Source organism: Chelativorans multitrophicus (assembly GCF_011317445.1).
Lineage (GTDB): Bacteria > Pseudomonadota > Alphaproteobacteria > Rhizobiales > Rhizobiaceae > Chelativorans > Chelativorans multitrophicus.
This window is the reverse complement of sequence record NZ_JAAAPL010000004.1, coordinates 224,976-281,679: the sequence shown is the minus strand read 5'-3', so window position 1 is coordinate 281,679 and position 56,704 is coordinate 224,976. Positions and strand designations below refer to the sequence as shown.

The window sequence follows — 56,704 nt, the reverse complement described above, 5'->3', positions numbered from 1 at the left end:
CGAGGTCTGGAGCCGGCCGGAAATATCGTCAAGACGGGCTTCCAGTGAATGAAGTCTGCCATCGCCGCCCGGATTGTGCCGGGCGTTGCTTAGATGAGCGGCGAGTTCGGCAAAGCGATCATCCAAAGCGGCGATCAAGCCATTTTCGGTGTCGATAGTGTTGGCGCCCTGTTCGAGCCGCTCCGCCATCTCCTCGAGCCGGCGCTCCAGATCCTGGAACAGAACGTGCCCCTGCTGGATGGTTTCCTGGGCACGGCGAGCGATGAGCTCCGACAGATGGGAGAAACGATCCTCCAGGCCGCGGAACAGCCGATCTGCCTGGCGCTGCGGGGGGGAGGAATCGAGCTTTTCGCTGATTTGGGCGATTAGGCTGGTCACCCTATCCATTGCCTGCTCGGGCACGTTGATACGGCGCGCGATTTCATCGACGCGCTCATAGAGGGCGCCCAGCCGTTCGGCGATCACCCCGTCCGACCTGTTCTGCACCAGCTCTTCAAGCTGCGAAGCCAGCGATGCGATTCGCGCTTCGACACGCTGTAGCTGGGCTGCATCAAAGGCCGGTGAATGGGCCAGTGCGGCCGATGCGGTGATTGCGCGCGAGATCTCGTCCAGGCGCTCTTCCACCAGCGCATAAAGATCCGGTCCGTTCTTGTCGCGCTGCTCGACGAACCTGTCGAGGGCGACGGCCAGCATCCGCACTCCATCCTCCAATGAACGGAGGGAAAGCGATTCCGGCAGGGAATTGATGGCGGCGCTGATCTCATCCAGCCGTGCTCCCAGTCTCTCCAGGAGAGGATCGGAACCGCGCAGTCGATTCTCCAATGAGCGCACCGTATCTTCGCGGGCCATATCGGAAAGAGCGGATTTTACCTGTTCGAGCTCGAGCCGCATGAGCTTCGTGCCCTTGTCGTCGCTGCGCTCGACGAGCCGTTCGATGGCGTTGGACAAACGCTCGAACTCGTTATGCATTTCGTGCGGCAATGAGGAACGTTGGGTTGCGGCGATCCGATCAAAATCCTGCCGCAGGCCGCTCAATTCGTGCCGGAGGTCCGAATTCCCGGAACCCAGCATTTCCTCTCTCAGCGCCTGCAGTTCCGTTGCGATACCGCCGATGGATGCAAGCTGATCCTCCTGGTGGCGCGAATTTTCGATCTCTCGTGCGATCCACTCCAAATTGGCGCGAGGAGAGGTATCATTCTGCCTTGATGGCTGCTCCTCCGACCGACGAGGCTTGCCGAAGCGTTTCGAGAGGAGCTCCAGGCGCTGAGCGATGTTGCTTTCGTTCTGGCCGTTGTGTTTCCCGGCGTCCAAAGCACGTCCTAACCGCCCCTCCAACTGGCTCAATGTCTGGCTGATATTTTGGTTAATATCATTGGGCGCAGGCCCCGGCCGGCGCTGACGCCCGGCATTGACATTCTCCAGGTACGACCGCTTGCTTGTCATCGAGTTGTCCGCTTCTGCGCGGCTGACGGTCGCCGCATTTAGAACGCCACGCAGGGTACTTGGACTGCACCGCGCGCGGGCAGACATCCTGGAGACTATTCCCCCGCGATCGGAAGACCGTGAATCGACGCGACACACACTGGCAGTCCGATACGGAGACTTTCACCAATCATGGTAAACAAGAAGTTAATTTTTGCTTCCGTACACCGGAAAGTGAGCGCGAAGTGCGCCAGCAAAGCCTTGAAATAATACGCCGATAAATGAAGACTCCCGGCGGGCGGTATCTACCGCCCGTATTTTAGTATCGGCCGGGGAATTTTCCCACCGCGGTTTGCGGTAGAGGCCATTAGCCCGAAAGGGAAAAGGTGATGGACGCAGATATTGCAAGGGTAACCAGTGGCACGCCTGTGCGCAGAACGGCCCCCAAGCAGCTTTCCTACATCCGCATTGGCGAATTGGCACGAGAGTTCGATGTGACGCTCCGTACGCTCCGCTTCTATGAAGACAAGGGGCTCTTACGCCCCAAAAGAAAGGGCCTGACGCGGCTCTACAGCGAAAAAGACCGCGAGCGCCTCAGAATTATCCTGCGGGGCCGGAAGATCGGCTTTCCGCTGCGCGACATGAAACAAATCCTGGATCTATACGGCTCGACAACCGTAAGCGCGCCCCAGGTCAGGACATTTCTTCAAAAAGCAAAAAAGCAGATGGATTGGCTGGAACAGCAGCACAAGGAAATCGAGGAAGCGGCAAAAGAACTGTCAGATATGGTCCGCGATCTGCGCAATCGACTCGGCCACGATAAGCCGGCATTTGCACGCCAGGTTACAGCTTCGAATTGAGCCGGAACGGGATTGCGGGACTCACTCGCAATCCCCTCGAAATTCTCAAGCCCATTTTGCGTCGATGTCCGCTTGCCCTGGCGAGGATCGCGCCACGGAACTTCTGTCCGTGGATTGAATTTGACGTTTACGCGCACGTCAATATTTGCTATCTATCATTGCCGCGTCGTTCACCGGTACGTCCAGGAGCAGCAGCATGACCATCTACAGGGCGCCCGTGCGGGAGACCGCTTTTGTTATCCGCGATTTGCTGAATTATCAGCGCTACGGAAATATTGCCGGGTTCAGCGACATTTCGCCGGACATACTCGAAGCGATCCTGGACGAAGGCGCCAAGCTTGCAGAAAACGTGATGCAGCCGCTCAATCGTGTGGGCGACATGGAGGGCTGCACGCGCCGCGAGGACGGCTCGGTTGTCACCCCGAAGGGCTTCAAGGCAGCGTACCGTCAATATTGCGAAGGCGGCTGGATGGGCCTCTCCGCGCCTGCGGAATATGGCGGCCAGGGGCTGCCCTATCTGGTGCATACGGCGGTAGGAGAATATCTCTCCTCCGCCAATATGGCGCTGATGATGTATCCGGGGCTCACGCAGGGGGCTATCGCCGCCATTCTCGCGCACGGCACGGACGAGCAGAAGAAAACCTATCTGCCCAGGATGGTGAAGGGTGTCTGGACCGGCACCATGAACCTGACTGAGCCGCATTGCGGCACGGATCTCGGCCTGCTTCGCACCAAAGCCGTGCCGAACGGCGGCGGCAGCTACAGGATTTCCGGCCAGAAGATCTTCATCTCCGCCGGCGAGCACGACATGGCCGAGAACATCATTCATCTGGTGCTGGCCCGCATCGAGGGCGCGCCGGAAGGCACCAAGGGCATCTCTCTTTTCATCGTACCGAAGCTCAAGCTCGACGACGCCGGCAATCCCGCCGGCCCGAACGGCGTCTCCTGCGGCTCCATCGAGGAGAAGATGGGCATCCACGGCAACGCCACCTGCGTCATGAATTACGACGAGGCAGAAGGCTTCCTCCTGGGCGCGGAAAATGGCGGGCTGAAGGCCATGTTCACGATGATGAACGAGGCGCGGCTGGGCGTGGCGCTCCAGGGCCTCGCCGTCGCCGAAGCCGCCTACCAGAATGCTGCCAATTATGCGCGCGAGCGGCTTCAAGGCCGCTCCCTTTCTGGTGCCAAGGCGCCGGATAAAAAGGCCGATCCCATTATCGTCCACCCGGATGTCCGACGAAACCTGATGACGATTCGAGCCTTCAATGAAGCAGGGCGGGCGCTCCTCCTCTGGACGGCTCTGCAATCCGACATCGCCCATAGCAGCGAGGATGAGCAGGCGCGGCAACTGGCCGAAGACTATCTCGCATTGATGACGCCGGTGTTGAAGGGCGTGCTAACCGACAAAGGATTCGAGCACGCGGTGATGGCGCAACAGGTCTTCGGCGGCCACGGCTACATCGAAGAGCAGGGCATGAGCCAGTTCGTGCGTGATGCGCGGATCGCCATGATCTACGAGGGCGCCAATGGCATCCAGGCGCTCGATCTCGTCGGCCGTAAACTCCCACAGGACGGCGGCCGCGCGGTGCAGGCATTCTTCAAGATCGTGGGCGATTTCTGCGAGGAGCACCGCTCCGACGAGAAAATGGCGCCCTACACAAAGGCGCTCAAGAAGGGGCTCAACGACCTGCAGGCGGCAACGCTATGGCTCATGCAGAACGCGGTGCAAAGGCCGGAAAATGCCGGAGCCGCCGCCTATGATTACATGCATCTCTTCGGCCTCGTGGCGCTCGGCTTCATGTGGAGCCGCATGGTCAGGACAGCCCAGAATCAATTGACGGCAGGGGCCGGCGGCAACGCGGAGTTCCTGGAGCAGAAGCTGCTTCTTGGCCGCTTTTTCATGGAGCGGTCGATGCCGGAAACGGCGGCGCATCTGGCGCGGATTTCCTCCGGCTCCGAGACGATGATGGCTATGACCGAAGCGGCGTTCTAGAGTAGCGCGAGCAGGTAAGGATCGAGGAGACGGGAATGCCTGATGCCTATGTCTACGATGCGGTGCGAAGCCCGCGCGGCCGCGGCAAAAAGGACGGCGCGCTGCACGAGGTGCCGGCGGTTCGCCTGGCGGCGAAGATGCTGGAAGCGGTTCGCGACCGTAACGGGCTCGACACAAAGCTGGTGGACGACATCATCTTCGGCTGCGTCGATCCTGTGGGCGAGGCAGGTGCGGTGATACCCCGCTCGGCGGCCTTCGAGGCGGGTTACGACAACCGCGCGCCGGGTATGCAGATTTCCCGCTTCTGCGCTTCCGGACTTGACGCGATCAATTTAGGGGCGGCCAAAATTGCGGGCGGCTCGGACGAGATCGTGATCGCAGGCGGCGTAGAGTCGATGTCGCGCGTCGGCATGGGCATGTCGGGCGGCGCGTGGTTCATGGACCCGTCCGTCGGCCTGCCCGCATGGTTCATGCCGCAAGGCGTCTCCGCCGATCTTATCGCCACTAAATACGGCTTTTCCCGCGACGACGTGGATGCCTATGCCGTGCAAAGCCAGAAGCGGGCGAAAAGGGCCTGGGACAAGGGCCATTTCAAGAATTCGGTGGTCTCCATCAAGGATCAGAACGGTCTCACCATTCTCGATCAGGACGAGCACATGCGCCCAGACACGGATATGCAGTCGCTGGCCTCGCTCAACCCGTCCTTCGTGGTGCCCGGCGAAATGGGCGGCTTCGATGCGGTAGCAGTGCAGCGATATCCCGAACTCGAGGGCATCAACCACGTCCACCATGCCGGCAACTCATCGGGGATCGTGGACGGAGCGGCAGCAGTGCTGCTTGGCTCGAAAAAGGCCGGCAAGTCGATGGGCCTGAAGCCGCGCGCGCGGATCCGTGCCTTCACCAATATCGGCTCCGAGCCGGCCATCATGCTCACCGGCCCGGTGGACGTGACCAAGAAGCTTCTGAAAAAGGCAAAGATGAAGCTTTCCGACATCGATCTCTTCGAGCTCAACGAGGCCTTCGCCTCGGTGGTGCTGCGCTACATCCAGGCCTTCGACATCGATGGCGACAAGATCAACGTAAATGGCGGCGCTATCGCGATGGGCCATCCGCTCGGCGCCACCGGTGCCATGATCTTCGGCACGGTACTCGACGAATTGGAGAGGCGTGACATGAACACCGCGCTCGTCACGCTCTGCATCGGCGCCGGAATGGGCACGGCCACCATCATCGAGCGGGTCTAGGCGGGAGAGGGCAATATCATGGCTGGCTACAAGAACTTCACCGTCGAGGTCGATAGCGAGGGTATCGCACTCGTCACCTGGAACATGCCGGACCGCTCGATGAACGTCTTCACCGAGGAGGTGATGGGCGAGTTGGACAAGATCATCGACCAGGTCGCAGGCGATGCCGGCATCAAGGGCGCGGTCTTCACCTCTGGGAAGGAGACCTTCTCCGGCGGCGCGGATCTGTCCATGCTGCAGAACATGCTGGGCCGGTATCACAAAGAGAAGGCGAAAAGCCCCGAAAAGGCGACCAGAGAGCTCTTCGACAGGGCCGGAAGCATGAGCAAGCTCTGGCGCAAGCTCGAAGTTTCGGGAAAGCCCTGGGTTTCGGCCATCAACGGCACCTGCATGGGAGGAGCGTTCGAGCTTTCGCTTGCCTGCCATGGCCGTGTGGCGGTGGATGATGACAGCGTGAAGCTCGCCCTGCCCGAGGTGAAGGTCGGCATCTTCCCAGGCGCGGGCGGCACCCAGCGCGTGCCGCGGCTTACCAACACGCAAGAAGCTCTGCAGATGCTCACTTCCGGCCAGAACCTCTCGCCGCAGAAGGCGAAGGCCATGGGACTGGTGCATGAGATCGTGCCTCGCAAGAAGCTGGTCGATGCGGCGAAAAGGATGATCAAGGACGGACTAAAACCCGTCCAGCCCTGGGACGAGAAAGGCTTCAAACTGCCTGGTGGACCGGTCTATTCGGCCGCCGGCGCCAATCTCTGGCCGCCGGCCATCGCCATTCTGCGCCGCGAGACCTACGGCAACTATCCTGGCGCAACAGCCATCTTGAAGTGCGTCTATGAGGGCCTGCTGGTCCCCTTCGACACGGCTCTCCGTATTGAGCAGCGTTATTTCACGGAAATTATGCAGTCGAAGGAGGCGGCGGCCATGATCCGCTCGCTCTTCATCTCGATGCAGGAGCTGAACAAGGGCGCGCGCCGGCCAAAGGATGTGCCGGCCAAGAAGATCAGGAAGGTGGGCGTACTCGGCGCAGGCTTCATGGGCGCAGGCATCGCCTACGTGACAGCCAAGGCTGGAATCCCTGTGGTTTTGATCGACCGTGATCAGGAATCGGCCGATAAGGGCAAAGCCCATTCGGCCGGGCTGATGGATGGTCTCATCAAGAAGGGCCGCGCCACGGCGGAAGAGAAAGAGAAGCTTCTTTCGCTCATCACCGCGACGCCGGACTATTCCGCGCTCGAAGGCGCCGATCTCGTGATCGAGGCGGTGTTCGAGGATTCGGCCGTGAAGAAGGAAGCGACGGAAAAAGCAGAGGCTGCGCTGAAGTCCTCGGCCATCTTCGCCTCCAACACCTCCACAATACCAATCACGAGCCTCGCCAAAAATTCGAAGCGGCCGAAAAACTTCATCGGCCTCCACTTCTTCTCTCCGGTCGACAGGATGATGCTGGTGGAGATTATCCTGGGCAAGAAGACGGGGGACAAGGCGCTGGCGCTCGCGATGGATTACGTTCGCGCCATCAGGAAGACGCCGATCGTCGTCAACGACACGCGCGGCTTCTACGTGAACCGCTGCGTCCTGCGCTACATGCAGGAAGCCTATTCCATGCTGATCGAGGGCGTGCCCGCGCCCATGATCGAGAACGCCGCGAAAATGGCCGGCATGCCGGTCGGGCCGCTAGCGCTCACGGACGAAACGGCCATCGATTTAGCTCAGAAGATCATGAAGCAGACGATCCGCGATCTTGGCGAGAAGGCAGTCGATCCGCGCCATATGGAGCTGATCGACATGATGGTCGACAAGCACGGCCGCCACGGCCGTAAGAACGGCAAGGGCTTTTACGAATATCCCGCCAAACCGGCCAAGAAATTCCTTTGGCCGGGGCTGAAGGATTTTTACCGTCAGCAGGACCCCGACGAGATCGATGTCGAGGAGCTGAAGGCGCGCTTCCTCTATGTGATTGCGCTCGAGGCCGCGCGCGTGATGGAGGAGGGCATCGTCACCGATCCTCGCGAAGCGGATGTGGGCTCGATCCTGGCCTTCGGGTTCGCGCCTTTTACAGGCGGCGTCCTCTCCTTGATCGACGGCATTGGCGCGGCGGAATTCGTAAAGCGCGCCGAGCGGCTGCAGAAGAAATACGGCAAGCAGTTCAAGCCGCCCAGGCTTTTGCTGGAAATGGCTGAGAAAGGCGAGACCTTCTATGACCGCTTTGCGCCGGAAGGCGTTGGCGGATTCAAGGAGGCCGCCTGATCGGGCGCCGGCCCTTCAGCCGCGAAGGGCCGGCGCTTTTGCAACGCGGAGCAAGTTTCATGTATGTCTGGTTCAGGCTCCTGCGGCTAGCAGCGACGAGTCGCCGCCGCGGCCCTTACAGAATAGGCGGAGAAAGCAGGATTTCGCTTCGCTGCCTGCCTTCCGACATCGATATGAATTTCCACCTGAACAATGCCCGCTACATGATGCTGGCGGATCTCGGGCGCATGGACATCTTTTTCCGCAGCGGCCTGCTGGCGACCGCACGCAAGCATGGCTGGAGCCCGATGCTAGGCGGATTGCAGGTGAGCTATGTGCAGGAAATCCGCCTGTGGCAGCGGTTCGAGCTCGTAACGACAATCGAGACCTGGGAGGGCACGCATATCATCGGCCGCCACCGCTTCATGCTGGCCGATGGCCGCACGGCTGCGATCATCCTGACCACAGGCGGTGTCTACGACTTCCGAAACCGTCGCTTCCTCGACGTAGGACAAGTGATGACGGCCATGGGACACGATCATCCCCCACCCCCGCCGAGCCAAGAAGAAAAGGCATTCATGGCTTCTCACCAAGGGCTGCGCGCGCTGGCGAAAATTCTCACTTGAGGGACTTCCCCGTCCCGCCGTCTCCCTCTACCCTTTTGTTTTTAACGTATGGAAGGGTCCATGCCTGCCACCGTCGACTACTATATGACGTCCGTTTCCCCTTTTACCTATCTCGGGCACCAGACCTTCCGCGCAATCGCCCACAAGCATGGCGTTGCTGTGCGCGTGAAGCCGGTGAATCTCGGGCCGATCTTCGAGAACTCGGGCGCGCTTCCCCTTGCGCAGAGGCCGGCCATTCGGCAGCGCTATCGCAGGATTGAGCTGCAGCGGGTGGCGGAGTATCGCGGGCTGCCGATCCACACCAAGCCAAAGTTCTGGCCGGTCGATCCCAGCCTGGCAGATCACACAATCATCGCGCTGGTAGAAGCCGGCGAGAACCCACTGAGCTATATGGAACGCGTGTTCGCGGCGGTGTGGGCCAACGAAGAGGATATTGCGGAAGCAGCTACGCTGGCCACCTATCTGAAAGCGGAGGGTTTCGACGCGGATGCAATTCTGGAGGCGGCGGCGAGCCCACAAACATTCGATATTCGCGCGCGAAACACGCAAGATGCGATTGCTGCCGATGCTGTGGGCGTGCCCACCTGGATCCTGAACGGAGAGCCGTTTTGGGGTCAGGATCGGCTCGAACATCTTGACCAGGCGCTTGCCGCCGGGCGAAAAGCCTTTTCAGCATAGCCAAGCGTTTGTGGACAAGCACATACGTAAGAGTTAAAAAAGCTGTTCTACGGGTAATTTCCGCTCGTGGAGCAGCAGTCTGCGGAGGAAGAGGGGCGTGCTTTCTCACGAGAAGGTCTGGGCGGCTATTGACGCGCTTGCTGCGCGGCACTCCCTATCCGCCTCAGGTCTGGCCAGGAAGGCAGGTCTGGACTCCACCGCCTTTAATCGCTCCAAGCGCCATTCTCCGGATGGCAGGCCACGCTGGCCATCAACGGAATCACTTGCCAAAATCATGGATGCGACCGGTGTCACGCTCGGCGAATTCACGGCGCTGATCGAGGAAATGGCGGAGTCGGGACGGCGCAAGCCGGGCCGTATCAGCGTGCCGCTGATCGGTTTTGCGCAGGCAGGTGCCGGCGGCTACTTCACCGATGCAGGCTTTCCCGTCGGACAAGGCTGGGAGCAGGTGGAGCTTCCTGGCCAGGTCAGCGAGGCCGCGTATGCTCTGGAGGTGCAGGGCGATTCCATGCTGCCGCTCTACCGCAATGGAGACGTGCTGGTGGTGGAGCCGTCAGCCCCGGTTCGGCGTGGCGATCGTGTCGTGGTCAGGACGTTGGATGGAGAGGTCATGGCAAAGATCCTGCTGCGACAGACCTCCCGCCAGATGGAGCTCCTGTCTCTTAATCCAGACCATCCGAACCGAGTGCTCGGGCATGAAGAAGTGGACTGGATTGCCCGAATTGTCTGGGCTAGCCAATAGCCCTCCCCGTCTCCTCGCGGAGACGGAGAAGAATGATTATCCTGCCAGCTCTCCGGCCAACGCCTTTTCGATCAGCGCCCGCGTCTCCGTGACGCCGTAAAGGGCGGCGAAGGAGCCGAACCGCGGCCCACGCTCCTGTCCCAGGAGAACCTGATAGAGCATCTGGAAGAAGGCCACGGAAACGCCCGGCCCACCGCTCGGGCTTTGCTTGGTGTGGTCCTGGTACCGTTCGATACCACGCGCCACGTCGAGGACTAGGTTTTGGATCTCCTCTCCGTCGGCGCCTTCAGGCAGGGCAGCGAACTTGTCCCTTAGAGCTTCGAGCGCCTGTCGTTCAACGGCATCCGGTTCACGGAACTTCTTCGCGGGCTTCACGAAATCATCGAAGTAGCGGATGGCGTATTCCGTCAGCCGATCCAGTTCGGGATGCGTCTGCGGTGTGACGCCAGGCGCGTAGCGCGAGATGAAGCCCCAAAGCACGCCCTTCTCGTGCGCATTGGAAGCGCTCACAAGATTGAGCAGCAGCGCGAAAGGCACAGGCAGGTCGATCGGCGGCGGGTTTCCGTCGTGAATATGCCAGACCGGATTGCCCAGCCGGTTCTGCCAGTCCTGGCGGGAATAGGCCGAGAGGAACGAATAGTAGTCGTCCACCGCCTTCGGAATGACATCGAAATAAAGCTTTTTCGCTGTCTTCGGCTTCTGGAACATATAAAGCGACAAGCTCTCCGTCGGCGCGTAGGCGAGCCACTCATCGATGGTCAGCCCGTTGCCCTTGGACTTCGAGATCTTCTGGCCCTTCTCGTCCAGGAAAAGCTCATAGTTGAAGCCTTCCGGCGGCGTACCGTCGAGTACGGTGCAAATCTGCGCCGCGAGTTTCACGCTGTCGATCAGGTCCTTGCCGGACATTTCATAGTCGACACCGAGCGCCGCCCAGCGCATCGCCCAATCGGGCTTCCACTGCAGCTTGGAATGGCCGCCGGTCACCAGCGTCTCGAAGCGCTCACCGCTTTCAGGATCGCGCCAAACGATCGTGCCTGCGTCGAGCTTTCGCTCCTCAATGGGCACCTGCATCACAACCCCGGTTTTCGGGTGAATAGGCAGGAAGGGGGAATAGGTCTGTGCCCGCTCTTCGCGCAGCGAAGGCAGCATGACCGCCATTACCTCATCGAAGCGCTCCAAGACTTTCAAAAGCGTCGCGTCGAAACGACCCGAGGCATAGTATTCCGTCGAAGAAGCGAACTCATATTCGAAGCCGAACTGGTCGAGGAAGGCTCTCAGCCGCGCGTTGTTGGCAGCGCCGAAAGAAGGATACTGGTTGGAAAACGGGTCCGGCACGCGTGTCAGCGGCTTGCCGAGATGGGCGCGCAGCATCTCCTGGTTCGGTACATTGTCAGGCACCTTCCTCAAACCGTCCATATCGTCCGAGAAGCATAGGATCTTTGTCCTAACCTTATCCTCGGTGATCACACGGAAGGCGTGGCGCACCATGGACGTGCGGGCCACCTCGCCGAACGTGCCAATGTGCGGCAGGCCCGACGGACCGTAACCGGTCTCGAAAAGCACCGTCTCGGGAAAACCCCTTCCCTCGTAACGTTTGACGATCTTGCGCGCCTCCTCGAAGGGCCAGGCTTTGCTTTCCGCGGCGGCCTGCAGCACTTCCGGGGTAAGTTCGAGCGCGTTTCCAAGCGTGATCGTCATCTGCTGTATCCGGTAAATGATGGATGTTCCGCCTCCGGCACCGCGATGGCGGCGTTTCGGGACCGGTTCACCGCTTGGCGTGTAAGCCCACCTGCGCCATGCGTCAATCGCGACGCGATTCTTCGTTGCAGCCTGCCGCCGGCACACCTACCTTCGTCCCTCACGAAAACGGAGACGAATGGCATGAACGAGAAGCCGTCCCCCCAGGAAGCACTGGTCTATCTGATGGTTATCGTGTCCGCGGCAGACCGGGACATGACCGACGCCGAGTTGGGCAGTATCGGAAGGCTTGTTCGAACAGTGCCCGTCTTCGACGGCTTCGACCAGGAAAGCATCATTCGGACCGCGCAGGAATGCCAAAAGCTGCTGCAGCAGGAGGATGGGCCCGAACGTGTGCTTGATCTCGTTCGCGATACGGTGCCGGCAATTCTCTACGACACCGCCTATGCCTTGGCTGTCGACGTTGTGGCGGCCGATCTCTATGTCGAACCGGAGGAGATGCGCATGCTGCAGATCGTGCGCCGGCGGCTGAAGCTGGAGCCTCTGGTCGCAGCCGCGATAGAGCGGGCGGCGCGCGCCCGGCATCGCACGATGGAAGCGGCTCTCCGCGTCGATCAGTAAAAGCCGACCGGAAAGTAACGCAAGTAGAGATCTGAAAAAGTACCGTCAGCCTCTATCTGCTGAAGGGCGTAGTCGAATGCTTGCGCCAGCTGGGGCCGGTCGCCTTCCACCGCAATGGCCAAGCCTTGGCCAAGATATTCCGGCGCCATATATGCCCCGCCGACGAAGGAGCAACAGCCCTTCGCTCCATCGCTGAGGAGCCAAAAGGAAAGGCGCATGCCGTCTCCGAAGATGGCATCGACCTTACCTTCCGCCAGCGCGCGGGTGAGTTCTGCCTCCTCTGAAAAGCCGACGATTTCAGCCTCGGCGAAGAGGTCGCGCAGCATGGTTTCATGGGCTGTCCCTTCGGCAACGCCGACCCGCTTGCCGGAGACCGCTTCATATATGGGCTCTCCCATTTGAGTATCCTTCCGCGCGACGAAACGCGCCGGGAACATCAGAAAGGAATGTGAAAAGAGCAGCTTCCGTCGACGCTCCTCGGTGATAGCCAGTCCCGCAATCACGGCCTCGCCCTCGCCACGCTCAAGGGCGGGCTCCAGCTCCTCGAAGGGAAGCGCCTGAATCTGGCAGCGGTCGAGCATGCCCAGCTCGCTGCAGATGGCCCTTGCAAGGTCGATGTGCAGCCCGTTGAGCCGACCGTCGGCATCAAGAAAGTTGAACGGAAAAAAATCGGTCGTGGTGAGGAAGCGCAGCCGCTGAAGGCCTGCGGTGTCCGGTTTTACCAGACGCTGCTTCCCGTCCCAGAAACTCGGCAAGTCCGATTGGGCCAAAACTGGCTGCCCGACAGAAGCGGCCAGCATGAAGGCCAAAATGGCGCTTAAACAATTGCGCAAGAGCAACCTCCATCGTCTGGCGTCATAAGTTTATACCGCTGGCCCAATCCTGCGGCAGAAGCAGAATACCGCAAAGCCACAGGTGAGGATCGCCGGCAAGCGATAGCGATTATACTTTTAGGTAAGCTGCCCCATTGACTGTGGAAAACAAGTTTAACAATATGTGAAGTGAGGTGACCAGCAGGGGCTGTGGGGGTCCGGTCACCGAGAGGGGTCATATGAAAAACTCGCCTTGGGTCGACGGCGGATGCGTGCGCATCCGGTCCGGAGCTAATCGCTTGCATCTTCCTTCCCGTGTCGAACGCAGCATGGCCTGACAAGGTCTGCCGATGATCTGGCGGAGCGTCGAAAGCATCTGAAATCAGTGGAGCTAAGTGCCTCATGTATATGGGTGGCGCGAGTGGTGTTTTGCGTGCTGAAAAGATGTCGGGGCGGGGCGACTTTCCATGCCGTAACGAACCATTGGATGTGTCTCCATCTGGCCTTGCCAACTGGCAGCCAATTCTGGAACGGCTGGGTGTTGCCTATCGTGAGATGCAGGATATCGAACGGAGGGCGAAGCTTGCGGGAGTGCCTTATCAGATCGAGCTTCAGTGTTCGGGGGCAGTCGGAGAACGCGCGCTCTTTCGCGCATTGGCGGCACATCTAGACCTTCCTTTCGATGACGAAATTGCCCCTGAGACCATCTTCCTGCCGGAAGAAAAAGGCCTGGAAGCGCTGCGCCTGCCCTATGGGATAGGTCCTGTCATCGCCCTGGAAGATGCTGATCGAACAATTTACCTTGTCGCGCCGGAGCGCTTGGATATCGCTGCCATGCAGCGCTTCCTCCGCAAGCATCGTGAGATCGCGGACCGAATAAGGATTGTGGCTCCATCGGTGCTGCGCCGCGCCTTGAGAAATCGTTCCAGCGAACGCTTGTCGCGCATGGCGATTAACGGCCTGTTCGAAGCAAAGCCCGAGTTTTCAGCGCGTCACGTCCTTAATGGATGGCAGGGCGTCGCGGTTGGCAGCATCGGCGCACTTATCATCGTTGCTTTCGCACTGGCCCCATTCTCCGCACTCGTCATTTTACATCTTCTGCTTTCAGTTCTCTTTCTTGCCTGCGTGCTGCTGCGCGTCGCGGTCAGCCAGGAGGCGCGCGAGCCTTCTCCACCCGCCGTCCTGACGACTATGCGGCCTGCCGAGATGCCGGTCTATACAGTGCTGGTGGCGCTCTACCGGGAGGCCGACGTAGTACCGGAACTGCTGGTGTCTCTGGGACGGATCGTTTGGCCGCGCAGCAAGCTGGAGATCAAGCTTGTCTGTGAAAGCGACGACACGGAGACCCTCGCCGCCATCCGAGCACAAGAGCTGCATTCCTATATCGAAGTGATCGAGGTGCCCCCTCACGGCCCGCGCACCAAGCCTAAGGCGCTTTCCTATGCCTTGCCCCTGGTCACGGGAGAATTCGTCGTATTGTTCGACGCTGAAGACAGGCCACATCCCATGCAGCTTGTCGAAGCCTGGGAGCGCTTCCGCAGCAATGAATCAGGCGACCTCGCATGTCTGCAGGCACCCTTGATGATCACGAACAGGGGCGAGAGCTGGATCGCCTCGATGTTCGCCTTCGAATATGCCGCACTTTTTCGAGGCATTCTGCCGTGGCTGGCCAAGCGCGATCTCGTTCTGCCTCTTGGAGGCACCTCGAACCATTTTCGCCGCGCTTTGCTTGAACGTGTCGGCGGCTGGGACCCATGCAATGTGACCGAGGATGCCGATCTCGGCCTCAGGCTTGCCCGGATGGGATACAAAACGGGCACGATCAGCTCGCCCACCTACGAGGATGCCCCAACGACCGCGTGCATCTGGCTGCCGCAGCGGACCCGCTGGTTCAAAGGCTGGATGCAGACCTGGCTGGTGCATATGCGTGACGTGCCGCGCCTTTATCGCGAACTCGGAAGAACATCCTTCCTGGTCACGCAAATCCTCACGATGGGGATGTGGGTCTCGGCCCTCGCATATGCGGCTTTTCCCATAAGTGCCGCTGTCCTGCTCGTCATAATGCTCGCCCAGGATAATCCCGTAAACCATTATACCGCGTTGCTTGCCTTGGATGCAGTCAACGTGATTTTCGGCCACGGTGCATTCCTGGCGCTCGGCTGGCGAACGCTCCCAAAGACGGAACAGCACGGCCTGTGGCGGCACATGATGTGGATTCCAGTATACTGGGCGTTGCTCTCAGCGGCCGCATGGCGGGCTCTCTGGCAGCTTTATCGCTGCCCCCATGTCTGGGAAAAGACGCCGCACCGGCCCAGCCTATGGAAGCTCAGGGACATTCAGCGCAGGAAGCTCGCTCCGAACCCGACAAGCCTTGGATCTTCTTCACCAATCGCGTCTTCGTCGCGGCCCGTATAGGGGAGTGAAAGCAGGATGCGGCGAATGACAGCGAGTCGCGCACGCCTCTTGTCGTTGGCAAGTACAATCATCCAGGGAGCGTGCTGCGTATGTGTTCGCTCGATCATGAGATCACGCATGCGCGTGTAATCGTCCCATTTCTCCATTCCGGCGATATCTATCGGGGAGAATTTCCACCATTTCAGTGGGCTGTGCCTTCGGTCGTGGAACCGCTTCAGCTGTGTTTCCCGGCCGATGTTGAGCCAGAATTTGAAGAGATAGATCCCGTCGTTCACGATGGAGCGCTCGAACGCGGGTGTCTCCTCAAGAAACTGTTCATGTTCCGCGGGCGTGCAGAAGCCCATTACCGGCTCCACAACGCCACGGTTGTACCATGACCGATCGAAGGTGACGAACTCACCTGCCGACGGAAAATGCGCGATGTAGCGCTGGTAATACCACTGACCGCGTTCGGTTTCGGTCGGCTTCGACAGCGCCACATTGGGAGCGCTACGCGGGTTCATGTTCTGCCTTAAATGGTGAATGGCGCCGCCTTTGCCGGCCGCGTCGCGCCCTTCAAAGAGAGCCACCACGCGGCCGCCGGTTGCCTGTAACCAGCTCTGCAGTTTTACGAGCTCGATCTGCAGCGTCTTCAACTGCTTCTCATATTTTTTGCGCTGCAGCTTTTCGTCATAGGGGTAACCGCCGGCTGTAAGGACCCGTTCTTCCACCCAACGCGGAAGAGTTGGATCATCGATGTCAAACTCGCGTTTCACGCCGTCGATGACGAGTTTCATCGGCTTTGAAGGTGGGAGTAAGGGTTTATCCAAAGGCTTATTCATAAACTTTATCCTTTGCGACAGTAGGTTTGATGCTAGCCGTCACGATCAAGGCGGTCTAGTAGCAGGTCGGGGGCAGGAGATGACGGACACCAAAACAAGGCCTTTGCGGAACCTGCTGCTGGCGGCGCGCGAGCGGCTTGCTCGCCACGGCACGGTGCTTGCCGTCTCCGCGGCTGCCTGCCTTGTGCTCGACCTTTCCTTAGGCGGCAGCGGACTGGGCGCGGCGATTGCGATTGCGATTATTGTACCGATAGCTCTTTTTCTTCCCCAAAAAACGCAGGGGATACAACCTGAAGAGCGTCGAGAGGGCGGCGGGCGCCGAATGGAGACGCTGCTTGCCCTTGACTTGGCAGCAGCCGTTCACGACCCCCTGATCTTCTGCGACGCGAATGGCGATGTCGTGCACGCCAATGAAGCAGCGTCACTCGCTTTCGGCTCGCTTGCGCCCGGAATGCCCCTGCAACTGAAATTCCGCGCGCCGGAAATGCAAAACTTCATCCTCCGCATAATGGAAGGGGGAGCGGGCCCCTTTGGCATAGACTATATCGAGCGCGTCCCTGTCGAGCGCGCCTATCGGGTATCGGCAACGCGGATCAGTGACGGCTCTGGACTTTTCGTGCTGCTGTTCAAGGACCAAAGCGAAGCTCGGCGCATCGACCGGATGAGGGCCGACTTTATCGCCAATGCGAGCCATGAGCTGCGCACACCGCTTGCCTCAATCGCCGGATTCATAGAGACGCTGCGCGGGCCGGCACGCGATGACGCCAAGGCACGTGACAGCTTTTTGCAGATCATGCAGGATCAAACCTCGCGCATGGCCCGATTGATCGACGATTTGCTTTCGCTGTCTCGCCTGGAGGTCAAGCCCTACGGGAAGCCCACCGAAAAGATAGACCTGCGCCCGGTTATCGGCGGGGTGCGGGATGCGCTTGCGACCCTCGCCAAAGATTCCGGCGTCACCATCGAGCTCGACATGCCTGACGAGCCCCTTGAGGTACTCGGCCACCAGGACGAGCTTGTGCAAGTGTTCGAGAACCTGCTCGAAAACGCCTGCAAATATGGCAGCCCCGGAGGGCGTGTTATCGTCTCGGCCGGCAAGCCTGTCGAAGGGCTGGAGAGGACGGTCACCGTTACCGATTTCGGGCCGGGAATTCCGGAAGAGCATATTCCCAGGATTACGGAGCGTTTCTACCGCGTCACTGTCGAAAAGGGGCGTGCCCCGAAGGGGACCGGCCTCGGCCTTGCGATTGTCAAGCACATCCTGACGCGCCACGACGCGCGGCTCTCGATCCGCTCCAAGATTGGGGAGGGATCGTCCTTCACGATCCATTTCCCCGCTCCCAATCACGCCTGATGGGGAGTGAACACAGCCTCTACCTGGCTGAAAATCTTCTCCTGGAGCCTATTTCTTTTTTCCGTCATGTAGCTAGCCTACGTCATGACAGGGGTGATTTGCGCCAGGAGGCTCCCAAAAATGCAGAGCCAGCATACTATCCGCAACTTTGATGAGGAGCTGCGCTTTCTCGCCAACCAGATCGGCGGGATGGGCGGCTATGCCGAACGGATGGTGGATGAGGCCGTCTCAGCGCTGGTATCAGGCGATACGGCACTGGCGCGGAAAGTCGTTTTAGACGACGCCTTTCTTGATGAGAAGGAACGCGAAATCGGGGAAAAGGCGGTCATCATTATCGCCAAACGTCAGCCCATGGCGGCCGACCTTCGCGAAATTCTGGGTGCAATCCGCATCTCCGGCGATCTAGAACGAATAGGCGATCTCGGCAAGAACATCGCGAAGCGGGTCGTCGCCATCACAGAAGCGCGCCAGCCGGTGCGCCTGTTGCGCGGGGTCTCCTCTTTGACCGAGCTCGCTTTGACCCAGCTCAAGGAAGTGCTCGACGCCTATGCCTCCCGCTCGGCGGAGAAGCTCGGCCTCGTGCGCGATCGCGACGAGGAGATCGACGCGATGTACACCTCACTGTTCCGCGAGCTCCTCACCTATATGATGGAAGACCCGCGCAATATCTCGGCGTGCACGCATCTGATTTTCTGCGCAAAGAATATCGAGCGCATCGGCGATCACGCGACCAATATCGCCGAGACCGTCTATCATATAGTGACGGGCGCCTCGATGCCGCCGGAGCGCCCCAAAGAAGACCAGAGCCACAAAGTGGTGGCGCCAGTGCCGACGGAATTGTCGAGATAGGCAGCCGGAACTTTCGCATCGCGCTTCCCGAAACCGAGCCGGTGTTCAGGCGATGCGCCAGAACTCGTCAGAGTTCCCGCGACGCGGTAAACCGCTTGAGAAAAGGAGGGCGGCTAAAGCCGCCCGAGAGGATCGGTCCGCTCGTTGTTGCCCCGTCCTTATCTGCTGCGGCGGCGTTCCCACGCCGGCTGATAGGCTAGTCGGGAATGATAGGTGCAATAGGGCCCCGAATCCGCGGTATCGCTTCCGCAGAAGCTGAAATCCTCCACCAGCGGGTCCCCGTTGGGCCATTTGCAAGTACGTTCCGTCAGCTCGGTTAGCTTCAGATTTCGTGAAATCGGAACAACCACGTTTTCGATCGGGCGCAGGTACTGATGGGCGACCGCATCTTCTTCGAACTGCAGCTTGAGCGCGGTCGCTCCGATGGAGGCCGTGACCGGCCTAGGATTGGCATTGCGCTGCTTGCGCGCGCCAGCCGCGGCGGCAGCGCCGCTGGCAGAAGCGGCTGTCGCCGCCTTCTTGCGCCGCGCCGGCACAGCCGTCGCCCTGCCCCGGGCGGAAAGCTTCAATCGATGCACCTTGCCGATAACAGCGTTGCGGCTGACGCCGCCCAACTGCGCCGCAATTTGGCTGGCACTCAGCCCCTCCGACCAAAGCTTCTTCAACTGTTCGACCCGTTCGTCAGTCCAATTCATCAGGACACGCTCCTGTGCAAGCGTGCGGAATCCCTGCCCCCTCCCCTCGGCAAAATGCCGAGTAGATACCATATCTATATGGTTCTGAAGGTCCGCCGCACGAAATCTAGTCGTTACTCAGTAAACCTACCTTACTGATTGACTCCATGACAAGAGTCCGACTCGGATCGCGAATCGCTTTTTGCGGTTTTCCCCAACTTGGCGAAAATCGTTCATCCTTCCTTCGCATTCCACTTCGGTGCCGCAGGCCCTCTTTTCGTTGACTTCGTGAAGGAAAATGCTGATAAAAAGGCCGCTTGCCGCCCTTGGGGCGGCATTTTGATTTCATCGGCATCGCGGCTTGGTGCCGTCGAGCAGAATCCCGAGGAATGTGCGCATGAGCGGTTCGGCGCTTTTTGATACTTTTGCGAGGCTACCCCTTTCTTTCGAGCGGGGGGAAGGATCGTGGCTGATCACCGCCGACGGGACGCGATATCTAGATTTTGCCGCGGGAATAGCGGTCAATTCCCTGGGTCACGCCCATCCGCATCTGGTGGCCGCCCTTACCGAGCAAGCCGGCAAGCTGTGGCACGTTTCAAATCTTTACGAGATTCCCGGTCAGCGCCGCCTGGGCGAGCGGCTTGCCGAGCATAGCTTCGCAGACAAGGTGTTCTTCACCAATTCGGGCGCGGAGGCGCTCGAATGCGCCATCAAGACGGCGCGGCGCTATCATTACGTCAACGGGCAGGAAAACCGCTTCCGCATCATCACTTTCGAAGGCGCATTCCACGGCCGTACGCTTGCGACCATCGCTGCCGGCGGCCAGAAGAAATATCTGGAGGGCTTCGGTCCAAAGGTCGAAGGTTTTGACCAGTTGCCCTTCGGGGATCTGCGGGCCGTTGAAAACGCCATCACACCCGAGACCGCCGCCATTCTCATTGAGCCGATCCAGGGTGAGGGCGGCATCCGTATGCCCCCCGCCCAGTTCATTCAGGGATTGAGGGAACTCTGCGACAAGCATGGCCTGCTGCTGATCTTCGACGAAGTTCAGACGGGGATCGGCCGCACCGGAAAGCTCTTTGCCTATGAATGGACTGGCGTAGCACCTGATATTGCGGCCATCGCGAAAGGCATCGGAGGCGGTTTTCCGATGGGCGCGTGCCTGGCAACAGAGGAAGCCGCAAAGGGAATGACACCAGGCGTGCACGGCACCACTTTCGGTGGCAATCCCCTCGCGATGGCGGTTGGAAACGCAGTGCTGGACGTGGTCCTGGAGCCTGGCTTCCTCGATGAGGTGAGCCGCAGGGGCCTGCTCCTCAAGCAAGGCCTCGCCGCAATTGCCGACACCTTCCCCGATATCGTGGACGAGATCCGCGGCACCGGGCTGCTGCTCGGAATCCGCTGCAAGAGCCCCACTTCCGCGCTGCAGCAGGCGCTGCGCGAGGAGGGAATACTTGTGGCGCCGGCCGGAGAGAATGTGCTCCGCCTGCTGCCGCCGCTCAATGTCACTGATGAAGATATTCAGGAGGGGCTGGAGCGTATCCATCGCGCCATGGAAAGCTTGGTATCTGCGTCCTCAATTGCCACAGCGACAAAGGTGTGACTGCCTTGGCACGCAATTTCATCGATCTTTCCGCCGTTTCTGCCGCCGATCTGCGGTCCATTCTGGACGATGCCAAGGAGCGCAAGGCGCTGCTGAAATCAGGGAAGGCCGGCAAGCCCTTCGAAGGCAAAGTGCTTGCGATGATCTTCGACAAGCCTTCGACCCGCACGCGCGTTTCGTTTGATGTGGCGATGCGCCAGCTCGGCGGCGATACGATCATGCTTACCGGCATGGAAATGCAGCTCGGTCGCAGCGAGACGATCGCCGACACGGCCAAGGTGCTTTCGCGCTACGTCGATGCCATCATGATCCGCACCACGGCCCATGAGAGGCTTCTGGAGCTTGCCGAAAACGCCACCGTACCCGTCATCAACGGGCTTACTGACGACACGCATCCGTGCCAGATCATGGCTGATATCATGACATTCGAGGAGCATCGCGGCGATGTGAAGGACCGGCTCTTCGCGTGGTCGGGCGATGGCAACAACGTGCTGCATTCCCTCCTAGAGGCGTCGGCACGCTTCGGTTTCAGGTTAAACATCGCCACACCGGTTGGCAGCGAGCCCTCCGCTCACTATGTGGAGTGGGCAAAGACGAATGGCGGACGCGTGACCCTCACCAGCGACCCGGAAGCGGCGGTGCGCGGGGCCGATTGCGTGGTGACCGACACCTGGATCTCAATGGGCCAGGAGCACCGCGCGCGAGGACACAATGTGTTCCAACCCTATCAAGTGAACGAGAGGCTGATGAGCTTCGCTAAGAAAGAGGCACTTTTCATGCACTGCCTGCCCGCCCATCGCGGCGAGGAGGTGACCGACGGCGTTATCGACGGCCCCCACTCGGTGGTGTTCGACGAGGCGGAGAACCGCTTGCACGCCCAGAAAGCCGTTCTCGCCTGGTGCCTCGGCCAGTGAACGACGATACGGCGAAATTGGGCGACTTCGGCTTCGCCGGAGACGATCACGTCGTGCCTTTCGAGGTGGAGATGCTCGACGTGCGCGGGCGCGCCGTGCAGGTTGGTGCGATGCTCGACCAGATTCTGGAGCGTCATGCCTATCCGGAGCCAGTCGCGCGGCTCTTGGCCGAAGTGATCGTTCTGACGGTCCTTCTCGGCAGCTCGCTGAAATTCGACGGTAAGTTCATCGTCCAGACGCGTTCCGACGGCCCGGTCGACATGCTGGTGGCCGACTTCTCCACGCCCGGTTCAGTGCGTGCCTATGCCCGGTTCGATGAGGCTCGGCTCGCCGACGCAGTCGAGCAGGGGGCGGCTTCGCCAGAGGCATTGCTCGGAGAGGGCATCCTGGCGCTTACGATCGACCAAGGACCCTATACGCAGCGTTATCAGGGCATAGTGCAGCTAGACGGCTCTACATTGGAGGACGTGGCGCGCAGCTATTTCCGCCAGTCGGAGCAGATCCCGACCGAAGTGCGCCTTGGCGTGGCTCGCATTGTCATGCCGGGCGAGAGCGGAAAGGGGCGCTGGCGCGCCGGCGGACTGCTTGTCCAGTTCCTGCCCTCCGTGCCCGAACGTGCCCGCATGGGCGATCTACCGGGCGGCGACGGCGACGAAGAGAACGAGGGCAACGGCCACCCCGACGACAATGCCTGGCAGGAGGCACTGGCGCTTCTGAACACCGTCGAAGTCGACGAGCTTCTAGATCCCACCGTCGGCGCTGAAAGGCTTCTCTATCGCCTGTTCCACGAGCAGGGCGTGCGCGTCTATGACGGCGTGGACGTGATCGACAACTGCTCCTGCTCGCGTGAGAAAATCAAAACCATCCTCGATGGCTTCACTGCCGAGGAAATCAAGGAAAGCACCGAAGACGGCATCATTCGCGTCAACTGCGAATTCTGTTCGAAGGAATATCTCTTCGATCCCAAGGAATTCGATGGGGCGCAGGATTCCAAGGCTCAGTCAGAAGACTGACGCCCTGCTTAGAAGACGGGTCGTTCCACCGCGCCATACGAAAATCGATCTCCAGCGCTAGCAGGCCCGGGATATCTCTGAAATCACGCCCTTTTACCGCTCACGGAGCGGCAATGACGATGGCCTTCCCAATGGACAAGAAGCGTTCACTGGGCTAGCCAAGGAGGATTTCGAGAGAAGGGATAGGCCATGGCGATGATCATCGAAGGAGAAGAGCGGATCTCAGCACCGGTCGATGCCGTCTGGCGCGCATTGAACGATCCGGCGGTGCTGAAGGACTGCATTCCCGGATGTGAAGCGCTGGAAAAGAAGTCGGATACTGAGTTTTCCGCCGTCGTTTCCCTCAAAATCGGTCCAATCAAGGCGCGGTTCAACGGCGAGGTCGAGCTGACAAATCTCAATCCGCCCTACTCCTATACGATTTCCGGAGAGGGAAAGGGCGGGGTGGCCGGCTTCGCCAAAGGCGGCGCCGATGTGAAACTCAAGGAAGACGGCGCGGATGTGACCATCCTATCCTATCAGGCCAAGGCGGATGTCGGCGGCAAGATGGCACAATTGGGCGGACGCCTGATCGAGTCCACGTCCAAGAAGCTTGCCTCCCAATTTTTCGCTGACTTCAACGCACGCGTGAGCGGCACGAATACTGCCGAAAGCGCCTGACCTAGAAAAATCCTTGAAGTAAGGGAAAACACCCAATGGAAGCCAGCCGGCCCGTCAAGATCGCGCCATCCATCCTCGCCTCCGATTTCTCGCGCTTGGGTGAAGAGGTGACGGCAGTGGCCGCGGCCGGCGCGGACTGGATTCACCTGGACATCATGGACGGGCATTTCGTTCCGAATATCACATTTGGCCCGCCCGTCGTGAAGGCCATTCGCGACCGGACAAACAAGGTGTTCGATTGTCATCTGATGATTGCGCCGGCGGACCCTTACCTCGCCGCCTTCGCGGAAGCGGGATGCGACGTGCTGACGGTCCATGCGGAGGCTGGCCCGCACCTCCACCGGTCGCTGCAGACGATCAGGAAACTGGGCAAGAAAGCGGGCGTTTCGCTCAATCCGGCAACACCGGAAAGCGCGATCGAATATGTGCTGGACGATGTTGACCTGATCCTGATCATGACCGTCAATCCCGGCTTCGGCGGGCAAGCCTTTATCCCTTCTGCGGTGAAGAAGATCCGGCGTGTGAGACAGATGGTGGGCAATCGGCCGATCGACATTGAAGTGGACGGGGGCATCACCGCCGAAAATGCGGGGGCAGTCGTTGCAGCCGGTGCCAATGTGCTTGTGGCTGGCTCCTCGATCTTTAAAGGAAATGGGGAGGACGCCTACCGGCAGAACATTGCCGCCATCAGGACGGCCGTTGAATAGCCGCTGTTTCAGGCCTGTTTCGGCCCGTAGCGGACAATCTCGAAGCGGCAGGCCAGCGCGTCGTAGAGGAGCAGGCGCCCTATCAAGGGTTCACCGATGCCTGTGATGAGCTTGATGGCTTCCATCGCCTGCAATGTTCCCATGACACCGGTGAGAGCGCCGACGATTCCCGCTTCCGCGCAGGTGGGCACCATTCCAGGCGGCGGCGCCTCCGGGAACAGGTCCCGATAGGAAGGCAGCGGTCGGCCATCCGCTGTCGTTTCATAGGGCTTCAGCACAGTGAGGGAGCCGTCGAAACGCCCCACCGCCGCCGTGATCAGCGGCACCTTCTGTTCCGCGCAGGTATCGGCGAGCGTATAGCGCGTCTCGAAATTGTCGGAACCATCCACCACCACGTGATAGCGCGCGATCAGCGGACCGGCATTCGCGGGATCGAGCCGACGGACGTGTGACTCGACTTTTGTGTGAGGGTTGAGGCGTTCGATGGCGGTCTTAGCGCTCTCGGTCTTGGGTAGCCCGACCGCTTTCGTCTCATGGATGATCTGCCGCTGCAGATTCGACAGCGAGACATGGTCGTCGTCTACGATGCCGAGTGTCCCCACGCCTGCGGCCGCCAGATACTGCAAGACGGGAGCTCCAAGCCCGCCTGCACCCAGCACCAGAACCCGGGCGCGCTTCAGTTTCTGCTGGCCCGCGCCGCCGATCTCGGGCAGCACGATATGGCGCGCGTAGCGCTCAAGCTCTTCGTCGGAAAGGATCGTATCGTTCATGGCGGGACCATACTTCGCCGGAGGCGGCTTGTCAGGTGCGCCGCGCTCAAACCGACTGAATTGCGCCGCCCGATACGGCGAGAAATTGGGCCCGGCCCTCCAGGCTGGAGAAGAGCGCGCGTTCCGTACCGGTCATGAAGGCCTGGCAGTTGAGATCCTCGAGGATGTCGAAGAGGGCCGCGCGGCGATCGGCATCGAAATGGGCGGAGATTTCGTCCAGGAGCAGAATCGGCGCCATGCCTGAAAGCTCAGCGGTCAGCCGTGCATGGGCAAGCACGAGCCCAACGAGAAGCGCCTTTTGTTCTCCGGTCGAACAGCTTTCCGCCGGCATGTCCTTGGGCGCATGGCGCACCAGGAGCTCGCTGCGGTGCGGCCCTTCGAGCGCCCGCCCCGCCGCGCGGTCTCTCGGGCGCTCTTCGCGCAAGCGAGTACGGAAATCCTCCTCAACCTCGACAGCCGGGTTTCGTGCAATCGCCTCGTCCACCGTGCCTTCTAGCGCGAGCAGCGCCTTGGGAAAGGGACTGCCGGCAGGAAGACGCTCAATCATTGCGGCAAGCAGCCGCAACATCTCGGCACGCGCCGCGGCAATCGCCACGCCGGTTTCGGCCATCTGCATCTCGATGGCATCGAACCAGGCATCGTCCCGCACATCATCCGCGAAAAGCCGGTTGCGGGAGCGCATGGCTTTTTCATAATCCGCCGCCCGGCGGCCATGCGCTGGATCGATTGCCAGGACAAGGCGGTCCAAAAAGCGCCTGCGATCAGCCGAAGCCCCGGTGAAGAGCGCGTCCATAGCCGGGGTAAGCCAGATCACCCGCAACCAATCGAGCATGGCTTCAGCGCTGCGCTGGGGCTCGCCATCGATGCGCACACGTCGCCCGGATTCTGATCCCTCAGCTGCCGTACCGGCCGTTCCCGTCCCAATCCGACAGGAGCCATAAGGTCCTTCCACCTCCGCATGCACCGCAAAACCATCGCTGGAGCCGATGCGCATCGCCTCTTCCAATGTGGCGCGCCGCAGTCCACGACCGGGGGAGAGAAAGGAGATTGCTTCGAGCAGGTTCGTCTTGCCGGCGCCGTTCTCGCCGGTAAGCACCACCGCGCCAGGCTGCAGGCCGAGCGAGAGCGAGGCGTAGTTGCGAAAATTGGAGAGCGTCAGCTTGGCGATATGGACCTGCGCCGGCCGCTTTTCCGGAGTTCCTGTCGTGGCCGTCGTCGTCACACCCGCATCGGCATCAGGACGTAAAGCACGCGCTCGTCGGACGTATCCTGGATGAGCGTCGGCGAGCCGGCGTCGGCCAGGAGAAACTTCGCTTCACTGCCCGACAGTTGCGCTGCAACGTCCAAGAGGTAGCGCGCGTTGAAACCGATTTCGATGGGATCCGCGTTATAGCCCGCAGGTATTTCTTCCGTCGCGCTGCCCGAATCCGGATTGTTGACCGTAAAGGTCACCTGACCGTCCGAAATGGAAAGTTTCACCGCCCGTCCGCGCTCCGAGGAGACGGTGGAGACACGATCGACCGCCGCCGAGAAGCTCTGCCTGTCGATGAGCAGTTCCTTGTCGTTGCCTACCGGGATGACGCGCTGATAATCGGGGAACGTGCCGTCGATCAGCTTGGACGTAAGCACAACACTGCCAATTGTGAAGCGGATTTTCGTGTCCGAAAGCTCCACAGTGACGGCAACATCCGGATCGTCCACCAGCTTCTGCAATTCGCCAACGGTTTTGCGCGGTACAATGATGCCGGGCATCCCTTCCGAACCGGCGGGCGCCTCGATCTCCGCCCGCGCAAGGCGGTGGCCATCGGTTGCCACGGCCCGAAGCTTGAGCGCTCCATCCGATTCAAGCGTGTGAAGGAAGATGCCGTTCAAATAATAACGCGTCTCCTCGGTCGAGATGGCGAACTGGGTCTTCTCCACCAGGCTGCGCAGGACGGCGGATTCCATGCGGAAAATATGCGAAAACTGGCCAGCCGTAAGGGCCGGGAAATCCGCCTTGGGCAGGCATTGCAAGCGGAAGGTGGAACGGCCCGAAATGACCGACATGGTCTGGCCGTTCTCATCCACCTTCAACATCACCTCAGCACCGTCCGGCAGCTTGCGGACGATATCGTAGAGCAGATGCGCAGGCACGGTGGTGGCGCCTCCCTGCTCCACGGAGGCCGGCGCTGCTTCCGTCATCTCCAGATCGAGGTCGGTCGCTTTCATCTCCAGGCTCGCACCATCAGCTGAAAGCAGCACATTGGAGAGAATGGGAATGGTATTACGCCGTTCCACCACCCGATGAACATGGCCGAGCGACTTCAGAAGATTGGAACGTTCAAGGACTACGCGCATAACCTCTGTTCTCGCCTGATGAGGAGCGGCCTGGCGAATGCCGTCACGGCCCGCCTCGACCTGATAGAAATTGCGCCAAACTGACAGGAAAACCGGAAAAAAGGCAAGCCCGCGAAAAGGCGTTAGCCGATTTCCGCGGGCTTTCTGGGGATAACGCTTCTACGAGCGTTTTTAGGCGCACTCCCGCTTAAGCTTGATCGCTGATCAGCCTCTTCAGAAGCTCGATCTCCTGCGCAAGCTGCTTGTCGTCCCCCGACATGCCTTCGATTTTGCGCACCGCATGCAGCACCGTCGTGTGATCGCGACCGCCGAAGCGGCGGCCGATCTCCGGCAGCGAGCGAGGCGTCATTACCTTGGCAAGGTACATTGCCACCTGGCGCGGCTTCACGATGGAACGGGTGCGCCGATTGGAAAGAAGCTCCGTCTTCGACACATTGTAATGCCGAGCGACGATGCGCTGGATATCCTCGATGCGCACGCGCCTCGGCTCGCCGGTGCGACAGACGGGACCCAGGATTTCGTCGATGCGCTCAAGTGTGATCTGCGGTTCGAAGGAATGGCGGAAAACGAGCTGGTTGAACGCACCCTCAAGCTCGCGCCCGCTGCCGGTCACCACCTGTGCCACATGCTCCAGCACTTCCAGAGGGATATCTAGGGAAGGATCCTCGACGCGAGCGCAGGCGAGACGCTGCTTAAGCATGGCCAGCCTGAGGTCGTAATCCGGCGTGAGCATCTCGAGAGACACGCCGCCGTTCAGACGCGACTTTACGCGCGGCTCCAGCGACTCCAATTCCGATACCGGCCGGTCGGCTGCCACGACCACCTGCCTGGCGCTGTCGAGCAACATATTGAGAAGGTGGCAGAACTCGTTCTGTATCGATTTGCCCTGCAGAAACTGCATGTCATCGATAATGAGGAGATCGATGTCCCGGAGTTGTTCCTTTAGGGTAAGCGCGTTGTTGTCGCGTATCGCAGTGGCAAAGCGCCACATGAAGTATTCCGCGGTAAGATAGACAACGCGCGATTGCGGGCGCCGCTTCAAGGAAGCCGCGGCGACGGCCTGCAAGAGGTGTGTTTTCCCGAGGCCGACCGAGGCATGAATGAAGAGCGGATTGAACCTTATGGCCCCTGCCGCCAGTTCCGCCACCGTTCGGGCGGCCGCATAGGCAACACGGTTCGAGGCGCCCTCAATGAAGGATTCAAAGGTGAAGCGGCTGTCGAGCGGCGATCCGAACATGCTGGGCCGCATCGCCTGGTCTGCTTTTGCCGTAGGCAGGGGCGTGACCCGGGCCCCGTTGACCCCGACCGACGCGAGCGCCTGCTGAGGCTGGCCACTTGCCTTCCGCGCCGGCACGGGCTTGACATCCGCCTTGACGGGCGATGTGCGCGTCGCCGTGCGAACCACAATCTCCACCTTCAAGGTGGACGGATCCTCCGCCTTCCAAAGACTGGTGATCAGATCAAGATAGTGGCCGTTGATCCAGGCCCTCAGAAATGCCGTCGGGACAGAAATGCGAACTACACCTTTGGAGGTCTCCGCCAGCTTCATGCGCCCAAACCAGCTGGAATAAACCTCCGTACCGAGCCGGGCCTTCAGTTGTGCCCGAACCCGTTCGAACACTGCCATGGCCTCTCCGGAGCTCTCCGCTTCTTCATGAGCCGCCGAGCCGTGAAAAGAGAACCCTCCCCCGACTTCCCTCTCAACGCCGCTTTGCATCCTCGTTTCCCTGTTAAAAAATGCTTCTATTTTTAATTCAAACAGACGGTGATTATCCCCGCCCTGCTACAGGCGACCGCCCGCAAACTTCCCTATCGGCACTGCTGCCTCTCCGCACTTTTGATACTGGTGACTAACTGCAAACCTTTACCCCCGAGCTGGCACTAATCCGCAGCCCTGGTTTCCAACCGGAATACAGCCCCCTTCAAACCAATCCGGTACCCCTTCTCCGACCACACGCCAACACGAGCGCGAATTTCTCCGCGCCGCAGCAGCTGCGTCTTTTCTCTGGTTTTCTGGGCGGCCAAGCCTGCCCTCTTTGATGGGGAGGACATTACCGAAAGTCGTGCAGGCAGAGCAAGTGCGATACTGTTGCTTTTTTGCCCAGTTGCGGCACTCCGTGCATCGATCCGCAGGCACGGAAATGCTTAACTCGTTTTGATTCCAACCGCTTTTGCCAGCAGGGTTTCCGAGGCATGCGCGAAGAAAAAAAGTGAAAAAATCTGCTTGACATTCGCTCGCCCCATCACCCCGCCACGCGACACTTTTTTGCTGTGGATAAACTTTTGTAAGCAGTTGATTATGTTATAGAAATCTATCCTGCCCCTATTGAGGGGGCAGTCATTTGTATGACAGTTTTCCTAAGGCTGGAAGAAAAACGCCGGCAAAATAAATAATGAGCATAGCTACGCCCCCTCACGGAGGTGAAGCCAAGTCATTGCACGGCAAAGAAAAACCCGGCGTTAGGCCGGGTTGGAGATCCCAGGCCGGGATCTCAAGCGTTCAAGGTCTTAACACGACGAGCGAGTCGAGAAACCTTACGCGCGGCAGTATTCTTGTGAAGAACGCCCCGGGTGGCAGCGCGCATCAATTCCGGCTGAGCTGCCTTGAGCGCGGCTTCCGCAGCGCCTTTATCACCAGAGGCAATCGCCTCCTCGACCTTGCGGACATAAGTACGGACACGCGAACGGCGGGTCTTGTTGATCGCCGTACGGCGGGCGATCTTGCGCACCGCCTTCTTGGCCGAAGTGGTGTTGGCCATAATTCCTCTCTCGTTCTAATCCTAGCCACCAGCTCAACCTCACGGATGAGCCGAGGCGCAAAACAAAAGGGCAGCCCCAAGGGCTACCTCAGTCGAGGCGGCTTATAGTCGAGGGATCCCAACGCGTCAACGGTTACGGAATTGCGGAGAGCGCTTTTCCGTAAAGGCGGCCATGCCTTCCTCCCGGTCATCAAGCGCAAACAGGGAATGGAAGGCCCGCCGCTCGAACCGCAGGCCTTCCGAAAGCGTCGTCTCATAGGCGCGGTTGACGGCCTCTTTCGTCATCATCACCGCGGGCATGGAAAACTCGGCAATTTTGCCGGCCACCTCAAGCACATCCTCAATCAATTCTCCCAGAGGTACGACACGGGAGACCAGGCCACAACGCTCAGCCTCCTCCGCATCCATCATGCGGCCCGTCAGGCACATCTCCATGGCCTTGGATTTTCCAACGAAACGAGCAAGGCGCTGGGACCCGCCCATGCCCGGCGTGACACCAAGGGTGATCTCCGGCTGGCCGAACTTGGCATTATCAGCCGCTATGATGAAATCGCACATCATCGCCAGCTCACAACCGCCCCCAAGCGCATAGCCGCTTACCGCAGCGATGAGAGGCTTGCGGACACGGGTGAGCCGCTCCCAATCCGAATAGAGGTCTTCCATATAGACATCAATGAATGTCTTGGGCTGCATCTCCTTGATGTCGGCCCCGGCGGCAAAGGCCCGCTCTGACCCGGTAATGACAACGGTCCCCACGCGCGGATTGGCGTCGAATGCCTCTGCCGCGCCGATCAACTCCTCCATCATTTTGGTATTGAGCGCATTCAGCGCCTTCGGGCGGTTGAGCGTGATGAGACCCACCCGCCCACGCGTCTCCACCAGAATCGTTTCATAGGCCATAGAGCTTCTCCCCGTGCAAACCCTCACCAGCTAGCGCTGACATATAGGGCAATAGAATGTAGAGCGGCCTCCCTGCACGAACCGCTGGATCGTGCCTGAACAACCTTCCTTGCGGCAGGGCTTCCCCTCGCGATCATAGACGCTGAAGCTATGTTGAAAATAGCCGAGCGAGCCGTCTGCCTGGACATAATCCTTGAGGGATGAGCCTCCCGCCGCGATGGCCTCGGCAATAACCGTGCGGATCGCCCCAGCCAAACGCTCGCTGCGTCCCGTCGATTTGCCCTCGCGTGTCGCGATCGTAGCGGCGATACGGCGCGGTGAAAGACCCGCGCGCCAAAGCGCCTCGCATACATAGATGTTGCCAAGGCCAGCCACCAACCGCTGGTCCATGAGCGCAGCCTTGAGCGGGGCACGCTTTCCGGCAAGCAGCCGGGCCAGAAGCGCGCCGTCAAGCGCATTGCCGGTGGGTTCGACGCCGAGCCCGGCAAAAAGCGGGTGCGCTTCCAGATCCGCGCTGTCCAGGAGAAGCATGAAGCCGAAGCGCCGCGGATCATTGTAGATGACGCGGGCCGAGCCGCCTTCGTGCCGCGCCAGGTGGAAGACGACATGGTCGTGCTTCTCGGCCTTTGAACGCGCGTAATGGAAGTCACCGCGAAGCTTGTCCGACCCGCTCTCCTCGATGCGAAAAGAGCCGGACATGCCCAAATGGCTTACGAGCACCCTGCCGTTTTCCAGGTGGAGAAGCAGATATTTTGCGCGGCGCCCGAGAGCCTCGATCCTGCATCCTTTCACGTGTTCGGAAAAGCCGGCGGGAAAGGGAAAGCGCAGATCGGCGCGGCGCTGCTCGACGTGGATTATCCGCGCGCCTTCCATCACAGGCTCCAGGCCACGCCGGACTGTTTCGACCTCTGGAAGCTCAGGCATGTTGCAGAGCGTTCAGGAAAGAAACGCCGTGCCGGCCGGCGGGAAGCGCCAAATGCGAGGCGATGGTCTCGCCTATGTCGGCATAGCTGCGCCTGCGGCCAATGGACCCTTTGGCCAATCCCGGTCCTGCACCCAGGATCGGAACGCATTCACGCGTATGATCCGTACCCCGCCATGTGGGATCGCAGCCGTGATCGGCGGTAAGGATCAGGAGATCCCCCGCCCGCAATTTCCCAAGCGCCTCCGGAAGGCGGCGGTCGAATGCTTCAAGCGCGGCGGCATAGCCCGCGACGTCGCGCCGATGGCCATAGAGCGAGTCGAAATCGACAAAATTGGCGAAGACAAGGTCTCCCTCTCGCGCATCGTCCATCGCACCGAGCGCCGCGTCGAAAAGAGCCATGTTGCCGGCCGCCTTGCGCACTTCCGTCACGCCCTGATGAGCGAAGATGTCGCCGATCTTGCCGATACCGATCACCCGCCTGCCCGCGGCTTCCACCCGATCAAGAAGGGTCGGCTCAGGCGGGGGGACGGCATAATCGCGCCGGTTCGCCGTGCGCTCGAAAGTCTCGGCACTTTCGCCGACGAAGGGGCGGGCGATGACGCGGCCGATCCTGTAGTCATCCACCAGTCTGCGCGCCGTCTCGCATACCGCATAGAGCCGGTCCAATCCGAAATGTGTTTCGTGCGCCGCAATCTGAAAGACCGAGTCCGCCGACGTGTAGCAAATGGGCTTGCCCGTACGGATGTGTTCCTCACCCAAACGGGCGATAACTTCCGTTCCCGATGCGTGGCAATTGGCGAGGATGCCCGGCAGGCTCGCTTCCCGTATCAGCCTGCCCGTCAACTCGGCCGGGAAAGAGGGTGTGGTCTCGGGGAAATAGCCCCATTCAAAGGGCACCGGGACACCAGCGATCTCCCAGTGGCCGGAAGGCGTATCCTTCCCGGTCGAACGTTCCTCGGCGGCGCCGAAGAAACCCGTTGAAGCGAAACCGCGCTCGGGCTCGCGCCCTGCGGCAATGGCTGCCGCGGCGTTCAAGCCGAGGGACTGCATGTGAGGAAGATCCAGCGGCCCTGTTCGCAAACCAGCCCGGTCGGCTCTTCCCGCCGCGCAGGCGCCTGCGATATGACCGAATGTATTCGCGCCCTCGTCGCCAAAGCGGGCAGCGTCCGGCGCATGGCCGATGCCGAAAGAATCTAGAACAAAAAGAAAGGCGCGCGCCATCAGCTCAAAAATCCATCTGGTGGCAGAAATAGGGAGAGCCGGGCAGCTTGGCAATCTCCGAGAGGCTTTAACAATTTCCGCAGGGAATGGTTGGAGTCTGACGGGGGTTGTAGTATTGGCGCGCGCTCATCGAAATGTTGTCGAACGCCGCCGTTAAACCCATCGCCTCCTTGCCGTCGGCGCTCCAGAGGATCATCGGCCGATAATCAAGATTTGCCTCCGCGCGGACCAGAAACCTGCCGCGCACCAGAAGACTGTCCGGGAGTTCGGTGATGTCGTCCGGCCGCTCCGCATAAACAAGCGCGTCGCCAACCAGCGAACGTGACCAGACCACCTTCGGTTTGGGCTTGTCCTCGTCCGTAATCTGGATGGCGGTAACCGTTATCGTAGGTTTGCTGCGGCGGTAGGGCTCAAGTGCCGCGCGGCCGATCATCATAAGCGCAAGGAGCTCGTCCTTCGTGATTTCCTTCTGCTGTGTAACCAGATCGGCAACCTGATTTGCCAGCCGGCCCACCCTTCTATTGGCCTCCAAAGCCTGGGTGGCCTCTAATGTGAGAAAGAAGAGCGCCAGCATCAGCGGCACGACCAAAGCGAATTCGACTACCGCCGCACCACTGGCTTCTTTGGAAAAATTGATGAGATGGCTCACCACCTCACGGCCCTGCTTCCGCAAATGTGCAATCATGCGCCCCTCCTCCTCAGCCATCTTATTGGGCCGCGGCCGCAAAGGGCTCGTTCTGCCAGGTTTGACTGGTCAAGAGCAGCATCTTTCCGGCGGGGAGGTTCGTCAGGCGGTCATGCATGATGTTCGTGAGCACCGGCCAGAAATAGAAGATGCGCAATACATTTTTCTCCTCCGCGCCGCCGGGATCGAACATATAGGCAGACGGTAGAACCGGCCCGTCAAAAATCTCTGCTGCCTGCGCGAAAGTTTGAAAGCTCCGCAGATCAATCCGCAGACCGGGACAGTCACTCGGAAAGAGCACGCGCATGCGCTCGCACATAAGGTCGCGGACGATTTGCTCGTTGACGACGCCGGCCCTGAGCCGGCCGGTACGGAACTGGCGCGCGACATCATCGGCGGCATTGGTCAACAGCTCCTGCGCCACAAAGGCGACCGCACTCTCTATGATTGCAAAGAGCACAAGCAGAAACGGGAAAGCGAGAAGCGCAAACTCTATCGCAGTCGCGCCTTTTTTCTCGCGCCCGAAGCGGCGCAGCAGCGCGGTCGCGGTGATGCGCCTGCCTGTCCCGAAATTTGCCCCAAGACCACCCATCTCAGCCACCTTCCCTCGGGACCGATTATTGCAGGGAGCCGTTGCTGCCTCGTTTTTCAGACGGTTAAATTATCTGCGGGGAAAGAAGCCTTCCATTAACGCTCAGGCCAAACACCAGCAGGTCTTATCAGTTGCGCATCTCGGCTTCGGAGATTCGCTCGGCTTCGGACTTGTAAGCGCTTTCGCAGAAGGGCGTGCACGACAGGGTCTGCACGTCCGAACGGCGGTAGATGCGGACTGAATCGACGGTCTGTCGGGAGACCCTCACTTGCTCGTCCATGATGGGCCGCCCTTCGACATCGAGCGCGACTATATTGGTAACACCAAAACCCTTGCCCGTGAGCACGATGGTCTGGGCATCCTGCACCACCGCATCCGCAATTTCCGGATTGCCGATCACGACCGTGTCGGCGGGACGGACGAGCTTGATGATCTTCGCCTGGTTCATGACGATGCCGATATCGGCGCGAGCTTCGGCACCGGCTATCGCCGCGGCGAGCATTATCGCAAAAAAGAGTGCTCTTTCGCCAAATGGCCGCAACGCGCCGCCTCCAGTGTTTCCCATCAAAAATGAACATAAATGGTAAAGTAATAGTTAAAACCCTCTGCCGGAGAGACCTCACTCTCAACAAAGACCAGCTCCTGAAACGTTCAAAATTTAAGCAAACGATGATAGTGTTCGTAACTATATTATTGAGATCACGATCTAAATTCTTTGGTAACATTGTTTTTTAAGAGCACCGAAAGTGACCAGGCGTAAACCTCCCTCCATCCGATCGACACAAGAGAAAGTCGGCGGGGTGCTGAAAAAATCGGAGCTGAAGGAGATCTCTTATGTCCAGTCTTTTTGCGCGTTTTCTGAAGGATGAATCCGGCGCGACGGCCGTCGAGTACGGCCTGATCGTTGCACTGATCGCCGCAGGCATCATCGCGGTGGTCGGCTCGATTGGTGGCCAGATCACCAATGCGTTTACACGGGTGTCTACCGGGCTCACCGGCGAAGGTATTGCCGAATAATACCAGGATTCGGTGATTTCCTATTGCGAGGCCGCCTGCAGCAGCAGGCGGCTTTCTCATTGCCATCGGTTGCGGAGTTCTCTTGACCCGCCCAATCTTCACAGGCGGTTAGGTTCGAGAGGCTATTCTTTCGTCTCTTCAGGAGAGTACTGTCATGGTTGAAGCAGCGATCCTGGTCATCTTTCCTTTCTGCATGGCCTTTGCAGCGGTCTCCGACATGATATCGCTGACGATAGCCAATCGCGTATCGATCCTGCTCGTCCTCTCCTTCGCGGTGCTTGCACCTTTGGTCGGCATGCCCGTTGCGGAAATCGGGATGCATTTCCTGCTTGGGGGAACGGTGCTCCTCGCAACATTCGCAGTCTTCGCGATCGGCGGTATGGGAGGCGGAGACGCGAAGCTGATGGCTGCGAGCGCGGTGTGGTTCGGCTTCAATCCCGGTCTGATGGATTACCTGCTGGCGACCGCGCTTTTGGGCGGAGCGCTCACGCTCGCGCTTGTATCTTTCAGGCGATCGGCTTTCTCGCCACTGGTCGCACATCATGTTCTGCTGCGCCATTTCGCGGAAGAAAAGTCCGGCATCCCCTATGGCGTGGCACTCGGATTGGGTGGCCTGATCTGCTTTCCGCAGACACCACTGATGCAATGGGCCATGGAGCGCCTCGCGGCTGGGTAGACTAGTAAGGCCGCGGCACGAAGATTGCCGCGGCCTTACTTCTTTCGTTCAGCACTCGCCTCTGTGGATGATGCGGTAGTCTGCCGATTCCGCCTCGCAGGTGTTCCCGAAGGTGCGCATCCGCCCGTTTCTCACGCCGCAAACTGGCGCATACTCCTTCGTGCAGAAGCGTGGGCCGTCATCCACCGGGGGGCGGCCACCGCCGCATTGACCGGGATATACCGGCCGATAGCCTTCGGCTTCAGCTATGCAGGAATTGGGGAAAGTGCGCTCGCGGCTGCCGCGCACCGCGCAGACCGGGCGGTATTCGCGCGTGCAGGCCTGCGGCGGCATCTCCGGCGGGCGGGAGGGTCGGCATTCGCCGGGATGCACCGGCCGGAAGCCTTCGGATTGCGCAATGCAGGCGTTGGGGAAGGTCTGTTCGCGTCCGCCGCGCGTGGCACAGACCGGTTGATATTGCTGGGTACAGATGCGCGGCCCATCCGGCGGCGGCGGGAGCGGGCGACCCGGCTCCTCTTCGACGACGACGGTGCAACTCCACAGGAGAAGGCCTGCAAAGGCCAGAGCACTCAGCCGAGCAAGGTCTTTCAGCAATTTCACGATGAGCCCTCCTAATACAGCGCGGCTCAACCCGCTTTTTCAGCCGGGGCCGCGATTCTCCTTACCTTATTTGGCGGACGAGGTCTCTATCGGGGAAACAGGTGGGCGGGCGTCCGCCCTTCTCTTGCCACAGGCCGATTGAACGGCGGGTCTTGAAGCCGGCCAGTCCGTCGGCGCCTCCCACATCATAACCGGCACGTTCCAGCGCGCGCTGCATGGCGGCAATATCGGACCGGAGCATGGACTCGACCCTGCCCCACTGCCCAGAAAATCCGGCTGTGCCATACATGATGCGGTCACCCGCATGGCCGACGAAGAGGGCATAAAGATCGCTCTCGTTATAGTCTTTGAGGCGATAGAAATTCGGCGTGACGATAAAAGCCGGCCCATGGCGCCCCGCCGGCATCATCAAATAACCTTCCTCGCGCAATTCGTGGTCTGGGAAGGGCTTGCCGTTCGCGCGGGCAATTCCCATGGCCGCCCAATCAGCGATGCGCCGGCCCTGGTCCGGGCCTTCAAGCGCACAGGAAATCTCCTTGGGGAGAACCACCTCGAAACCCCAATCCCGGCCCTGCACCCAACCGTGGCCGGCGAGGTAATTGGCGATCGAGGCAAGCGCGTCCGGAACGGAATTCCAGATATCCGCACGGCCGTCGCCGTCGAAATCCACCGCGTATTTCAGGTAGGATGTGGGCATGAACTGCGGCTGGCCCATTGCGCCTGCCCAGGAGGAGCGCATCGTTTCGGGCGGGACACGGCCCTTATCGACCATCGCCAGCGCGGCTAGCACTTCCTGGCGGAACATCTCCTTGCGGGTGGCAAGGAAGGCTTTCGTACCCAATACCTCGAAAGCGTTATAGGGAATCTTGGCGCTGCCGAAGCCGGATTCGCGGCCCCAGATTGCGAGCAGCACGCCAGACGGCACGCCGAAGCGCTTCTCGATTGCCGCAAGCGTCGCGGCATGGGTTTTCGCCCTGCTCCTTCCCCCGGAAACGACACCATCGATATGAGCGAAATAGGCTGATGGCGCCCGAAATTCCGCCTGATGCTGCTCCGTGGAACGGGGCGCCTTCTCGCCTGGCAGAACAAGGTCCGGCAGCTTCAGATTGGGTTTCACGCCGGAGAAAGCGGCCTTGAAGCTCGCCTCGGATATGCCGCGGGACCGCGCCTCAGGCCAAAGGTCCCGCGCGAGCCAATCCTGGAAAAGCGCGTTCACGTCGGCAGCCCGCGCCGGCAAGGAGGCCAAGCACAAAATCGCAAGGGCAAGCATAAAGCCCCTTCTTGCTCCTTGCAGCATCGAGCAGTTCCCTTGTTCAGAAAGCTGTACGTGACTTCAGCGCAGCAGCGAGAGTTCCCTCATCCAGATAATCAAGCTCGCCACCGACCGGCACGCCATGGGCGAGCTTCGTGACCCTGACCTCCAGCCCCACAAGCTGGTCCGTGATGTAATGGGCGGTCGCCTGCCCCTCGACGGTGGCATTCACGGCAAGGATGACCTCCGAAACGCCGCCCTCCGCGATCCGGCTCACCAGGCCTTTGATATTGAGATCGTCCGGGCCGACGCCGTCCAGGGGCGAAAGCGTCCCGCCAAGCACGTGGTAGCGGGCGTTCAACGCGGCGGCACGTTCCAATGCCCACAGGTCGGATACGTCCTCGACAACGATCAGCGTCGCAGATTCGCGCCGCGGGTCCGTACAGATTGTGCAGGGGTCGGAGGTATCCACATTGCCGCAGACGGAGCAGACCCTCACCTTCGCCAGCGCTTCCGCCATCGCCGTGGTTAGAGGCGAGAAAAGCTGCTCCTTTTTCTTTATGAGGTGAAGGGCAGCCCGCCTGGCAGAACGTGGCCCCAAGCCAGGCACCTTCGCCAGGAGCTGTATCAGGCGTTCGATCTCAGGACCGGCGATGCGTTTCGACATTAGCGACCGTCATTTCTCGAATAGGGGGAGCAATAGCATCCATCCTTGCCTGCTGAAAACAGGCCTTTGCCGGCACGAGTGAGCCAATTCCTACAGGAGCCGCAAAGCAAAGAAGAAGAGCAGCAAGGCGATTACCCATAACGCAAGATGGCCCGCACGCTCATATCTCGCCCGCGCGCGGCCGATCGCCCGCGTGGTCTCCGTTTCGAGGCGGAGCCCGCTGTTGAGAAAAGCTTCCATGCCTCGGCTTACATGGTCGAGACGAATCGCCAGTTCCGGCGCTTGGCGAACGAGCATCATCAGTGCATGAGCTCCCTCCCGCGCGTCCATGAAGAGTCCCTGCGGGCCAAGATTCTTCTCGATCCACTCGGAGACGACAGGCTCTGCCGCGCGCCACATGTTGAAGTGCGGATCCAGAGTGCGTGACACGCCTTCGACGACGACCATGGTCTTCTGCAGAAGCAGTAGTTCGGGCCGCGTCTGCATGTCGAATAGTTCCGTCACCTCGAACAGGAGCGTAAGCAGCCGCGCCATGGAGATCGTTTCGGCAGGCTGGCCGTGGATCGGCTCCCCGATCGCCCGGAGCGCCTGGGCGAAGGCGGCCACGTCGTGGTGGCTGGGCACATAGCCCGCCTCGAAATGGACCTCCGCCACACGGCGAAAGTCCCGCGTTATGAAGCCATAGAGAATCTCGGCGAGAAACCGCCTTTCCTTCCGCCCGATGCGGCCGACAATGCCGAAATCGACGGCGACAATGGTTCCATTCGCCTCGACAAAAAGATTTCCGGGATGCATGTCGGCATGGAAGAAGCCATCACGAAGAGTGTGCCGCAGGAAGGACTGGATCAATGTCGTGGCAAGACGCTCCAGATCGTGCCCGGCGGCGCGCAGCGCTTCGGTGTCCGACATCTTGATGCCGTCGATCCATTCGAGCGTCAGCACATCCCGGCCGGTGCGCTGCCAGTCCACCCAAGGCACCCGGAAGCCTGGATCCTCTTTCGAATTCTCATGGATCTCCGAAATGGCGGCCGCCTCAAGCCTCAGGTCCATCTCGATTTTGGTCGTCTGAGCCAGAGTCTGCGTCACCTCGACGGGGCGCAGCCGGCGTGATGACGCAATGAAGCGCTCCTGCAGGCGAGCCGCGAGAAAAAAGGATTCCAGGTCATTATAGAAACGGCGGCGCACCCCGGGCCTGATCACCTTGACCGCAACCTTCTGGATCTCCCCCTCGCGGATGATCTTCGCTGGGTGCACCTGGGCTATCGAAGCTGCCGCAACGGGCGCACCGAACTCCCGGTAAAGCGTGCCCACCGGGGCGCCCAGTGAAGCCTCGATCGCCATGACGGCGCGCTCCTGCGGGAAAGTGTCCATCCGATCTTGCAGCGAAGCCAGATCGCGCGCCAGTTCGTGGCCGACAACGTCCGGACGTGTCGCCAGGAATTGCCCCAGCTTTACATAGGTCGGGCCAAGCCGGTCCACCGCGATGGCAAGGCGTTCCGTACGAGCCCGGTGGCTCGAGCGACGGCGTGATAAAAGTCGCGCCAGGCGCCATCCGAAACGTGGCATCCCTTCGAACTGGTCGCCGGGAAAAGCTGCAATCACACCCTCCCGCAAGAGAATCCAGCCCGCGCGGGCAAGGCGAAGATATGCGCCTAGCGTGCTCATTCGCTATCAGATTTTCCAGCCGGAATGGAGGGCGGCAATACCACCCGAATAATTTCGCCAGGTGACGCGGTCGAAGCCGGCCCGCTTGATCATGACGGCGAAATTATCCTGATTGGGGAACTTCCGAATGGATTCCACCAGGTAGCGATAGGGCTCGCCATCACCTGCCACGGCCTGGCCGATGCGAGGAATGGCGTTGAAGGACCAGGCCTCATAGACTTTGTCGAGAAGAGGCACGTCCACCTCCGAAAATTCCAGGCAAAGGAAACGTCCACCCGGCCGCAGCACGCGGCAGGCTTCAGACAATGCCTTGTCTATCTGCGGCACGTTGCGAATGCCGAAAGCGATCGTATATGCATCAAAGGCCGATGAAGGAAAGGGAAGTTCCTCGGCATTGGCTTCGACAAAGCTCAGATTCTGAGCAAGCCCACGTTTCTCCGCCCGATCACGGCCCACGGCCAGCATGGAACCGTTGATATCAAGCACGGTGACCTGCGCTTGGCCGCCGGAAGCCTCCACGATGCGGAAAGCTATGTCGCCAGTGCCTCCAGCCACGTCTAGCGCCTTGAAGCCAGGCTGCTTTGGTGGCGAGAGCCAGGAGACCATCCCGGCCTTCCAGAGCCGATGCAGGCCGCCGGACATCAGATCATTCATCAGGTCGTAGCGTTCCGCCACGCGATGGAACACCTCGTTGACGAGGCCCTGCTTCTCGCCTTCTCCCACGTTTCGGTAGCCGAAGGCGGTCTCCATCCCGCCTGAAGCCGTAGTGCGCTGTTGCGACATATCTTCTCGCTCTTGAAAACCGGCGCGACCATAACCGAATGCCGGCTGCTGCGCCATGCGTTCAAAGCCACCTAGAGCAGAAAAGCGCGCAATAAAAAAGCGGGGCCGAAGCCCCGCTTCTCAATGGCAAACCGCCTGCGTTCAGGCCGTTGGCTGCTTGGTTTTGCGCAAATAGGGAAGAATGGTGTCGAAAGCGCCGAAGCGCTTGACGGCATCCTCGTTGGAAACCGCGGCGGTGATGATGACGTCCTCGCCCTGCTTCCAGTTGGCTGGAGTAGCCACCTGGTGTTTCGCGGTGAGCTGGATCGAATCGATAGCCCGCAGGATCTCATCGAAGTTGCGGCCGGTGGTCATCGGATAAGTGAGGATCAGCTTGATCTTCTTGTCGGGACCGATGACATAAACCGAGCGAACCGTCGCGTTGTCAGCGGGGGTGCGCCCCTCGGACGAATCACCCGCCTCAGCGGGCAGCATGTCGTAGAGCTTGGCAACCCTCAGGTCCTTATCCCCGATCAGCGGGTAATCTACGCGGAAACCTGTTGCTTTTTCTATGTCGTCCTTCCAGCGCAGATGATCCTGGACGGGGTCCACCGAAATGCCGATGATTTTGGCATTGCGCTTCTTGAACTCGCCTTCCAGGCCCGCCATCGCGCCAAGCTCGGTCGTGCAGACGGGTGTGAAATTCTTTGGGTGGCTGAAGAGGACGGCCCAGCCATCGCCGATCCATTCATGGAAGTGGATGGTGCCATGTGTTGTCTCGGCGGTGAAATCCGGTGCGGTGTCGTTGATACGAAGGCCCATGGCGTTTTCTCCCGGTCATAAGTTGTTCTAAGATAGGGCTCCGGCGAGCAGGTATTGAGCATTGAAATATGCGCGAAAAGCCCGTCCGGAGAAAATCAGACTAAAATGCAGGCCCGCCTAAAAATTTCCTGCTCCAGATAGGAGGCCTATCATCTTTCCAGCGTAGGACGAAAAGAAGACTCCTTCAATCGTCCTCGCTTTGCGTATCCCGGAATGGATGGCCTTCATAAACACCGAGCACCCGCACTTCGTGGGAGAAGAAGCGAAGCTCCTCCAATGCTAATGCAAGGCTTCGGTCTTCAGGATGTCCCTCCACATCCGCGTAGAAAAGGCTGGAAAAAAACTTGCCGCCGAGCTGATAGCTCTCCAGCTTCGTCATGTTGACGCCGTTTGTGGCAAAGCCGCCGAGCGCCTTGTAAAGCGCAGCCGGAACGTTGCGCACCCGGAAAATGAACGTGGTCACCATGCGCTGGTCTGGAGACTTGCGCTGCGCCCATGCCTTTTCTTTCGAAAGCACGACGAAGCGGGTGACGTTGTTGTCCGTGTCCTCGACGTTTTCCGCCACGATCTGCAGGCCGTAAAGATCCGCAGCCAGCCGTGGCGCAAGCGCCGCGTTCGAAACCACCTTTTCTTCGGCCACCACTCGCGCCGCGCCCGCCGTGTCGCCGGCCACCATGGGCTTCCACCGGTGCTTGCGAATGATCTTCCGGCACTGCCCAAGCGCATGGATATGGCTGTAGACGGCCTTGATCTGCGATATATCGGTGCCCGGAAGCACCATCAGCTGGAAATGAATGGGCAGAAAATACTCGCCCACAATATGAAGCCGGGATTCAGGCAGAAGGTGATGGATATCGGCGACGCGCCCTGCGATCGTGTTCTCGATCGGGATCATGGCGAGATCGGCCTTGCCCGTCTCTACTGCGTTGAAAGCATCTTCGAATGTCGGGCAGGGCAGCGGCTCCATGTGCGGAAACATGTCGCGGCTGGCGGTATCGGAATTGGCCCCCGGCTCTCCCTGGAAGGAGATCTTGTTCGTTTTTCGCGCAATCATCATCGGCTTTCGGTTCTAGCGGAGAGAAGTTGGCGGGCGCGCTCAAGATCGGCAGGCGTATCGACCCCGAGCGGCACCGAGCGGACGATCTCGGCCTCTATACGCATCCCCGCTTCCAGGGCACGCAATTGCTCCAGCCGCTCGCGCATCTCAAGCGTTCCCGGCGGCAGCGCCACGAATCGTTCCAGCGCACGGCGGCGATAGGCATAGATGCCGATGTGATGGAAAAGTGGCCCCTCCCCCCACGGGGCAGTCGCCCGCGTAAAGTAGAGCGCGCGCAGCCGCAGTGCATCTGACGCAGTTTTGACCGGCACGCCCACGATCTTCACCACGTTCGGATTGGCCTTTTCCTCTTCATCCGAAATCTCGACACCAAGCGTGGCTATGTCAGTGTCCGCATTTTCCAGCGGACGGACGACAGCGCGGATATCTTCCGGCGGGATCGTCGGCAAGTCGCCCTGAAGATTGATCACGATCTCGGCCGTTGCTCCAGGATCGATCGTCTGCAACGCCTCGAATATGCGGTCCGAGCCGGACTGATGATCGGCACGCGTCATCACAGCCTCAACGCCTTCGGCTCTAGCGGCTGCGGCGACTTCCTCCGTGTCCGTTGCCACGACAACGCGTCCCACGCCGCTCTCAAGGGCTCTCGCGACGACCTGGGCGATCATGGTTCTTCCGGCGATGTCGGCAAGCGGCTTTCCAGGCAGACGCGTGGAGGCCATTCTGGCGGGGATAAGAATTATAGAGGTCATGGGACAGCTGTCGCGGCGGGTTTTGAAAGTGGCAAAAGGTCTCAGTTGCAAACAGCCTTATATGTGTTGCGTTGATCGAGCAAAAGACCTAGTTTCCGCGCGATTTTTGGCAGCAGCCGAACGCGGGAACCCGATGCGCCGGACGGAAATGGCGCGATGCCCGCGGAGGATACGGAGAAGGGGGCCTTAGGGCACATGGATTCTTTCGAACTCAACAAATTCATCGGCGCATTCCTCGGCGTTGTTTTCGTGGTATTCTCCATTAGCCTATTGTCCGATGCCGTCTTTTCCTCTCCCGAGCCGGAAACACCCGGTTATGCCATCGCGGTACCCGAAGGCGGCGCTACCGAAGGCGGCGGAGAGGCCCAACCGGCTGCCGAATCAGTGCTGCCGCTTCTTGCCTCTGCCGACGCTTCGGCAGGTGAGGCCGTTTTCAAGCGCTGCGGAGCCTGCCATACGGTCGAGCAGGGCGGCCCGAACAAGGTGGGCCCCAATCTGTGGAGTGTCGTTGACCGCCCGATCGCGAGTCATGAGGGCTTCAGCTATTCGAGCGCGTTGACGGAGTTCTCGGAAGGCGGCCAGAAGCTCTGGACTTATGAGAATCTGGACCACTTCCTGGCCAGCCCCAAGGGCCTCGTTCCGGGCACGGCCATGTCCTTCGCGGGCCTCAGCAAGGTGGAGGATCGGGCCAACCTGATCGCCTATCTGCGCACGATGTCGGACCAGCCTGTTCCGCTGCCGGAAGCAGCGCCCGCGGGTGAAGAAGGTGCCGCCGCGCCCGCGGAAGGCGGCGAGCAGACGCCGCCTGCGGAGGGCGAGGCAGCCCCCCCGGCCGAGGGTGCCGCTCCGGCGGAAGGAACGGCAGCGCCAGCCCAAGACGGTGCTGCGCCCGCGGAAGGCGCGCCTGCCGGGGATACACAGGCTCCGGCCCAGACGGAAGAAACCACTACGCCCCCAGCTACGGAAGGCGAAGCTGGCGGCAGCACAGGCGAAACGCAGCCCGCTCCCGCTCAATAGTTGATCTAAAATATCCCGACGAAAAGCCGGCTTATGCCGGCTTTTTTATTTTTGCCGCGCCCCACCGATTGCCATCAGCCGCAGATGAACTACCTTCGGCAAAACGGAACGGGAGATGTGCCGCATGCTGGCTAAGGTCATCGAACAGGGGAAAAAGCTAACCCTTGTCGGTCTTGGGATGTTCTTACTGGTCGCGAACGCAAGCGCGCAGGAGTGGCGCACCACAAGTTCGCTGGTCAATCCTGAGGCGGAGACCAAGCCCTTTGAACGCTACAGCTATGTAAATCCAGAAGCACCGAAGGGCGGCACTCTGAACTCCGCCGTCTTCGGCACATTCGACAGCTTCAATCCCTTCATTGTGCGCGGCACGCCGGCGGCGGGCCTCACCTATTTCGGCGGCATGTTGTGGGAAACGCTCATGCAACAGTCGCCCGAAGATCCGGGCACCAGCCATCCGTTGATCGCCGAGGCGTTCAAATACCCGGAGGATTATTCCTCGGCCACCTACCGTCTCAATCCGAACGCCCGCTGGCATGACGGCAAACCTGTCACCGTGGAGGACGTGATCTGGTCGTTCAACATGCTCAAGGAGATCAGTCCGCAGCACAACCGCTATTTCGCGAATGTCGAGGAGGCCGTCGCGCTCTCCGACACAGAGGTCGAATTCCGCTTCGACCAGGGCGGAAACCGCGAGCTGCCGCATATCATGGGCGACCTTCCGGTCCTTCCCAAGCACTGGTGGGAGGGGACGGATTCCCAAGGCAGGCAGCGTAATCTCAGAAATCCCACCCTGGAGCCGCCGCTCGGCAGCGGACCCTACAAAATCGCGAGCTTCCGCCCCGGCTCGGAAATCATATGGGAGCGCGCCGAAGATTATTGGGCTGCGAATCTGCCGGTCAATATCGGCCGGTACAATTTCGATCGCATCCGATACACGTATTTCCAGGACGACAATGCCGAGTTCCTGGCGTTCCAGAAAGGCGGCATCGAGGATGTACGGCGCGAGCTGAGCACGCGGCGCTGGTCACAGGAATATGACTTTCCCGCGGTGCAGGATGGCGACGTCATCAAGCGTGAATTTACCAGCACGGCCATCGAGGGGATGCAGGCCTTCGTCTTCAATATGCGGAGACCTCGGTTCCAGGACAGCCGCGTGCGCGAGGCTCTTACGCTGGCATACAATTTCGAGGAACAGAACAGAACGCAGTTCTTCGGGCTCAACAAGCGCTTCAGCAGCTATTTCGAGCGCTCGGAGCTGGCATCGAGCGGTCTGCCCCAAGGGCAGGAGCTGGAAATCCTGGAGGAATTCCGCGATCAACTTCCGCCGGAAGTTTTTACCGAAGAGTTCAAGCTGCCCGTCTATGATTCGCCGCAGTCCGAACGGCAATATCTGCGCGAGGCGGTTCGCCTCTTCAACGAGGCCGGGTGGGAAATCCAAAGCGGCCGGATGATCAGCAAAGAGACAGGCGAGCAATTCCGCATCGAGTTTCTTGGAGCATCGCCGACCGCCGAGGTCATCACCGGCGGCTTCATGGCCAATCTACGGAAGATCGGAATCAATGCGACGCTGCGCATCGTCGACACGTCGCAATATATACAGCGTGTTCAGAACTTCGAATTCGATGCCATCACAGCCCGCTTCCCCCAGTCCAACTCTCCGGGCAACGAGCAGCGGGATTACTGGAGTTCGGAGGCCGCCGACATCCCGGGTTCGCAAAACGTGATCGGCATCAAGGATCCGGTGGTGGACGCCTTGGTGAACAAGATCATCTACGCCAAGAACCGCGAGGAACTCGTCGCGACGGTTAGGGCGCTCGATCGCGTGCTCCTCTGGAAGTACTACGCGATCCCGCAATACTACCAGCCCACCCTTCGCTATGCCTACTGGAACAAATTCGGCATACCGGAAAAGCAGCCGGGCTATGCGGGCGTGGATGTCGATTCCTGGTGGGTCGATCCCGAGCTCGAGGCGGCGCTCGAGGCGAAGTACTAGCCGGAATGACCATGGATTTCTTCGCGCTCACCCGACGCCGGTTCCTGGAGCTCTCTGGAGCGGCAATAGCCGCTCCGGTTGCCGGACGCGTCGCCTTTGCCCAGGTGAACACGGGCACGCCGCTGCATGGGCTGTCGGCCTTCGGCGACCTTAAATATCCCGCCGGCTTCGAGCACTTCGATTATGCGAGCCTGGATGCGTCGAAGGGCGGCACCTTCAACTTCTCGCCCGGCTACTGGTTTTATAACCAGAACGTCCAGACCTTCAACACGCTGAACAGCTTCGTTCGTACGGGTGACGCTCCGCCGCGCATGGAAATGTGCTTCGACTCGCTCATGATGAGCGCCTGGGATGAGCCGGATGCGGTCTATGGCCTCGTGGCGGAAAGCGTGACGGTCTCCGAAGACCGAAACAGCTTCACCTTCAAGCTGCGGCAGGAGGCGCGCTTTCATGACGGGTCGCCGATCACGGCGGAGGATGTCGCCTTCAGCTACAATCTCCTCAAGGAGAAGGGCCACCCGACATTCGCCCTGACCCTTGCGGAAATGGCGGCAGCGGAGGCGCTGAACCCGCAGGAATTCCGGCTTTCCTTCACCGGAAACCAGTCCGAACGCACGATCCTCGAAGTGGTCGGGTTCCCTATACTTTCGAAGGCTTCTCTGGAAGGAAAGTCCTTCGGCAGCTCCACCCTCGAACCGCTGCTCGGGTCAGGACCCTACAAGGTCGGCAATCTGGCCGCCGGGCGGTACATCGAATACGAGCGTGTGGAGGATGATTGGGCGCGGGATCACCCGGCACGCCGCGGCCTTTATCATTTCGATCGCGTTCGGATCGAGTTTTACAGCGATCGGAATGCCGCTTTCGAAGCCTTCAAGAAGGGTGAGATCTCCTGGCGCGGGGAATTTACGGCGCGGGTATGGGCCACGGGATATAATTTCCCGGCTGTGGAGGATGGCCGCGTTGTCAAACGCGAGTTCCCTTCCGAGCTGCGGCCGTATTTCTATTGCAAGGCGCTCAACCAGCGCCGGGAACGTTTTCGCGATGCGCGCGTACGCGAAGCCATTGCGCTCTGCTTCGATTTCGAATGGATCAACGAGAACCTGTTTTACGGCCTCTATACCCGGTCCCATTCTCCATTCGAGCAATCCCCCTACAAGGCGGAAGGGCTTCCAAGCGAGGAGGAGCTCGCCTTGCTTGAGCCTTTGCGGGGCAAAATCCCCGATGCCGCATTCGGAGAAGCCGTCACACAACCCGCTTCCGATGGTTCCGGCCGCGACAGAGCCATGCTGCGCCGCGCCCGCGAGCTGTTGGAGGCGGCCGGCTGGCAGGCACGGGATGGCGTTCTTCACAACGCCGCGGGGGAGAGGTTCACGCTCGAATATCTCGTCAATGACGAGACGTTCCTGCGCGTGGAACCGAGCTTCATCGGCAATCTACGCGCGATCGGAATTGACGCCCGAATGCGCCAGGTGGACCCGGCTCAATATCAATTGCGCCAGGTGAGCTTCGATTTCGACCTCATCGAAATCGCGTTTTCATTGGGCGCGACCCCCACCCATGACAGCCTCGTGCAGTTCTTCCATTCGCGCACGGCAAGTGTCGAAGGATCCTACAACTACGCCGGCACAGCCGATTCCGCGGTCGATGCACTGGTCGATGCGGCGGGCAAGGCTCAGACGCGACAAGAATTCACCATCGCGATGCGGGCGCTTGATAGGGTCTTGCGCGCCCGACGCGACTGGATTCCAAATTGGCATGCGGCGAATCACCGGGTTGCCTATTGGGACATGTTCGGCTTCAACGAGCCGAAACCCGATTATTTCTTCCCGGTCGAGGCTCTGTGGTGGTACGACGAGGAAAAGGCCAAAACGATTGGAAAAGCGTAAAATCGGCGTGACTGTCATCCTCGCTGGAACATCACCGAATGGGGCAATCGGCTGATGGGAGCCTACATCCTCCGCCGCCTGCTTCTTATGATCCCGACCCTGTTCGGCATCATGGCCATTTCCTTCATCGTCATTCAGTTCGCGCCGGGTGGCCCGGTGGAGCAGGTCATAGCCCAGGTCACAGGCCAAGGAGGCGGGGCCGATGCCCGCATCGGCGGTGGCGGAGGAGACGCGGGCGCTCAGAATTTCGAGGCGGCGGGCGGCGCGAATTCCCGCTATCGCGGGGCGCAGGGGCTCGATCCGGAATTCATTGCCCAGCTTGAAAAGCAGTTCGGCTTCGACAAGCCTCCCCTGGAACGCTTCGGGCTGATGCTCTGGAACTATATCCGGTTCGATTTCGGCGAGAGTTATTTCCGCGATATTTCGGTCGTCGACCTGATCCTTGAGAAGATGCCGGTCTCGATCTCCCTCGGCCTCTGGATCACGCTGCTCTCCTACGGCATTTCCATTCCGCTCGGCATCCGCAAGGCCGTTAAGGACGGAACGCCCTTCGACGTCTGGACCAGCGGGATCGTCATTGTCGCATATGCGATTCCGAGCTTTCTCTTCGCGATTCTGCTTATGGTTCTCTTCGCCGGCGGCTCTTTCTTCGACTGGTTTCCCCTGCGCGGACTGACATCGGACAACTGGAGCTCGCTATCCTGGCCGGAACGAATCCTGGACTACTTCTGGCACCTTGCCTTGCCGCTGACGGCGCTTGTGCTATCCGCCTTCGCCACGACGACCCTGCTCACCAAGAACTCCTTCCTCGATGAGATCCGGAAACAGTACGTCGTCACAGCCCGCGCGAAAGGCTTGTCAGACCGGCAGGTGCTCTATGGACATGTTTTCCGCAACGCCATGCTGCTTATCATTGCCGGCTTTCCAGGAGCCTTCATTTCCTCCTTCTTCACCGGCTCGCTCCTGATCGAAAGCATCTTTTCGCTGGACGGGCTGGGCCTGCTCGGCTTTCGCTCTGTGATTGACCGCGATTATCCCGTGGTGTTTGCCACGCTCTATATCTTCTCGCTCATGGGCCTGATCATCAGTCTTGTCTCCGACCTCACCTACACGCTCATCGACCCGCGCATCGATTTCGAGCGGAGGGATGTCTAGATGTCTGAAATACAGGCGAAGGCACAGGTGGAGAGGGTGCGCGAGGAAGTATCGCGGCCCTGGCTTTCACCCATCAACCAACGCCGCTGGCAGAATTTCAAAGCAAACAAGCGCGGTTACTGGTCCTTGTGGCTCTTTCTGGCGCTGTTCATTCTCTCGCTTTTCGCCGAGTTCATCGCCAACGACAAACCCATTATCGCCTCCTACAAGGGAGAAACCCTTTTCCCCGTTCTGGTTGATTACCCGGAGGAAAAGTTCGGCGGCTTTCTCGCCGTGACGGATTACAGAGATCCTTTCATCCAGGACGAGATCAATGCGAATGGCTGGATGATCTGGCCGCCGATCCGCTATTCCTACCGCACGGTCAACAGCGAAATACCGGAAGCCGCGCCCGCGAAGCCCTCCTGGCTCTACACGAAAGAGGAGCGCTGCAGCCGCTATCCGCAGGGGGTGGACGACCCGAACTGCGTCATCGGCAACTGGAACTGGCTGGGCACCGACGATCAGGCGCGGGACGTGCTCTCACGCGTGATCTACGGCTTCCGCATCTCAGTCCTGTTCGGCCTGGTTCTCACCGCGCTCTCCGCCATGATCGGCGTGTCGGCCGGCGCGATCCAGGGCTATTTCGGCGGCTGGACGGACCTGCTCTTCCAGCGCTTCATCGAAATTTGGTCCTCTATACCCGTACTCTACCTCATCCTTATCATCGCCGCGGTGCTGCCGCCGGGCTTCTGGATTCTTCTCGGCATAATGCTGCTCTTTTCCTGGGTGGCTTTTGTCGGCGTCGTCCGGGCGGAATTCCTGAGGGCACGCAATTTCGAATATGTGAGCGCCGCCCGCGCTCTGGGCGTGCGCAATCGCACGATCATGTTCCGCCATCTTCTGCCAAATGCGATGGTTGCGACACTCACCTTTTTGCCCTTCATCCTGAACGGCTCGATCACGACGCTGACTTCGCTCGATTTCCTGGGTTTCGGCCTTCCGCCCGGCTCCCCCTCATTGGGCGAGCTCCTTCGCCAGGGCCAACGCAATCTGAATGCGCCCTGGCTCGGCATTACCGGCTTCCTTACTTTGTCGATCATGCTCTCGCTGCTCATCTTTGTCGGCGAGGCGGTGCGTGACGCCTTCGATCCGCGGAAGACATTCCGATGAGCGCACCCCTCCTCTCGATACGCGACCTCTCGGTTGCCTTCACGCAGGGCGGGCAGGAATCCCTTGCCGTCGATCACGTCTCCTTCGATATCCAGCAGGGCGAGACCGTGGCTCTTGTGGGCGAGTCGGGCTCCGGCAAGTCCGTGACGGCCCTTTCGGTACTGAAGCTCCTGCCCTATCCATCGGCAAGCCACCCTTCCGGACAGGTTCTCTATCAGGGGCAGGACCTGCTCGACAGCGACGAGCGCGACCTGCGCCGGGTGCGCGGCAACGAAATCAGCATGATCTTTCAGGAGCCGATGACCTCGCTCAACCCGCTCCACAGCATTGAGCGGCAGGTGGGCGAGGTGCTGAAGCTCCATCGCGGGTTGGGCGAAAAGGCAGCGCGGGAGCGCACGCTTGAGCTTTTGAACCAGGTGGGCATCCGCGATCCGGAAAAGCGGCTGGACGCCTTTCCCCACCAGCTTTCCGGCGGGCAACGCCAGCGTGTGATGATCGCCATGGCGCTCGCCTGCGAGCCGAAGCTGCTGATTGCCGATGAGCCAACGACGGCGCTCGACGTCACGGTGCAGGCGCAAATTCTGGAACTGCTCGCAAGGCTGAAGCGCGAGCAGAACCTTTCCATGCTCTTCATCACCCATGATCTCGGGATCGTGCGCAAGGTGGCGGACCGGGTCTGCGTGATGACCAGGGGCAAGATTGTTGAGAGCGGCCCGACGGCGCAGATCTTCTCCGATCCGAAGCACGAATATACCCGGCACCTCTTGGCCGCCGAGCCGAAGGGTGAGCCGCCGAGGGCCGATCTTTCGGCCGAGAAGGTGATGGTGGGGAAAGACGTAAAGGTCTGGTTCCCGATCAAGAAGGGCTTCATGAGGCGGGTGGTCGACCACATAAAGGCGGTCGACGGGGTTGATGTCACCGTCAGGGCCGGCCAGACGCTGGGCGTCGTCGGCGAATCCGGCTCGGGCAAGACTACGCTCGGGCTTGCGCTCTCGCGCATGATCTCCTCAGAAGGCGAGATCCGCTTTAAAGGCGAGCGAATAGACGGACGGTCGTTTCGCGAGATGCGGCCTTTGCGGCGGCAGATGCAGATCGTCTTCCAGGATCCTTTCGGGTCTTTGAGTCCCCGCATGTCGGTGGCGGAGATCATTCAGGAAGGCTTGAGGGTGCATGAGCCCAGGCTTTCCCTTGAAGAGCGCGACGCGCAGGTGGTCGCCGTACTCAAGGAAGTCGGGCTCGACCCGGAGGCGCGTTTCCGCTACCCGCACGAGTTCTCGGGCGGCCAGCGGCAGCGCATCGCAATTGCGCGGGCGATGGTGCTCAAGCCCAACTTCGTGATGCTGGACGAGCCGACCTCCGCGCTCGACATGAGCGTGCAGGCGCAGGTGGTGGATTTGTTGCGCGACCTGCAGAAGCGGCACAACCTCGCCTATCTCTTCATCAGCCACGACCTGAAGGTGGTGCGCGCGCTCGCCAACGAGGTGATCGTGATGCGCAACGGCAAGGTGGTCGAGACCGGCACCGCGGACCAGATCTTCCACACGCCAAAAACCGACTACACCAAAGCACTGATCGCCGCCGCCTTCGACATTGCGACGGCTCCCACAGGTGTCGTCAGCGATTAGTGAGGGGGGGAATGATGCCAGAAAAGCCGGCCTCCAGCCGCATCCTGCTTTCCGTCACGGGCATGTACCCGCGGCGTTGGCACGACGCGCTTTCCAAGGCAAGGACCGTAGTGCTGGAGCCTGACGGCGAAGCAGACCCGACGATCGAATATGCGGTGGTGTGGAAGCAGAAGCGCGGCGTCTTGAACGGGCTTCCCAACCTAAAACTGATCTTCTCGGCGGGAGCCGGCGTCGACCACCTGCTCGCCGATCCCGAACTGCCGGCGGGTGTGCCCATCGTGCGCGTGGTGGCAGAAAACCTCACGCAACACATGGTCGAATATGTCTGTTGGCGCGTGCTCGACCACCACCGGCAGGGCATGACCTACCGGGTGCAGCAGGTTCAGAAGGTCTGGCACGAGCCGCTCCAGCCGCCGGCAAATGAAGTGGCCGTTGGTATCATGGGCCTTGGCGAACTTGGGAGCGCCGCGGCAAGGGCGCTTCTTTCGCTAGGCTTCAAGGTGAACGGCTGGAGCCGGCGCGAAAAGCGCGTCGAGGGTGTTTCCACCTTTTATGGGGAAGCCGCGCTAACCCCGTTCCTCAACGCCACGGACATCCTTGTCGTGCTCCTGCCGCTCACCGGGGCAACTGAGGGCATCATCGATTTTTCCGTGCTCGACAGGTTGAGGAAGGACGGGCCGCTCGGCGGCCCCTGCCTTATCAATGCAGGGCGCGGGCAGTTGCAGAAGGAAGCGGATATTTTGCGGGCGCTCGACCAGGGCGTGCTCAAGGAGGCGAGCCTGGACGTGTTCGAGCAGGAGCCGCTCGACCCTAAAAGCCCGCTCTGGACGCATCCAAAAGTGTTCGTCACGCCGCATGCTGCGGCAACATCCGATCCCGCGCATCTGGTGCCGCTGATGCTTGAGCAGATGGACGCCTTCGAGCGTGGCGAGCCGCTGAAGAACCTGGTGGACCGCGAAGCGGGCTATTGAGGCGCCCACTCCGATCGGCTTCCGGGATCGGCTCTTGGTTTGCGTGGTCCCGGCACATCATTTACGATAGCGGCTGAATGCCGCAGAGAGCGATGGGAACCGCGCGGTGGACAACGCGCAAGCCGGCCCTAACTTCCCATATCATCGGCAGCAAATCCTAACGCACAAGCGCGAGCAAGCCGGTTGAAAAAGGTGCGGCGAGGCGAGGGGATCAGTGAGCGTTATTCAGCGAAACAACGTAAAAGTGCTGGGGTCAGGCGAGAAGGCGATGGTCTTCGGCCATGGCTTCGGCTGCGATCAGAATATGTGGCGCTTTATCTGGCCGGCCTTTGCCGAGGAATACCGCATCGTCCTCTTCGATCACGTAGGCTGCGGCGGCTCCGACCTCAAGGCTTACGACGCGGGTAAATACAGCTCGCTCGAAGGCTATGCGGAGGACATCATCGAGATCTGCCGCGCGCTGTACGTCACGCATGGCGTCTTTGTCGGCCATTCCGTGAGCGCCATGATCGGGGCCATGGCCTCCGTCAAGGCGCCGGACATCTTCGACAACCTCGTTATGATCGGCCCCTCGCCGCGCTATATCGACGACGCCGAGTATATCGGAGGCTTCACCGAGGCGCAGATTCACGAGCTTCTGGACTTTCTCGATTCCAACCATATGGGATGGTCGCAGGCCATGGCCCCTGTCATCATGGGCAATCCGGACCGGCCGGAATTGGGTGAGGAGCTGACCAACTCCTTCTGCATGACGGACCCCGAGATCGCCAAGCGCTTTGCCCGCGTCACCTTTCTTTCCGACAACCGCGCCGACCTGCCGCGCGTCACCGCCCGCTCGCTGGTGCTGCAATGCTCGGAGGACGTGATCGCACCTCAGGCCGTGGGCGAATATGTCCATCGGCATCTTCCCGGCAGCGCCTATGTTCTCCTGCAGGCCAGCGGCCATTGTCCCAATCTCAGTGCCCCGGAGGAGACCGTCGCCGCCATGAAGACCTTTCTTGAAACTGGTGCCGGTTGAGCGCACTGGGGACCATGGGCCACGAGCTCGACGATCTTGAAGACCTGTTCGAGAACGCGCCTTGCGGCTACATTTCGGCTGGGCCGGATGGCCGGATCACCAAAGCGAACCTGACCTTCGCCAAATGGCTCGGTCGCGACCGCGGCGAGTTCGTCGGCCGGCGCTTTCAGGATTTCCTGAACATAGCGGGCAAGATCTATTACGAAACCCATTTCGCGCCCCTGATGCGCATGCAGGGCTTTTTCAACGAGGTGGCGCTCGATCTGGTGCGCGCCGACGGCACACTGCTGCCCGTGCTCGTCAACGCTGTGGAGCGGCGTGACGATACCGGCAAGCTTCGCCTCATCCGTATCACCATTTTTCAACGCGTCCGACCGCCGCCGCTACGAGCGCGAGTTGCTTGAAACCCGTCGGGCCGCCGAGAAGGCCAACGCCGAACTTCTCGAGCTCAACCGCACGCTGGAGGAGCGCATCGCCGAAGCCGTCGAGGCCCGCATGAAGATTGAGGCCGCGCTCCGGCAGGCGCAGAAGATGGAGGCCGTCGGTCAGCTCACGGGCGGTATTGCCCATGACTTCAACAATATGCTTGCGGTCATCATTTCCGCACTCAACCTCATCGAGCGCCGCGTCGCCCAAGGGGAGGACTTCGCGGAATTTATCGAAGCCGCCAAGGACGGCGCGGCCAGGGCCGCCTCCCTTACCCAGCGCCTTCTCGCCTTCTCGCGCCAGCAGGCCCTCTCGCCCGAGCCGCTCAACGCCAACCAGCTGGTTGCCGACATGTCGGAACTGCTCCGCCGCTCTCTGGGCGAGACGGTGCGGCTTGAAACCGTGCTCGCCAGCGGGCTCTGGAGGGTGCATGCCGACAAGAACCTGCTCGAAAACGCCATCTTAAACCTTGCCATCAATGCGCGGGACGCCATGCCCGAAGGCGGCCGGCTCACCATCGAGACCGCAAACCGCCACTTAGACGAGGCTTACGCAGCCGAGCACGATGCAGTGGCCGGCCAGTATGTGATGATCGCCGTTACCGACACGGGAATTGGCATGACACCGGAGGTCATGGCCAAGGCGTTTGAACCTTTTTTCACCACCAAGGGGCCGGGCAAGGGCACGGGACTTGGCCTCAGCCAGGTCTTCGGCTTTGTGAAGCAGTCCGGCGGCCACATAAAGATTTATTCCGACCCCGGCCGGGGCACGTCGATCAAAATCTATCTGCCGCGCCTCTACGGGACGGGTGATGCGCCGAAGCGCGCCCGCGCCAAGAAGCTTGCCCGCGGGGCTGTATCCGAGGTGGTGCTGGTTGTGGAGGACGATGAGCAGGTGCTGTCGCTCACCGCGCAGATGCTTCGCGACCTGGGCTACGGTGTTATTGAGGCGGGGGACGGCGCGGAAGCGCTGGCCGCGCTGTCGGACAACCCGGAGATCCGCCTTCTCTTCACCGATGTCGTGATGCCGGACATGAACGGCCGGCGGCTCGCCGAGGAGGCTCAAAGACGCCGGCCGGGCCTGAAGGTGCTCTTCACGACGGGCTACACGCGCAATGGGGTGGTGCATGAGGGTGTGCTCGACCCGGGCGTAAACCTCTTGCAAAAGCCGGCTTCACTCGAGCAGCTCGCGGCAAAGATAAGGATGGTGCTGGACGGCTAACGAAGCCCGATTAGCGCCTGTTGCAATCCGGCTCCTTCAATAGTGGCGATTGTGAAAACCGCCCGGCTGCTCAATCCCCCATTTTAAGCGCCTGGATGAACGCCTCCTGCGGGATCTCGACCTTGCCGAACTGGCGCATCTTCTTCTTGCCTTCCTTCTGCTTTTCCAGAAGCTTGCGCTTTCGCGTGACGTCGCCGCCGTAGCACTTGGCGGTCACGTCCTTCCTCAGGGCGGAGATGGTCTCGCGTGCGATGATCCTGCCGCCGATTGCGGCCTGGATCGGGATTTTGAACATGTGCTGCGGGATCAGCTCCTTCAGCTTCTCGCACATGGCGCGGCCGCGCCGCTCGGCCTGCGAGCGGTGGACAAGCATGGAGAGCGCGTCGACGGGCTCATCATTGACGAGGATGGACATCTTGACCAGGTCACCCTCGCGGTAGTCGGTCAGGTGATAATCGAAGGAGGCGTAGCCGCGGCTGATCGATTTCAGCCGGTCATAGAAGTCGAACACGACCTCGTTGAGCGGCAGGTCATAGACCAGCATGGCACGGCTGCCGGCATAGGAGAGGTCCGCCTGAACACCACGGCGGTCCTGGCAGAGCTTCAGGATGCCTCCCAGATGCTCATCGGGCGTGAGGATGGTGGCGCGAATCCAGGGCTCCTCAATTTCCGCGATCTTGACCGGGTCTGGCATATCGGCAGGATTATGCAGCTCGACCGTTTTGCCGTCCGTCAGGTTCATGCGGTAGACAACCGACGGCGCGGTGGCGATGAGATCGAGATCGAATTCGCGGGTGAGCCTTTCCTGTATGATCTCCAGATGCAGAAGGCCCAGGAAGCCGCAGCGGAAGCCGA

General features: G+C 60.4%; 54 protein-coding genes (2 of these 54 only partly in view). 29 read left to right on the top strand and 25 right to left on the bottom strand.

Annotated features, from left to right (window positions below):
* Positions 1-1,443, bottom strand: the start of a protein-coding gene (locus tag GNP00_RS19460; protein WP_166016233.1) for a peptidoglycan-binding protein. It extends 2,256 nt beyond the left edge of the window; 1,443 of the gene's 3,699 nt are visible here — the first part of the coding sequence; the start codon lies at positions 1,441-1,443; its stop codon lies beyond the left edge, outside the window.
* Positions 1,444-1,811: 368 nt separating this feature from the next.
* Here GNP00_RS19460 and GNP00_RS19455 point away from each other — a divergent pair, with 368 nt between their 5' ends.
* The 7 genes from GNP00_RS19455 (at position 1,812) to GNP00_RS19425 (ending at position 9,785) form a co-directional block, all read left to right on the top strand.
* Positions 1,812-2,282: a MerR family transcriptional regulator gene (locus GNP00_RS19455; protein ID WP_011579372.1), complete on the top strand. Its 471-nt coding sequence runs from the start codon at positions 1,812-1,814 to the stop codon at positions 2,280-2,282.
* A 196-nt stretch (positions 2,283-2,478) separates the two neighbouring features.
* Positions 2,479-4,275, top strand: a complete 1,797-nt coding sequence (locus tag GNP00_RS19450; protein ID WP_011579371.1) for an acyl-CoA dehydrogenase C-terminal domain-containing protein — start codon at positions 2,479-2,481, stop codon at positions 4,273-4,275.
* Between the two features lie 35 nt (positions 4,276-4,310).
* The gene (locus GNP00_RS19445; RefSeq protein ID WP_011579370.1) at positions 4,311-5,519 is read left to right on the top strand and encodes an acetyl-CoA C-acetyltransferase; all 1,209 of its coding nucleotides are present in this window, start codon (positions 4,311-4,313) and stop codon (positions 5,517-5,519) included.
* A gap of 18 nt (positions 5,520-5,537) precedes the next feature.
* The gene (locus tag GNP00_RS19440) at positions 5,538-7,760 is read left to right on the top strand and encodes a 3-hydroxyacyl-CoA dehydrogenase NAD-binding domain-containing protein (RefSeq protein WP_011579369.1); all 2,223 of its coding nucleotides are present in this window, start codon (positions 5,538-5,540) and stop codon (positions 7,758-7,760) included.
* 59 nt (positions 7,761-7,819) lie between these two features.
* Positions 7,820-8,365, top strand: coding sequence for a thioesterase family protein (locus tag GNP00_RS19435; RefSeq protein WP_011579368.1), 546 nt, complete (start codon positions 7,820-7,822; stop codon positions 8,363-8,365).
* Between the two features lie 60 nt (positions 8,366-8,425).
* On the top strand, positions 8,426-9,043 hold the full coding sequence (locus GNP00_RS19430; protein WP_041544320.1) for a 2-hydroxychromene-2-carboxylate isomerase: 618 nt from the start codon (positions 8,426-8,428) through the stop codon (positions 9,041-9,043).
* A gap of 97 nt (positions 9,044-9,140) precedes the next feature.
* Entirely contained in the window at positions 9,141-9,785 is a 645-nt protein-coding gene (locus GNP00_RS19425) for a S24 family peptidase (protein ID WP_011579366.1), read from the top strand.
* 36 nt (positions 9,786-9,821) lie between these two features.
* Here GNP00_RS19425 and GNP00_RS19420 read toward each other — a convergent pair whose 3' ends face one another.
* The gene (locus GNP00_RS19420; RefSeq protein ID WP_011579365.1) at positions 9,822-11,483 is read right to left on the bottom strand and encodes a lysine--tRNA ligase; all 1,662 of its coding nucleotides are present in this window, start codon (positions 11,481-11,483) and stop codon (positions 9,822-9,824) included.
* Positions 11,484-11,666: 183 nt separating this feature from the next.
* Between GNP00_RS19420 and GNP00_RS19415 the strand changes: the two genes are divergently transcribed.
* Positions 11,667-12,104, top strand: a complete 438-nt coding sequence (locus tag GNP00_RS19415) for a tellurite resistance TerB family protein (RefSeq protein WP_011579364.1) — start codon at positions 11,667-11,669, stop codon at positions 12,102-12,104.
* Here the strand turns inward: GNP00_RS19415 and GNP00_RS19410 are convergent.
* A complete protein-coding gene (locus GNP00_RS19410) occupies positions 12,098-12,937 on the bottom strand; it encodes a transporter substrate-binding domain-containing protein (RefSeq protein ID WP_011579363.1) in 840 nt (279 codons plus the stop codon). The two genes, GNP00_RS19415 and GNP00_RS19410, sit on opposite strands and share 7 nt — an antisense overlap.
* A gap of 381 nt (positions 12,938-13,318) precedes the next feature.
* On the opposite strand from GNP00_RS19410, the gene GNP00_RS19405 reads away from it, so the two are divergent.
* Positions 13,319-15,331, top strand: coding sequence for a glycosyltransferase (locus GNP00_RS19405; RefSeq protein ID WP_041544318.1), 2,013 nt, complete (start codon positions 13,319-13,321; stop codon positions 15,329-15,331).
* On the opposite strand, the gene ppk2 is transcribed toward GNP00_RS19405, so the two are convergent.
* Positions 15,253-16,152 (bottom strand): polyphosphate kinase 2, encoded by a 900-nt coding sequence (gene ppk2, locus GNP00_RS19400; protein WP_011579361.1) that lies wholly within the window; start codon positions 16,150-16,152, stop codon positions 15,253-15,255. The genes GNP00_RS19405 and ppk2 overlap by 79 nt on opposite strands.
* Before the next feature lie 79 nt (positions 16,153-16,231).
* On the opposite strand from ppk2, the gene GNP00_RS19395 reads away from it, so the two are divergent.
* Both GNP00_RS19395 and phoU read left to right on the top strand, forming a co-directional pair.
* Positions 16,232-17,506 carry an ATP-binding protein gene (locus GNP00_RS19395; RefSeq protein ID WP_011579360.1) on the top strand — a complete coding sequence of 425 codons (1,275 nt, stop codon included), beginning with the start codon at positions 16,232-16,234 and terminating at the stop codon, positions 17,504-17,506.
* Between the two features lie 120 nt (positions 17,507-17,626).
* Entirely contained in the window at positions 17,627-18,355 is a 729-nt protein-coding gene (phoU, locus tag GNP00_RS19390) for a phosphate signaling complex protein PhoU (protein ID WP_011579359.1), read from the top strand.
* 158 nt (positions 18,356-18,513) lie between these two features.
* On the opposite strand, the gene GNP00_RS19385 is transcribed toward phoU, so the two are convergent.
* A complete protein-coding gene (locus GNP00_RS19385; RefSeq protein ID WP_166016231.1) occupies positions 18,514-19,050 on the bottom strand; it encodes a GcrA family cell cycle regulator in 537 nt (178 codons plus the stop codon).
* Between the two features lie 198 nt (positions 19,051-19,248).
* On the opposite strand from GNP00_RS19385, the gene GNP00_RS19380 reads away from it, so the two are divergent.
* The 6 genes from GNP00_RS19380 (at position 19,249) to rpe (ending at position 23,926) form a co-directional block, all read left to right on the top strand.
* The gene (locus GNP00_RS19380) at positions 19,249-19,449 is read left to right on the top strand and encodes a hypothetical protein (RefSeq protein ID WP_041544315.1); all 201 of its coding nucleotides are present in this window, start codon (positions 19,249-19,251) and stop codon (positions 19,447-19,449) included.
* Positions 19,427-20,632, top strand: coding sequence for an aspartate aminotransferase family protein (locus tag GNP00_RS19375; RefSeq protein WP_011579357.1), 1,206 nt, complete (start codon positions 19,427-19,429; stop codon positions 20,630-20,632). The genes GNP00_RS19380 and GNP00_RS19375 overlap by 23 nt, the downstream gene beginning before the upstream one ends.
* A 5-nt stretch (positions 20,633-20,637) precedes the next feature.
* A complete protein-coding gene (gene argF, locus GNP00_RS19370; RefSeq protein ID WP_011579356.1) occupies positions 20,638-21,546 on the top strand; it encodes an ornithine carbamoyltransferase in 909 nt (302 codons plus the stop codon).
* A complete protein-coding gene (locus tag GNP00_RS19365) occupies positions 21,543-22,559 on the top strand; it encodes an Hsp33 family molecular chaperone (protein WP_011579355.1) in 1,017 nt (338 codons plus the stop codon). Before argF ends, GNP00_RS19365 begins: the two co-directional genes overlap by 4 nt.
* A 189-nt stretch (positions 22,560-22,748) precedes the next feature.
* Positions 22,749-23,219, top strand: coding sequence for an SRPBCC family protein (locus tag GNP00_RS19360; RefSeq protein ID WP_011579354.1), 471 nt, complete (start codon positions 22,749-22,751; stop codon positions 23,217-23,219).
* Positions 23,220-23,254: 35 nt separating this feature from the next.
* On the top strand, positions 23,255-23,926 hold the full coding sequence (gene rpe / locus GNP00_RS19355) for a ribulose-phosphate 3-epimerase (RefSeq protein ID WP_011579353.1): 672 nt from the start codon (positions 23,255-23,257) through the stop codon (positions 23,924-23,926).
* A gap of 8 nt (positions 23,927-23,934) precedes the next feature.
* Here rpe and GNP00_RS19350 read toward each other — a convergent pair whose 3' ends face one another.
* From GNP00_RS19350 to GNP00_RS19300, 11 genes are all read right to left on the bottom strand, one after another.
* Positions 23,935-24,696 carry a molybdopterin-synthase adenylyltransferase MoeB gene (locus GNP00_RS19350; protein ID WP_011579352.1) on the bottom strand — a complete coding sequence of 254 codons (762 nt, stop codon included), beginning with the start codon at positions 24,694-24,696 and terminating at the stop codon, positions 23,935-23,937.
* 46 nt (positions 24,697-24,742) lie between these two features.
* The gene (recF, locus tag GNP00_RS19345; RefSeq protein ID WP_011579351.1) at positions 24,743-25,918 is read right to left on the bottom strand and encodes a DNA replication/repair protein RecF; all 1,176 of its coding nucleotides are present in this window, start codon (positions 25,916-25,918) and stop codon (positions 24,743-24,745) included.
* On the bottom strand, positions 25,915-27,033 hold the full coding sequence (gene dnaN, locus GNP00_RS19340; protein WP_011579350.1) for a DNA polymerase III subunit beta: 1,119 nt from the start codon (positions 27,031-27,033) through the stop codon (positions 25,915-25,917). The genes recF and dnaN overlap by 4 nt, the downstream gene beginning before the upstream one ends.
* Positions 27,034-27,220: 187 nt before the next feature.
* Entirely contained in the window at positions 27,221-28,750 is a 1,530-nt protein-coding gene (dnaA, locus tag GNP00_RS19335; RefSeq protein WP_041544310.1) for a chromosomal replication initiator protein DnaA, read from the bottom strand.
* 775 nt (positions 28,751-29,525) lie between these two features.
* Positions 29,526-29,792 carry a 30S ribosomal protein S20 gene (gene rpsT, locus GNP00_RS19330; RefSeq protein ID WP_011583410.1) on the bottom strand — a complete coding sequence of 89 codons (267 nt, stop codon included), beginning with the start codon at positions 29,790-29,792 and terminating at the stop codon, positions 29,526-29,528.
* Positions 29,793-29,918: 126 nt separating this feature from the next.
* A complete protein-coding gene (locus tag GNP00_RS19325; protein ID WP_011583409.1) occupies positions 29,919-30,692 on the bottom strand; it encodes an enoyl-CoA hydratase in 774 nt (257 codons plus the stop codon).
* A 30-nt stretch (positions 30,693-30,722) separates the two neighbouring features.
* On the bottom strand, positions 30,723-31,616 hold the full coding sequence (gene mutM / locus GNP00_RS19320) for a bifunctional DNA-formamidopyrimidine glycosylase/DNA-(apurinic or apyrimidinic site) lyase (RefSeq protein WP_011583408.1): 894 nt from the start codon (positions 31,614-31,616) through the stop codon (positions 30,723-30,725).
* Positions 31,609-32,838: a phosphopentomutase gene (locus tag GNP00_RS19315; RefSeq protein WP_011583407.1), complete on the bottom strand. Its 1,230-nt coding sequence runs from the start codon at positions 32,836-32,838 to the stop codon at positions 31,609-31,611. Before GNP00_RS19315 ends, mutM begins: the two co-directional genes overlap by 8 nt.
* A gap of 67 nt (positions 32,839-32,905) precedes the next feature.
* Complete coding sequence (locus GNP00_RS19310; protein ID WP_011583406.1) at positions 32,906-33,523, bottom strand: TadE/TadG family type IV pilus assembly protein; 618 nt, start codon at positions 33,521-33,523, stop codon at positions 32,906-32,908.
* Positions 33,524-33,545: 22 nt separating this feature from the next.
* On the bottom strand, positions 33,546-34,115 hold the full coding sequence (locus tag GNP00_RS19305; protein WP_011583405.1) for a TadE/TadG family type IV pilus assembly protein: 570 nt from the start codon (positions 34,113-34,115) through the stop codon (positions 33,546-33,548).
* 127 nt (positions 34,116-34,242) lie between these two features.
* Entirely contained in the window at positions 34,243-34,617 is a 375-nt protein-coding gene (locus GNP00_RS19300) for a pilus assembly protein N-terminal domain-containing protein (RefSeq protein ID WP_049764970.1), read from the bottom strand.
* A gap of 332 nt (positions 34,618-34,949) precedes the next feature.
* On the opposite strand from GNP00_RS19300, the gene GNP00_RS19295 reads away from it, so the two are divergent.
* Positions 34,950-35,132 carry a Flp family type IVb pilin gene (locus GNP00_RS19295; RefSeq protein ID WP_011583403.1) on the top strand — a complete coding sequence of 61 codons (183 nt, stop codon included), beginning with the start codon at positions 34,950-34,952 and terminating at the stop codon, positions 35,130-35,132.
* 154 nt (positions 35,133-35,286) lie between these two features.
* Positions 35,287-35,808, top strand: a complete 522-nt coding sequence (locus GNP00_RS19290; protein WP_011583402.1) for an A24 family peptidase — start codon at positions 35,287-35,289, stop codon at positions 35,806-35,808.
* 48 nt (positions 35,809-35,856) lie between these two features.
* On the opposite strand, the gene GNP00_RS19285 is transcribed toward GNP00_RS19290, so the two are convergent.
* The 8 genes from GNP00_RS19285 to GNP00_RS19250 form a co-directional block, all read right to left on the bottom strand.
* Positions 35,857-36,408: a Kazal-type serine protease inhibitor domain-containing protein gene (locus tag GNP00_RS19285; protein ID WP_011583401.1), complete on the bottom strand. Its 552-nt coding sequence runs from the start codon at positions 36,406-36,408 to the stop codon at positions 35,857-35,859.
* Between the two features lie 61 nt (positions 36,409-36,469).
* The gene (locus GNP00_RS19280) at positions 36,470-37,678 is read right to left on the bottom strand and encodes a lytic murein transglycosylase (protein WP_041544944.1); all 1,209 of its coding nucleotides are present in this window, start codon (positions 37,676-37,678) and stop codon (positions 36,470-36,472) included.
* A gap of 43 nt (positions 37,679-37,721) precedes the next feature.
* Positions 37,722-38,327 (bottom strand): recombination mediator RecR, encoded by a 606-nt coding sequence (recR, locus tag GNP00_RS19275; RefSeq protein ID WP_011583399.1) that lies wholly within the window; start codon positions 38,325-38,327, stop codon positions 37,722-37,724.
* A gap of 90 nt (positions 38,328-38,417) precedes the next feature.
* Positions 38,418-39,992 (bottom strand): 2-polyprenylphenol 6-hydroxylase, encoded by a 1,575-nt coding sequence (ubiB, locus tag GNP00_RS19270; protein ID WP_166016227.1) that lies wholly within the window; start codon positions 39,990-39,992, stop codon positions 38,418-38,420.
* A 6-nt stretch (positions 39,993-39,998) separates the two neighbouring features.
* Positions 39,999-40,775, bottom strand: coding sequence for a bifunctional demethylmenaquinone methyltransferase/2-methoxy-6-polyprenyl-1,4-benzoquinol methylase UbiE (gene ubiE / locus GNP00_RS19265; RefSeq protein ID WP_166016225.1), 777 nt, complete (start codon positions 40,773-40,775; stop codon positions 39,999-40,001).
* 141 nt (positions 40,776-40,916) lie between these two features.
* Positions 40,917-41,576, bottom strand: coding sequence for a peroxiredoxin (locus GNP00_RS19260; protein WP_166016223.1), 660 nt, complete (start codon positions 41,574-41,576; stop codon positions 40,917-40,919).
* Between the two features lie 184 nt (positions 41,577-41,760).
* On the bottom strand, positions 41,761-42,630 hold the full coding sequence (locus GNP00_RS19255; protein ID WP_041545782.1) for a prephenate dehydratase: 870 nt from the start codon (positions 42,628-42,630) through the stop codon (positions 41,761-41,763).
* The gene (locus tag GNP00_RS19250; protein ID WP_011583394.1) at positions 42,630-43,385 is read right to left on the bottom strand and encodes a 3-deoxy-manno-octulosonate cytidylyltransferase; all 756 of its coding nucleotides are present in this window, start codon (positions 43,383-43,385) and stop codon (positions 42,630-42,632) included. Before GNP00_RS19250 ends, GNP00_RS19255 begins: the two co-directional genes overlap by 1 nt.
* 195 nt (positions 43,386-43,580) lie before the next feature.
* Between GNP00_RS19250 and GNP00_RS19245 the strand changes: the two genes are divergently transcribed.
* From GNP00_RS19245 to GNP00_RS19205, 10 genes are all read left to right on the top strand, one after another.
* Positions 43,581-44,402, top strand: a complete 822-nt coding sequence (locus GNP00_RS19245; protein ID WP_041544943.1) for a c-type cytochrome — start codon at positions 43,581-43,583, stop codon at positions 44,400-44,402.
* A 124-nt stretch (positions 44,403-44,526) separates the two neighbouring features.
* Positions 44,527-46,395: an ABC transporter substrate-binding protein gene (locus GNP00_RS19240; protein ID WP_011583392.1), complete on the top strand. Its 1,869-nt coding sequence runs from the start codon at positions 44,527-44,529 to the stop codon at positions 46,393-46,395.
* 5 nt (positions 46,396-46,400) lie between these two features.
* A complete protein-coding gene (locus tag GNP00_RS19235) occupies positions 46,401-48,281 on the top strand; it encodes an extracellular solute-binding protein (RefSeq protein WP_011583391.1) in 1,881 nt (626 codons plus the stop codon).
* Between the two features lie 54 nt (positions 48,282-48,335).
* On the top strand, positions 48,336-49,436 hold the full coding sequence (locus tag GNP00_RS19230; RefSeq protein WP_011583390.1) for a microcin C ABC transporter permease YejB: 1,101 nt from the start codon (positions 48,336-48,338) through the stop codon (positions 49,434-49,436).
* Positions 49,437-50,588 (top strand): ABC transporter permease, encoded by a 1,152-nt coding sequence (locus GNP00_RS19225; RefSeq protein WP_011583389.1) that lies wholly within the window; start codon positions 49,437-49,439, stop codon positions 50,586-50,588.
* Positions 50,585-52,213 (top strand): ABC transporter ATP-binding protein, encoded by a 1,629-nt coding sequence (locus GNP00_RS19220; RefSeq protein ID WP_011583388.1) that lies wholly within the window; start codon positions 50,585-50,587, stop codon positions 52,211-52,213. The genes GNP00_RS19225 and GNP00_RS19220 overlap by 4 nt, the downstream gene beginning before the upstream one ends.
* Before the next feature lie 14 nt (positions 52,214-52,227).
* Complete coding sequence (locus GNP00_RS19215) at positions 52,228-53,184, top strand: 2-hydroxyacid dehydrogenase (protein ID WP_011583387.1); 957 nt, start codon at positions 52,228-52,230, stop codon at positions 53,182-53,184.
* Between the two features lie 214 nt (positions 53,185-53,398).
* On the top strand, positions 53,399-54,202 hold the full coding sequence (locus tag GNP00_RS19210) for an alpha/beta fold hydrolase (RefSeq protein ID WP_011583386.1): 804 nt from the start codon (positions 53,399-53,401) through the stop codon (positions 54,200-54,202).
* Positions 54,199-54,606: a PAS domain-containing protein gene (locus GNP00_RS23760; RefSeq protein ID WP_011583385.1), complete on the top strand. Its 408-nt coding sequence runs from the start codon at positions 54,199-54,201 to the stop codon at positions 54,604-54,606. The genes GNP00_RS19210 and GNP00_RS23760 overlap by 4 nt, the downstream gene beginning before the upstream one ends.
* Positions 54,599-55,849 (top strand): ATP-binding protein, encoded by a 1,251-nt coding sequence (locus tag GNP00_RS19205; protein WP_011583384.1) that lies wholly within the window; start codon positions 54,599-54,601, stop codon positions 55,847-55,849. Before GNP00_RS23760 ends, GNP00_RS19205 begins: the two co-directional genes overlap by 8 nt.
* A 70-nt stretch (positions 55,850-55,919) precedes the next feature.
* Here GNP00_RS19205 and lepA read toward each other — a convergent pair whose 3' ends face one another.
* On the bottom strand, positions 55,920-56,704 hold the final stretch of the coding sequence (gene lepA, locus GNP00_RS19200) for a translation elongation factor 4 (RefSeq protein WP_041545780.1). The gene runs 1,024 nt beyond the window's last position; 785 of the gene's 1,809 nt are visible here — the last part of the coding sequence; the start codon falls outside the window, past its right edge — the gene reads right to left on this strand; the stop codon is at positions 55,920-55,922.

Excerpts from the sequence above, each read along its gene's own strand:
- GNP00_RS19235 (WP_011583391.1), top strand. The coding sequence starts at position 46,401 with ATGACCATGGATTTCTTCGCGCTCACCCGACGCCGGTTCCTGGAGCTC.
- GNP00_RS19295 (WP_011583403.1), top strand. The coding sequence starts at position 34,950 with ATGTCCAGTCTTTTTGCGCGTTTTCTGAAGGATGAATCCGGCGCGACG.
- GNP00_RS19315 (WP_011583407.1), bottom strand. The coding sequence starts at position 32,838 with ATGGCGCGCGCCTTTCTTTTTGTTCTAGATTCTTTCGGCATCGGCCAT.
- rpe (WP_011579353.1), top strand. The coding sequence starts at position 23,255 with ATGGAAGCCAGCCGGCCCGTCAAGATCGCGCCATCCATCCTCGCCTCC.
- GNP00_RS19255 (WP_041545782.1), bottom strand. The coding sequence starts at position 42,630 with ATGATTGCGCGAAAAACGAACAAGATCTCCTTCCAGGGAGAGCCGGGG.
- GNP00_RS19445 (WP_011579370.1), top strand. The coding sequence starts at position 4,311 with ATGCCTGATGCCTATGTCTACGATGCGGTGCGAAGCCCGCGCGGCCGC.
- dnaN (WP_011579350.1), bottom strand. The coding sequence starts at position 27,033 with ATGCGCGTAGTCCTTGAACGTTCCAATCTTCTGAAGTCGCTCGGCCAT.
- GNP00_RS19240 (WP_011583392.1), top strand. The coding sequence starts at position 44,527 with ATGCTGGCTAAGGTCATCGAACAGGGGAAAAAGCTAACCCTTGTCGGT.
- GNP00_RS19225 (WP_011583389.1), top strand. The coding sequence starts at position 49,437 with ATGTCTGAAATACAGGCGAAGGCACAGGTGGAGAGGGTGCGCGAGGAA.
- ubiE (WP_166016225.1), bottom strand. The coding sequence starts at position 40,775 with ATGTCGCAACAGCGCACTACGGCTTCAGGCGGGATGGAGACCGCCTTC.
- GNP00_RS19350 (WP_011579352.1), bottom strand. The coding sequence starts at position 24,696 with ATGAACGATACGATCCTTTCCGACGAAGAGCTTGAGCGCTACGCGCGC.
- GNP00_RS19385 (WP_166016231.1), bottom strand. The coding sequence starts at position 19,050 with ATGAATTGGACTGACGAACGGGTCGAACAGTTGAAGAAGCTTTGGTCG.
- GNP00_RS19440 (WP_011579369.1), top strand. The coding sequence starts at position 5,538 with ATGGCTGGCTACAAGAACTTCACCGTCGAGGTCGATAGCGAGGGTATC.
- GNP00_RS19430 (WP_041544320.1), top strand. The coding sequence starts at position 8,426 with ATGCCTGCCACCGTCGACTACTATATGACGTCCGTTTCCCCTTTTACC.
- GNP00_RS19405 (WP_041544318.1), top strand. The coding sequence starts at position 13,319 with ATGTATATGGGTGGCGCGAGTGGTGTTTTGCGTGCTGAAAAGATGTCG.
- GNP00_RS19435 (WP_011579368.1), top strand. The coding sequence starts at position 7,820 with ATGTATGTCTGGTTCAGGCTCCTGCGGCTAGCAGCGACGAGTCGCCGC.
- GNP00_RS19245 (WP_041544943.1), top strand. The coding sequence starts at position 43,581 with ATGGATTCTTTCGAACTCAACAAATTCATCGGCGCATTCCTCGGCGTT.
- GNP00_RS19310 (WP_011583406.1), bottom strand. The coding sequence starts at position 33,523 with ATGATTGCACATTTGCGGAAGCAGGGCCGTGAGGTGGTGAGCCATCTC.
- GNP00_RS19215 (WP_011583387.1), top strand. The coding sequence starts at position 52,228 with ATGCCAGAAAAGCCGGCCTCCAGCCGCATCCTGCTTTCCGTCACGGGC.
- ubiB (WP_166016227.1), bottom strand. The coding sequence starts at position 39,992 with ATGAGCACGCTAGGCGCATATCTTCGCCTTGCCCGCGCGGGCTGGATT.
- GNP00_RS19300 (WP_049764970.1), bottom strand. The coding sequence starts at position 34,617 with ATGCTCGCCGCGGCGATAGCCGGTGCCGAAGCTCGCGCCGATATCGGC.
- GNP00_RS19375 (WP_011579357.1), top strand. The coding sequence starts at position 19,427 with ATGAGCGGTTCGGCGCTTTTTGATACTTTTGCGAGGCTACCCCTTTCT.
- GNP00_RS19290 (WP_011583402.1), top strand. The coding sequence starts at position 35,287 with ATGGTTGAAGCAGCGATCCTGGTCATCTTTCCTTTCTGCATGGCCTTT.
- GNP00_RS19305 (WP_011583405.1), bottom strand. The coding sequence starts at position 34,115 with ATGGGTGGTCTTGGGGCAAATTTCGGGACAGGCAGGCGCATCACCGCG.
- ppk2 (WP_011579361.1), bottom strand. The coding sequence starts at position 16,152 with ATGAATAAGCCTTTGGATAAACCCTTACTCCCACCTTCAAAGCCGATG.
- GNP00_RS19220 (WP_011583388.1), top strand. The coding sequence starts at position 50,585 with ATGAGCGCACCCCTCCTCTCGATACGCGACCTCTCGGTTGCCTTCACG.
- GNP00_RS19230 (WP_011583390.1), top strand. The coding sequence starts at position 48,336 with ATGGGAGCCTACATCCTCCGCCGCCTGCTTCTTATGATCCCGACCCTG.
- mutM (WP_011583408.1), bottom strand. The coding sequence starts at position 31,616 with ATGCCTGAGCTTCCAGAGGTCGAAACAGTCCGGCGTGGCCTGGAGCCT.
- dnaA (WP_041544310.1), bottom strand. The coding sequence starts at position 28,750 with ATGCAAAGCGGCGTTGAGAGGGAAGTCGGGGGAGGGTTCTCTTTTCAC.
- GNP00_RS19455 (WP_011579372.1), top strand. The coding sequence starts at position 1,812 with ATGGACGCAGATATTGCAAGGGTAACCAGTGGCACGCCTGTGCGCAGA.
- GNP00_RS19395 (WP_011579360.1), top strand. The coding sequence starts at position 16,232 with ATGACGGACACCAAAACAAGGCCTTTGCGGAACCTGCTGCTGGCGGCG.
- recR (WP_011583399.1), bottom strand. The coding sequence starts at position 38,327 with ATGTCGAAACGCATCGCCGGTCCTGAGATCGAACGCCTGATACAGCTC.
- GNP00_RS19450 (WP_011579371.1), top strand. The coding sequence starts at position 2,479 with ATGACCATCTACAGGGCGCCCGTGCGGGAGACCGCTTTTGTTATCCGC.
- GNP00_RS19415 (WP_011579364.1), top strand. The coding sequence starts at position 11,667 with ATGAACGAGAAGCCGTCCCCCCAGGAAGCACTGGTCTATCTGATGGTT.
- GNP00_RS19360 (WP_011579354.1), top strand. The coding sequence starts at position 22,749 with ATGGCGATGATCATCGAAGGAGAAGAGCGGATCTCAGCACCGGTCGAT.
- phoU (WP_011579359.1), top strand. The coding sequence starts at position 17,627 with ATGCAGAGCCAGCATACTATCCGCAACTTTGATGAGGAGCTGCGCTTT.
- GNP00_RS19325 (WP_011583409.1), bottom strand. The coding sequence starts at position 30,692 with ATGGCCTATGAAACGATTCTGGTGGAGACGCGTGGGCGGGTGGGTCTC.
- GNP00_RS19260 (WP_166016223.1), bottom strand. The coding sequence starts at position 41,576 with ATGGGCCTTCGTATCAACGACACCGCACCGGATTTCACCGCCGAGACA.
- rpsT (WP_011583410.1), bottom strand. The coding sequence starts at position 29,792 with ATGGCCAACACCACTTCGGCCAAGAAGGCGGTGCGCAAGATCGCCCGC.
- GNP00_RS19250 (WP_011583394.1), bottom strand. The coding sequence starts at position 43,385 with ATGACCTCTATAATTCTTATCCCCGCCAGAATGGCCTCCACGCGTCTG.
- GNP00_RS19280 (WP_041544944.1), bottom strand. The coding sequence starts at position 37,678 with ATGCTTGCCCTTGCGATTTTGTGCTTGGCCTCCTTGCCGGCGCGGGCT.
- GNP00_RS19420 (WP_011579365.1), bottom strand. The coding sequence starts at position 11,483 with ATGACGATCACGCTTGGAAACGCGCTCGAACTTACCCCGGAAGTGCTG.